This window comes from Actinoplanes sp. TFC3 (genome assembly GCF_001553785.1).
In the GTDB taxonomy this organism is placed as follows: Bacteria; Actinomycetota; Actinomycetes; order Mycobacteriales; family Micromonosporaceae; genus Actinoplanes.
This window is the reverse complement of sequence record NZ_LOJP01000001.1, coordinates 4513000-4570670: the sequence shown is the minus strand read 5'-3', so window position 1 is coordinate 4570670 and position 57671 is coordinate 4513000. Positions and strand designations below refer to the sequence as shown.

Here is a 57671-nt window from a genome sequence, read left to right as displayed (position 1 = left end):
CGTGGCCGTTGCGTACCAACGATCGGGTCATGGTGATGGAGCGTACGAACGTGCGCACCCTGACGCCCGACCTGATCGAGGGGCCGGTGGGGCTGACCGTGGCCGACCTGTCGTTCATCTCCTTGCGGCTGGTGCTGCCCGCGCTGGCCGCGTGCACGGCGCCCGACGGTGACTTGGCGCTGATGGTGAAACCGCAGTTCGAGGTGGGCAAGGAGCGCGTGGGTTCCGGCGGGGTCGTGCGGGACTGGCGGTTGCGGGCCGAAGCCGTGCTCGACGTCGCGGCGGCGGCGGCCGGGCTGGGGCTCGGGGTGGCCTCGGTGGCGGCGAGCCCCTTGCCCGGTCCCAGCGGCAACGTCGAGTTCTTCGTGTGGTTCCGCAGGGATGCACCACCGGCTGACGCGGAACGGGTACGCGCTGTGGTCGCTGCCGGGCCCTCGGGCGAGGTAGATTCCGCCGCACCGGCATTGACGACGGTTTCGCCCCCCTTGGAGGACGTGTGACGCTTACGACGAGTGGAGGAGCCGCGTGAGCCGTTCCGCGTTGCTGGTCACCCACACCGGTCGCCGGCAGAGCACCCAGCACGCCCAGACGGTCGCGCAGGACCTGGTCGACAACGGCTTCGAGGTCCGCGTGGTGGCCGAGGAGGTCGACGACCTGGAGCTGCCGCCCGGGGTGACCCCGGTGGACGATCCGGCGGCGGCCGAGGGCGTGGAGATCGTGTTCGCACTCGGCGGGGACGGCACGTTCCTGCGCGCGGCCGAGCTGGACCGCCCGGTGAAGGCGCCGCTGCTGGGCATCAACCTGGGCAAGGTCGGCTTCCTGGCCGAGGCCGAGCTGCAGAACATCGACCGGACCGTGCGCGACATCGTGGCCGGGGACTACACGGTGGACGAGCGGCTGACCCTGGACGTGCGCGCCGAGTACGACGGCCGGCTGATCGCCGAGTCGTGGGCGCTCAACGAGGTCAGCGTCGAGAAGGGGCAGCGGGCGCAGATGCTCGAGCTGCTCGTCGACGTGGACGGCCGCCCGCTGTCGCGCTATGGCTGCGATGGTGTTGTGTGCGCCACACCGACGGGTTCCACGGCGTACGCGTTCTCGGCGGGCGGGCCGGTGGTGTGGCCCGAGGTTGAGGCGTTGCTGCTGGTGCCGATCAGCGCGCACGCGTTGTTCAGCAAGCCGATCGTGACCGGGCCGACCTCCACGTTCGTGCTGACCGTGGATCCGTACACCTCGTTCGCCACGTTGTGCTGCGACGGGCGCCGGACCTGGGATTTGCCGCCTGGTGCGCAGGTCACGGTGCAGCGGGGAGACCTTCCGGTGCGGCTGGTACGGCTGCAGCCGCGTCCCTTCACCGACACCCTGGTGGCCAAGTTCCACCTGCCGGTGCAGGGCTGGCGCGGTAATCGACGCTGATCACGCACGGCCCGGTGGGCAATTGCCGGCGGGCCCCGATACTGTCTGCCGTGTGCTGGAGGAACTGAGGATCACCGGGCTCGGCGTCATTGACGACACGACGCTGCGGCTGACCACGGGCATGAACGCGATCACCGGCGAGACCGGCGCGGGCAAGACGATGGTGGTGACCGGTCTGGGGCTGCTGTTCGGCGGCCGCGCCGACGCCGGGCGGGTGCGGGCCGACCCGGGCCGCGCGGTGGTCGAGGGCCGGTTGCGCCTGGAGGGCCGGCTGGGTGACTCGGTGCAGACGCGCATCAGCGACGCCGGCGGTGAGGTCGACGACGACGGCTCGGTGCTGCTGAGCCGCACGGTCACCATCGAGGGCCGCTCGCGGGCGCATGTGGGCGGGCGCAGCATGCCGGTGGCCATGCTCAGCGAGGTCGGCGAGCAGGTCGTCGCCGTGCACGGTCAGCAGGATCAGTTGCGGATCCTTCGCCCGGCCGAGCAGCGCGCGTCGCTGGATCGCTATGCCGGCCCGGAGCACGAGAAGCTGCTGGAGACCTACCGCGAGAGCTACACGCAGTGGCGCGCGGTGGTGGACGACCTGGCCGACCGGCGGCGCAACGCCCGCGAGCGCAGCCAGGAAGCCGATCTGCTCACGCTGGGCCTTGACGAGATCACCCGGGTGGATCCGCAGCCGGGTGAGGAGGATGAGCTGCGCGCCGAGGTGCAGCGCCTGGAGCACGCCGAGGGGCTGCGCACGGCGGCGGCTCTGGCGGCGCAGGCGCTCGCCGGTGGCGTGGAGGCCGCCGACGACACCCCGGATGCCGCGCAACTGCTGAGCACGGCCCGGCGCACGCTGGAGGCGCAGGCCCCGACCGACCCGGCGCTGGGGGAGCTGGCCGCGCGGGTCGAGGAGGCGGCCACCCTGGTATCCGACGTGTCCTCGGAGCTGTCGTCGTACCTGAGCCAGCTGGATGCTGACCCGGCGCGGCTGGAGGCCATCTACGAGCGGCGGGCGGCGCTGCGGGCGTTGACCCGTAAGTACGCCGACGACGTCGACGGGGTGATCGCGTGGGCCGAGCACGCGCGCACCCGGCTGGCCGCGCTGGACACCTCCGACGAGCTGCTTGAGGAGCTGGACAAGGAGCGGCTGCGGCTGGCCGCTCAGGTCGCTGAGTTCGCCGGGCGGCTGAGCGCGGCGCGGGCCGAGGCGGCGGGGCGGTTCTCCGAGCAGGTCAGTGTGGAGCTGGCCGGGCTGGCGATGCCGCACGCGCGGGTGGAAATTGTGGTGCTGGCACGCTCGGCCGGACGCGACGAGCCGGTCATCGACGCGCTGGCGGTGGGACCGGATGGCGCGGACGACATCGAGATCCGGCTGATCGCGCATCCGGGGGCGCCGGCGTTGCCGTTGCAGAAGGGCGCATCCGGTGGTGAGCTGTCGCGGGTGATGCTGGCCATCGAGGTGGTGTTCGCCGGTGCCGGCGGGCCGCCGACGCTGGTGTTCGACGAGGTTGACGCGGGGGTGGGGGGCCAGGCTGCGGTGGAGATCGGGCGGCGGCTGGCGCGCCTTGCTCGTACCCATCAAGTTCTGGTGGTGACGCACCTGCCGCAGGTCGCGGCCTTCGCCGATCGGCACCTGGTGGTCGCGAAGGACACCGGCGGGGCGATCACCACCAGCGGGGTGAAGATCGTGGAGGAGACGGATCGGGCGCGGGAGCTGGCACGCATGCTGGCCGGGCTGCCGGATTCGGATCTCGGCATTGCGCACGCCGAGGAGTTACTGGCCGTCGCTGACCGAGAAAAGCGCGGCTGACCACGTACTGTGAGATAGCGGGGGCGTAACTGGCTTTTGCCCCTTTTGGGGGTGACGTTGTGCATGTCGCGTGCGAGGGGCTCGATGCGGCGTGTCAGGATGGCCGGGATGCGACTTCCCACCTTGCGCCGGACCCGGAGTGTCGAAGCCGGGGCCCTGTCCGGCACCGCGAGACTCGACCGCCGGACCAAGCGCCTGGTCGGGCGGTTGCGCCCGGGTGACATCGCGGTCATCGACCATGTGGACATCGACCGGGTAGCCGCCGACTCCCTGGTCGCGGTCGGGGTGTCGGCGGTGCTCAACGTCAAGCCGTCGATCTCCGGGCGCTATCCCAACCTGGGTCCCGAGGTGCTCGTGCAGGCCGGCATCGTGCTGGTGGACAACCTCGGCGACGAGGTGTTCGACGCGCTCAACGAGGGTGACCTGGTCAGCATCGACAATGACACGGTGCTGCTCAACGGCGAATCGGTGGCCAGCGGCATCCGTCAGGACGCCGAGAGCGTCGCGAAGTCCATGGCCGATGCCCGCGAGGGCCTGTCGGTGCAGCTCGAAGCGTTCGCTGCCAACACCATGGACTACCTCAAGCAGGAACGCGACCTGCTGCTCGACGGGGTCGGCGTGCCCGACATCGAGACCCGCATCGCCGGGCGCCACGTGCTGATCGTGGTGCGCGGCTATGACTACAAGGCCGACCTGGACGTGCTGCGGCCCTACATCCGCGAGTTCAAGCCGGTGCTGATCGGCGTGGACGGCGGCGCCGACGCGCTGGTGGAGTCCGGCTACACCCCCGACATGATCATCGGGGACATGGACTCGGTCACCGACGACGTGCTGCGCTGCGGCGCCGAGGTGATCGTGCACGCCTATCAGGACGGGCGGGCACCCGGGCTGAGCCGGGTGCAGAGCCTGGGCGTGGAGGCCACCACCTTCCCGGCCGCTGCCACCAGCGAGGACCTGGCGATGCTGCTGGCCGACGACAAGGGCGCGTCGCTGATCGTGGCGGTGGGCACGCACGCCAACCTGGTTGAGTTCCTCGACAAGGGCCGCGGCGGCATGGCCTCGACCTTCCTGACCCGGTTGAAGGTCGGTGGCAAGCTGGTCGACGCCAAGGGCGTGAGCCGGCTCTACAAGCAGAACATCTCCGGGTCGTCGCTGCTGCTGCTGGTGCTGTCCGCGATCGCCGCGATGGCCTCGGCGGTCGCCGTGTCCACCGTCGGCAAGGCCTATCTCTCCGTGGTATCCGAGTGGTGGGACAATCTGGTCTTCCAGTTAGGACAGCTGTTCTGAACCGCGAATCGGACCAAGAGGCCTCGCTGTGATCAACTTTCGGTACCACGTGGTGTCGCTCACCGCGGTGTTCCTCGCCCTGGCGATCGGGTTGGTGGTCGGCACGACCGCGCTCAACGGCCCGGTGTCGGACGCACTCAAGAGCCGCGTCGACGCGCTGAGCAAGGACAACAGCAGCTACCGCGACCAGGCCAACCAATACCGCGAGGAGCTCAACAGCAGCCAGGACTTCGCCACCGAGCTGGCCCCGGCGCTGCTCACCGGCAAGCTCACCGGGCGGCGCATCCTGGTCGTGGTGCTGCCCAACGCCGAGGACAACGCCGGCGGGGTCACCTCGATGCTGAAGATGGCCGGGGCCACCATCACCGGTCAGGTGTCGGTGCAGGACAAGTTCTTCGACTCGGCCAACAGCCTGGAGCTGCTGGAGCTGGCCGAGCGGGCCTCGCGCCCGACCGCGTCGACCGAAGGACTGCCGCTCAACAGCGACGGCGTGGAGACCTCCAGCGCGCTGCTGGCGGTGGCGCTGCTGCAGAAGTGCGCGGCGGTGGCACCGCAGGACCTGACGGCGGTGCTGACCGCGTACACCCAGCCGGGCTACCTCAAGGTCAGCGACAAGATCGTTTCCGGGGCCGAGGCCACCGTGGTGGTGTCCGGGCTGCCGCCGACCGACTCGGACGCGCCGAAGAAGAACCAGAACGCCGTCATGCTCACCACGCAGTTCAAAACTCACCCGGTCGTGGTGGCCGGCAACGGCATCGGCGACGGCAACCTGGTCTCGGCGGTGCGCGGCGACCCCTCGCTGAGCAAGGAGGTCTCCACCGTGGACAACGCGAGCACCGCGCAGGGCCAGCTCAGCACCGCCCTGACGATGATCGAGCGGCTCGTGCAGAACAAGGTCGGCCAGTACGGCCTGGAAGCCGGTGCCTCCTCCAAGGTGCCGAAAGCCACGAGCTGACCGGGCTCTAGACTCAACGGCCACCGGTCGTTGAGGGGAGACACATGGCCAGCAGGGTGACCTCGTCCGGGCTTGGGGCGCTGACCGCCCGGGCCGCGCTGGCCTGGATCCGCAGTGACCAGCGCGCCGCGCGGCTGGAGCGCACCAACTTCCACGGCCGCACGGTCACGCTCGCGGCCGGTCCGGCCCTGACCGCCGGCGCCACCCTGGGGGCCGCGCTCGGGGCCCCCACCGCGCGGACCGCGGCGGCGGCGCTGATCGCGGGCCCGGCGTCCGGCGCGGTGGGCTTCTACGACGACCTCGTGGGCAACCGGCCGGAGCAGAAGACCGCCAAGGGCTTCCGCGGTCACCTCGCCGCGCTGCTCGAGGGCCGGGTCACCAGCGGCCTGGTCAAGATCGCCGGAGTGGGGGCGGCCGGGCTGGCCGCCGCGGCGCTGCTGAAAAAGGACACCGGCAGGGGCAGCGTGCTGCTCGGCGCCGGGGTCATCGCCGGCACCGCGAACCTGCTGAACCTGCTCGACCTGCGACCCGGCCGGGCGATCAAGGCGGCCACTGTGCTCGGCACGCCGCTGGTCGCCGGGCGCGGCGGCGCGCTGACCGCGGGCACGCTGGGCGCGGGTGCGGCGCTGCTGCCGGCCGACCTGGGCGAGCAGATCATGCTCGGTGACGCCGGGGCCAACGCGCTGGGGGCGCTGCTCGGGGTGGGGTTCGTGGCCCGTACCGGGGTGACCGGACAGGCGATCGCGCTGGGCGTGCTGGGCGCGCTGACCGCGGCCAGCGAGAAGGTCAGCTTCACCAAGGTCATCCAGGACACCCCGTGGCTGCGCAAGGCCGACGAGCTGGGCCGGCGCCCGAATCCGTGACCGCCACCCGCACCCGGGCCGCGGGGCTGGCCGGGGCCGCCGCCGTCATCACCGTCCTGACGATCCTGTCGCGCATCGCCGGGTTCGGCCGTACCTTCGTCTTCCTGCACACCGTCGGTGACGGGGCGCTGGGCAACGTCTACAACGCGGCGAACACCATCCCCAACATCGTGTTCGAGCTGGTCGCCGGGGGTGCGCTGGCCAGCCTGGTGGTGCCGCTCATCGCCGGGCCGCTGGCCAGCGGCGATCGCGTGCGGGTGTCGAAGGTCGCGTCGGCTCTGCTCACCTGGGTGCTGACGCTGATGGTGCCGCTGGCCGTGCTGGTCGCGGTGCTGGCCGGCCCGATCGCGGCGCTGCTCAACGTGCCCGACGGCGGGCAGGAGGTGGCCGCCCGGATGCTGCGGGTCTATGCGCCCCAGCTGCCGCTGTACGGGGTCAGCATCGTGCTCACCGGGGTGCTGCAGGCCCACCACCGGTTCGCGTGGCCGGTGATCGCGCCGCTGTTGTCCAGCGTGACGGTGATGGGGGCGTACCTGAGCTATGCGGTGGTCGACGGCACACGCACGGATCTGGGCGGGCTCAGCCGTACCGGGGAGATGCTGTTGTCGCTCGGCACCACCGCCGGGGTCGCCGTGCTCGCGCTGTGCCTGCTGATCCCGCTGCGGCGGCTGAAACTGCGGTGGCGGCCGAGCCTGCACTTCCCCGGTGACGAGGGCCGGCAGGCGGTGCGGCTGGGCTGGGCCGGGGCGGTCACCGTGGGCTCGCAGCAGGTCATGGTGCTGGTGGTTTTGCTGCTGTCCGCCGACGGGCCGCTGACCGCCTACAACGCCGCGCAGACCATCTTCCTGCTGCCGTGGGCGGTGCTGGCCGTGCCGCTGGCCACCGCCGTCTACCCGCGCCTGGCCACCGCCGCGGCGCGCCACGACGACGAGGGCTACGCCAGCGCGTTGCAGGGCACCGCACGCACTGTGGTGCTGCTGGCCGGGCTGGGGGCGGCGGGCATCGCGGCGCTGGCCTGGCCCGTCGCCTACCTGGTCGGCACCCAGCGGGCGGCGTCCGGCATCGTCGCGTTCGCTCCGGGACTTCTCGGCTACGCCCTGTTCGCGTTGCTGTCGCGGGCGTTGTACGCCCGCGGCGCGACCGTGGCTGCGGCGTCGGCCACGGCGGTGGGCTGGGGCGTCGCCGCGCTCGCAGCGCTGGTGTCGGCGGCGGTGCTGCCGCAGCAGCGCGAGCTGGCCGGGCTGGGCGCGGCCAACGCGATCGGTATGTCGGTGATCGGACTTTTGCTGGTCGCCGCGGTGCGCCGACACGCAGGCCCCGCCGCGCTGGCCGGGCTGGGCAAGTCGTGCCTGGTCGCGGTGGGTGCGGCCGTCGTGGCGGGCTTCGCGGGCTGGTTCGCCGCGGGTCTGATCGGCGGCACCCCGGGGGCCGGGCGGAGCCTGCTGCAGGGCATGCTGGGCGCAGTTGTGGTCGCGCTGGTGTACCTGGCGGTGGTGTACCCGCTGGCCGGGCGCGACCTTTCTCGACTTCTCAGGAGGGGACGCTCGTGAGCGACGGCGCGCAGGCGACGTGGCGAGGTTCGGTGGCGCTGGTGCTCAGTTCGAGCACCGGCGGCGTGGGCCAGCACGTCCTGTCGCTCGTGCGAGGGCTGGTCGCCGCGGGCTGCTCGGTGCTGGTCGTCGGGTCGGCCGCCACCGACCAGCATTTCGGGTTCACCGCCGCGGGCGCGCAGTTCGTGGCGGTGGAGATCCCGGCCAGCCCGGGCCCGCAGGATTCCGGGGCGATCCGGGCCATGCGCCGCGCGCTGAGCAGCCGCGACCTGGACGTTGTGCACGCTCACGGGCTGCGCGCGGCGTTCGTGGCCACGCTGTCGCGTCCGGTCGCGCCGCTGGTGGTGACCTGGCACAACGCGGTGCTGGCCAAGGGTTTGCGGGGCGGCGCGTCGGCGCTGGTCGAGCGGATCGTGGCGCGCACGGCGACGCTCACCCTGGGCGCCTCGCAGGATCTGGTCACGCGAGCCGAGACGCTGGGGGCGCGGCAGGCGCGGCTCTCGCCGGTCGCGGCGCCCGCCCTGAGCACCCCCAAAAGGTCCCGCCCGGCGGTACGAGCAGAGTTCCGTGTTTCCCCCACCACCCCGCTGATCGTGTCCGTCGGCCGTCTGCACCCGCAGAAACGCTACGACGTGCTGGTCGAGGCGGCCGCGCGCTGGCGATCGCTGGATCCCGTCCCGGTCACCGTGGTGGCCGGCTCCGGGCCCAGCTACATGGGCCTCGCCCAGCGGATCTCCGAGACCCGCGCGCCGGTGCACCTGCTGGGTCACCGCACCGACGTGGCCGACCTGCTCGCCGGCGCCGACGTGGCCGTCATCACCAGCGATTGGGAGGCGCGGCAACTGTTCGCCCAGGAGGCCCTGCACGCCGGGGTGCCACTGATTGCCACCGCGGTCGGCGGGCTGCCCGGTCTGGTCGGCGACGCCGCCGTGCTCATCGCGCCCGGCGACGTGGACGCCCTCGACAACGCCGTGCGCGAGCTGCTCGGTGATGCCGGCCGGCGCGCCGAGTACGCCGCTCGCGGCCCCCGGCAGGCCAGCACCTGGCCCAGCGAACAGGACACCATCACCGACGTGCTGGCCGCGTACGCCTCGGTTGCGTCTACCACCCGGGCCGGTCAGGGGTGAGGATGTTCTGGCGGCGTAGCTGGCTGCCGTACCTGGTGATGGCCTTGACCGTGGTGGCCGCGCTCGCGGGCCTGACCGTGCGCCCGGCCAGCGGGGTGAGCGCCAAGACCGCCGACTATGTCATCGTCGCCGGAGCCGCCGGGCTGCGCTGGGACGACCTGGACCCGCAGCGCACCCCGACGCTGTGGCAGGAGGCGACCGCGGGCGCCATCGGCTGGCTGTCCGTGCGGTCCGCGCACGCCACCACCTGCCCCGATGATGGCTGGCTGTCGCTGGGGGCGGGCAACTTCTCGGTGTGGAACACCCGCACGGTCACCGGGGCCTGCCCGGCGCTGGCCCCCGCGGTGGAGCAGCCCGACGGCATCGGCGCCAACCTGCCGCAACTGCCCGGGGTGGTGCGCGCCAACGCCAACCAGCCCTACGGGGCCGTGCCCGGCGCGCTCGCCGAAGCCCAGCGCTGCACCCTGGCGGTGGGCACCGGTGCGGCGGTCGCGGCGGCCCGCCCGTTCGGACGCGTCGACCGCTACCGCGCGGAGCTGCCCGACAAACCGGCCGGGCTGTTCACCGAATGCCAGCTCAACATCGTCGACCTGGGCACGGTCACCGGCTCCGGCACGGCCCGCCAGGCCCAGGTGGCCCAGGCCGACGCGCTGCTGGCCCGGGTGCTCGCAGCGCGCCCGCCCAGCTCGCTGGTGGTGGTCGCCGGGGTCGCGGACACCGACCGCACCTCGCGGCTGCACGTGGCGATCGCCGAGGGACCCGGCTGGGACGGCGGCTGGCTCACCTCGCCGGGCACCGGGCGGGAGGGCTACGTGCAGCTGGTCGACCTGGCCCCCACGATCCTTACCGCGATCGGGCGGCCCGCTCCCGACGGGCTGTTCGGCGGGCGCACGGCCGCGATCACCGAGGGCCGTCCCACCTCCCCGGCCGACTCGGTGCTCGGGCCGCACGACGCCAACCAGCGCGCGGGCGCCCAGCTCGGCATCGCCGGCAAGTTCTTCCTCGGCCTGGCCGCGGTGCAGGTCGCGTTGTTCGTGCTCTGCGTGCCGCTGATGATCCGGGCCCGCCGGCATGCCGGGCCCACCGGTCCGGCGTTGCCCTCGCGGCTGCTGCTGCGCGTCACCGAGGTGCTGCTGATCGCGGCGAGCCTGACCATCCCGGCGGCGCTGCTGGCCGACGCGGTGCCATGGTGGCGGGCCCCGCGCCCGGGCATCCTGTTCACGGCGCTGACCTTTGCGCTGGTCGCGGCGGGCACCGCGGCGATCCGGCTGGTTCCGCGGTATGCGCGCACGCTGTGGCCGCTGGGCACGGTGGCCGCGGCGACCGTGGTGGTGATCGCGGTGGACCTGCTGACCGGCGCGCAGCTGCAGCTCAACGGGGTGGCCGGTTACTCGGCGATCGAGGGTTCGCGCTACGCCGGGCTGGGCAGCGTGGGGCTGGGCGTGTTCGTGGCCGGGGCGCTGGTGCTGGCCGGGTGCCTGGCCCAGTTGGTCAGCCGGCCGTGGCGCCCGGTGATCGTGGTGCTGACCGGCGGCTTCGCGGTGATCATGGTGGGCAGTCCGTACCTGGGGGCCGACCAGATCGGCGCGGTCGCGGTGACCGGCGGGGTGTGCGTGGCCGCCGCGATCAGCACCGGCGGCTGGCTGACGTTCCCCCGCTTCGCCTGGGCCACCGTGGCCGGGCTGGCCGTCACCATCGGCTTCGCCGTGCTCGACCTGCAGCACCCGGAGCAGGAGCAGGGCAGCGTCGGGCGGTTCCTCGCCGAGCTGCTGGACGGCACGGCCGGCCCGGCGATGCAGCGGGCGGCCGCCTCCAGCGGGCACGCGCTGGACAGCCCGCTGACGATCATGGCGGTCGGCGGGGCGCTGATGCTGGCGTTCAGCCAGTTCTCGGCGTGGGGCGGGCTCAACCGGGTGTTCGGGTTGCATCCGGCGCTGCGGGCCGGGCTGGGCGGCATCACGGTGGCCGTGCTGGCCGCCGGGGTGTTGCAGGGCGCCGGGTTCGCGGTGGCCGGGGCGGCGGCCGCGGTGGCGGTGCCGCTGCTCGTGCTGACCACGTTGCGGGTGCTCGAACATGCCGCCGACCGCACCCGGCCCGAGGGGGAAACCGATGGTCCGGGCGGGCCGCTGCTGCGCCGTACGAGCGAATCGGCGGTGTCGTGAGGGGTGAACCGCACGCCACGACCAGCCCGGACGTGCACCGCTCGGCGAGGGTGTTACTGTGAAATCCCGTGGATGGCGTGATCGTTTCTTGATCCGCGCCGGTCTGCAAGACCGAACTTGACCGACCCACGGGAGCAGGCCTTGGCACCAACAGTGCGCGAGACGCGGCACATCTTCGTCACCGGGGGCGTCGCCTCCTCGCTGGGCAAGGGCCTCACCGCCTCCAGCCTCGGCAATTTGCTGACCGCACGCGGACTGCGGGTCGTCATGCAGAAACTGGACCCCTACCTCAACGTCGACCCCGGCACCATGAACCCGTTCCAGCACGGCGAGGTGTTCGTCACCGAGGACGGCGCGGAAACCGACCTCGACGTCGGGCACTACGAGCGCTTCCTGGACCGGGCGCTCTCGGCGAAGGCGAACGTCACGACCGGGCAGATCTACTCGGCCGTCATCGCCAAGGAGCGCCGCGGCGAATACCTCGGCGACACCGTGCAGGTCATCCCGCACGTCACCAATGAGATCAAGGAGCGCATCTTCGCGATGGCCGCTCCCGACGAGAGCGGCCGCGTGCCCGACGTCGTGATCACCGAGGTGGGCGGCACGGTGGGTGACATGGAGTCGCTGCCGTTCCTGGAAGCGATCCGGCAGGTACGCCACGAGATCGGCCGCGACCACGTGTTCTACCTGCACGTGTCGCTGGTGCCCTACCTGGCGCCGTCGGGTGAGCAGAAGACCAAGCCCACCCAGCACTCGGTCGCCACGCTGCGCAACATCGGTATCCAGCCCGACGCGCTGGTCTGTCGCAGCGACCGGGAGATCCCGGACAAGCTCAAGCACAAGCTGTCGCTGTACTGCGACGTCGACCGTGAGGCCGTGGTGGCCTGCCCGGACGCGCCCAGCATCTACGACATTCCCAAGGTGCTGCACCGTGAGGGCCTCGACGCGTACGTGGTGCGCCGGCTCGGCCTGTCGTTCCGCGACGTCGACTGGACCACCTGGGACGACCTGCTCGAGCGGGTGCACCACCCGCGCCGCACGATTACGGTCGCGCTGGTCGGCAAGTACGTCGACCTGCCGGATGCCTACCTGTCGGTCAGCGAGGCCATCCGCGCGGCCGGGTTCGCCAACGTGGCCAAGGTTCAGCTGCGCTGGGTGCCATCCGACGACTGCGACACCATGGCCGGTGCGGCAGCCGCGCTCAAGGGCGTGGACGGCATCGTCATCCCCGGCGGCTTCGGCATCCGCGGCATCGAGGGCAAAATCAACACGTCCCGGTACGCCCGCGAGAACGGCATCCCGATTCTGGGCCTGTGCCTGGGTCTGCAGTGCATGACGATCGACGCGGCGCGCAACCTGGCCGGGCTCGAGAACGCCAACTCGCTGGAATTCGACGAGCAGGCGCCGCACCCGGTGATCTCGACGATGGCTGACCAGGAGGACATCGTCGCCGGTAAGGGCGACCTCGGCGGCACCATGCGGCTGGGGGCCTACCCGGCCGCGCTGACCCCCGGTTCGATCGTGGCCGAGGCGTACGAGAGCACCGAGATCTCCGAGCGGCACCGCCACCGCTACGAGGTCAACAACTCCTACCGCGACAAGCTGGCAAAGGCCGGCCTGCGCTTTTCCGGCACGTCCCCGGACGGTCACCTGGTCGAGTTCATCGAGCTCGACCGCGAGACCCACCCGTTCTTCGTGGCCACCCAGGCCCACCCGGAGCTCAAGAGCCGCCCCACCCGGGCGCACCCGCTGTTCACCGCGTTCGTCAAGGCCGCGGTGACCTACGCGGCCGCCGACGAGCTGCCGGTCGAAGTCGAGCCGTCGGCCGAGCCGGACACCGCCAAGACCCCGGTTGTGGCGTCATGACAGCCTTCCAGCACGAGACCCGATCCCGTACGCAGAAGTACGCCGGCCCGGTCTTCACGGTGTTCACCGACGAAATCACCATGTCGGACGGCTCGATGGCGCACCGCGACGTGGTGGAGAACAAGAACGCGGTCGGCGTGGTGGCCCTCGACGAGGTCGGCCGGGTAGCCCTGATCAAGCAGTACCGGCACCCCGTCGGCAAGACCCTGTGGGAACTCCCGGCTGGCCTGCTGGACGTGGCCGGCGAGGAACCGCTGACCGCGGCATCGCGCGAACTGGGCGAGGAGGCCGACCTGATCGCGGCCCGCTTCGACCTGCTCGTGGACCTGCACACCTCCCCGGGCTTCAGCGCGGAAACCATCCGCATCTTCCTGGCCCGCGACCTGTCGGCGGTGCCGGAAGAGTCGCGCCACAGCCGCCAGGAAGAGGAAGCCGACATCGAGCTGGCCTGGGTCGAGCTCGACGAGGCGGTAGCGATGATCCTGCGCGGCGACATCACCAACGCCGCAGCGGTGGGCGGGCTGTTGGCGGCGGCCCGGGCCCGCGAGGACGGCTGGGCAACCCTGCGCCCGACGAACACCCCGACGCTGTACTGAGTGACGCGAAACGGCGGGAGCGGGGGTGCTCTCGCCGTTTCGCTACGGCAGGAAGATCACCAGCAGGAACGTGTACGCGCCGAAAATCTGCGTCGTCCCGGACGCTTCGGCTGCGCAGCTCGACCTGCCGGTAATCGGAGCGGTGCGCCGAGCAGCCGCCCTCCCGAGCCGGCGCCGGATCGGCCTGTTTCGGCGCTGGTTCGTACCGGCGTCACAGGTTCTGCCAGGGTCCAGCATTGCGCTACCGGCGGGTGGCTCGCCAAGAGTCACACGGTCTCGAGGATTTGCTCGGCCCGTTGCGGGCTGCCTTCGGCCAGGCCGCGGTCGATGGCGCCGCGGGAGGTCAACCAGAGGATCAGGCCGAGCAGGAACACGCTGACCTCGGTGACGGTCAGCGCCCAGATGATGCCGGGCAGGCCGAACCACAGGTTGCCCAGCAGTACGACCGGGATGAACAGGACACCCTGCGCCGTCGACATCACGGTGGCCGGCAGGGAGCGGCCGGTGGCCTGGAACAGCGAGGTGAGCAGGCCGGTGAAGCCGTTGGCGAGCATGGCGGTGAGCTGGGCGGCGAGGATGGTGACGCCGATCGTCAGGATCGAGGGGTCGGTGGAGAACGTGGTCAGCGCCTGCTCGCGGAAGATCAGCAGCGCGGCCGCGAAGGTCAGGCCGACGCTGCCAACGGTGATCGCGGAGACGCGCAGGGCCGAGGTGAGGCGCTGGCGGTCGCCTTTGCCGTACGCGTAAGCCAAGAGCGGTAGAACGCCGAGCGTGACGCCCATGATGAGGAACTCGGGCACCTGGGCGATGCGCACCGCGACCCCCATGGCGGCAAGCGGGCCGTCGCCGTAGTGGGCGGCGAGGTTGTTGAGCACCAGGGCGGTGACGATCAGGAACGCCGCCTGGAACAGCTGGCCGGCGCCGACGCCGAGAACGGGCTTGACGACCGCTGCGCGCAGGGTGAACCAGCGCGGGGCGAGGCTCATGTGCTCGCTGGTGCGGTGCAGCCAGATGGCCCAGTAGCCGATGCTGATGAGGTTGGCCAGTCCGATCGAGGCGGCTGCGCCGGCGACGCCCCAGTGCAGGCCGAGGATGAACAGCACGTCGAAGACCAGGTTGGCGATGGTGGAGATGATCAGGCCGGTCATGGCTTGGCGGGCGGCGCCCTCGGAGCGGATGAGCTGTTCGAGGCAGAACGCGGCGGCCAGCACGGGGACGAAGGCCAGCATGACGGCGGCGTAGGAGCGGGTGGCGCCTGCCGCGGCGGCGTCGGCGCCGAGCAGGGCCACGAGGGGGTGCAGCAGGGCCAGGCCGGTGCCGCCGGCGATGGCGCCGGCGATGACCGAGCCCCAGAGGGCGAACGCCGAGACGTGTTTGATCTCGCGGGCCTGGGCGGGGTCGTGTTCGGCGGCGCCGAGCAGCCGGGAGATCAGGGCTCCGACGCCGACGCCGAACACGCCGCCGAAGGCCATGACCAGGCCGAGCAGGGGAGTGCCGAAGGTGATGGCGGCCAGCAGGGTGGTGTCGTGCAGCGAGCCGATGAAGCCGGCGTTGATGACGTTGTAGATCGCGCTGACCACCATCGCGGCGGCCATCGGCACGCACAGGTGGACGAGGGCGCGGGCGATGGGCGCGGTGGAGAGATACCAGCGGTTGTTCATGTTTAGAAGCCTGAACGTTAGGTCTCTAACTGTCAAGCCTCGAACGAAATATGTGCAGGAGTCGGGGAGGTTCGGTGTGCGTGAGGGCCTGCCGGGCCGGCCGCTGTCACCATGATCGACATGGATCTCATTGTGGGACTGACGACCTTCTTCACGCTGGGCAGCGGCGTGCTGACGTACGTGATCGCCCGGCGTGACGTGCGCCGCCGCGCTGCGGTGGCCGTTGCTGTCACCACCGCGCTGCTGGTGGGTCTGGGGTTCTTGTTCACCGTGTATCTCGCCGTCGTGGCCTACCTCGGCGCCGTGGTGGTCTGGCTGGTTGCCCGCCGTGTCCTGCCGAGCCGCCGGATGGCGCTGCTGGCCGGGGCGGGCGCTCTGGGGGTGGCGCTGACCGGCGCTGTGGTGGTGATGGGCTACGCACTCAGCAACATGAATTGACCTCAGATCCGGCGTCCCGCTGCTGATCGGCGGGGCTATGGAGAACGGGGACAGACGCCGGGTGCGCTCGGCACTGACCCACGCCCGCCTCGCCGGGCTGATCGTGGCGTTCGCGGCGATCGGGTTCGCGGTGAACCTGGTGACGCCGGTGGTGCCGTCGCTGCTGCTGTGGCTCCCCACCGCGGCCAGCGGCGTGGTGCTGACCCTTGCGCTGGTGCACACCGCCCGCTCGGGCGCTCTGGCCAAACCGACCCGGCAGTTCTGGCTGCGCTTGAGTGTCGGCGCGGCGGGTGCAACCTTCGGGCTGATGACGCAGGGATACGACGTCTGGCGCCATCCGGACGTACCGGGAAGCCATGTCACGCCCTTGATGGTGGTCGGCGCCGGTCTCGCTCAGCTCTTCATCGTCTTCGCCATGCTCGGGCTGCCAACCAGCGACGGGCGCCCCGGTGACACGCTGCGGCTGCTGCTGGATGCCGGCACCGTCATGCTCGCGGTCGGGGTGTTCCTGTGGCACTTCCAGACCCGGCACCTCCTCGACGGCGGCGGATCCGGGCTGATCGGCTCGCTGCTGCTGACCGCCACCGGCGTGGTAGCGGTGTTCGCCGTGATGAAAGTGATCGTGGTCGGCGACCGCTACGTCGACCGTAAAGCGTTGCGGCTGCTCGCCTTCGGGGTGCTGGTCGGCACGCTCGCGCCCTCGGTGCAGCCCTACCTGCAGACCGGGCACCCGGGAGTCTTCGCCACGATGGTGGGCAACCCGGCCTGTTTTTTCGTCGCCACGCTCGCCGCCCAGCAGCAGTACCGGGCCGGGCGTAGCGGCCTGCGCGCCGGGGAGCCGCGCCGGCCGTTCAGCGTGCTGCCGTACGCGGCGGTCGTCGCCGTGCAGGGCCTGCTGCTCTGGTCGGCGTTCCACTCCGGGCTCTCCGATGACCTGCTGGTCGTCGTGGTCGCGGTGCTGGTGACCGTGCTGGTCACGGCGCGGCAGGTGACCGCGCTGATCGAGAACGGCCGGCTGGTGCACCGGCTGGACCACAGTGCCTCCCACGACCCGCTGACCGGGCTGGCCAACCGCAGCCTGATGCAGCGCCGGCTGACCGAGCTGCTGCAGGAGCAGTGTGAGCTGCCGGTGGCCATCGCGCTGCTCGACCTCGACGGCTTCAAGCAGGTCAACGACACGCTGGGTCACGGCACCGGCGACCGGCTGCTGGTGGCGGTGGCCCGGCGGCTCGCCGAGTCGGTGCGCGAAGGGGACGTGGTGGCCCGCCTCGGCGGTGACGAGTTCGTGGTGATCATGGCCGACGCGACGGCGGACACGGCCGACGCGGTGGTGCGCCGGATGATCGACGTGCTGACCGAGCCGGTGCAGGTCGGCGAGCACACCCTGCCGCTGGGGGCCAGCATCGGCATCGCCGCGGCCGGTAACGGCATCGACGCCGGTGAGCTGCTGCGCCTCGCCGACATCGCGATGTACGCGGCCAAGGAGCTGCCGGGCAGCGCGCACGTGCACTACCGCGACGACCTGGACTCCTCCCGTACGGTGCCAGTGCCCGCCTGAGCTGCGCTGCTCAGAACGGGGCCCGGATGGAGGCGGCTGCGTCGCCGGGGCGAGGCTTGGCAGGGTGCTGCGGTCCCATTGAAGGTCGCCTGGGCGCCGGGCATCAGGAACAGGGCAGCCGCCAGCACCACCACGAGGGCGCCGGCCAGCGCCAGGCGCGGGCCGGGGACGTGGCGGAACACGCTTTTCCTATTGGCCGGCTCCCACCGGTACCGAAGAACTCCGCGCAGGTGTGACTATGAAAACGTGGTCGTCAACGAGTACGTGCAGAGCAGCCCCGCCGCGCGGCTGCGCCCGTACGTGGCGTTCTACTCCGGCTACCACCAGGCCGGCGTCGCCCCGGCCACGCATCGGGGCTGCCCTCGCCGTACCTCACGCTGATCTTCACCCTCGACCAGCCGCTGACCGTGGCCGGGCACCCCGACCCGCGCCAGCAGCCCGGCAGCTACCCGGCGCTGCTCGGCGGCCTGCACCTGCGCCCCGCGCTGATCACCCACGACGGCCACCAAGCCGGCGTGCAGGTCGCGATCCGCGCGCTCGGCTGCCGCGCCCTGTTCGGTCTGCCCGCCGCCGAACTGCACGCCCTGGACGTACCGGCCGCCGACGTGCTCGGGGAGGCCACGGTCGCCGAGGTCCGCGACCGACTGGCCACGGCGCCGGACTGGCCGCAGCGGTTCGCGATGCTCGACGAGGTGCTGTCCCGGCGCCTGCACGAACCGGCCGGGCCGCAGATCACCCACGCGTGCCGGCGGCTGCTGCGCGGGGATGTGCCGGTGGCGACCGTGGCCGGCGAGATCGGCTGGAGCGGGCGCTACCTGACCGACCGGTTCCGCGCCGAGGTCGGGTTGCGCCCCAAACAGGCTGCCCGGGTGGCCCGCTTCGACCGGGCCCGCCGCGCCCTGAGTTCCCCGTCCCGGCCGGCCGGCATCGCCGCGGATTTCCACTTCGCCGACCAGTCCCACCTGGTCCGCGAATTCCGATCCCTGGCGGGGTGCACGCCGTCGCAGTGGCTCGCCGAGGAGTTCGGTTTTGTCCAATACAGCCCCGCCCTGACGGCGCACGATGAGCGGTATGACTGATCCGAACACCCCGCCACCGCAGGTGTGGCCCACGCTGCGCGCCAATGACGCCCACGCTCTGATCCGCTTCCTGGTCGACGCCTTCGGCTTCACCGAAACCGCCGTGTACGCCACCGGCGACCGAGTCGACCACGCCCAGCTCAACTGGCCCCTGGGCGGCGGCATCATGCTCGGCTCGGCCAGCCGCGGGCCGGACGACGCGTGGGCGCTGCGCCCGGGCTCCTTCGGCTGCTACGTGGTGGCCGACGACATCGCAGCCCTGCACGACCGAGCGGTCAAAGCCGGAGCCGAAATCCTCAAACCACCGCACCACACGGACTACGGCTCCCACGACTTCGCCGCCAAGGACCCCGAAGGAAACCTCTGGTCATTCGGTACGTACAGAGGTGCGCCAACGCCCTGAGCGCCCGGCAGCCCATCAGGGACGATGCGGTCGCTCAGCCGTGGGCACCGGTGCTTCGCCACGGCTGGAAGGCGTTTGTCACCTTGGCCATGGCCGGCCGCAGTTCCGGGTGGTGGCGCAGCAGGACCGACACCATCGTGTTGTCGTCGATCCACTTCAGGCCTTCGCTGGTGTAGATCTCCGGCTGGTAGTAGTCGGTGAAGAAGCGGTCGCTGTTGAGGCGGCGGGAGGCCATCAGGATGAAGATGCGGAACGCGGTGTCGCTGAAAGCAAACCCGGCCGGTAGCCGTTCGGCGAACATGCCCACGGTGACGTCGACCTTCTCGATGTCACCGTCGTAGGCCTGGCGGATCTGCTCGGCCCATTCCTTGTTGTCCGTCAGGTCCTCAAACGTGGCGGCCGGTTCCAGATGAAGCTGCCGGCGGAACTCGTTGTAGCGCGGCACCCCCAGCTCGCGCGAACGCAGCAGGTCGGTGGCGGCCAGGTCTTGCAGGTTGCCGTCGGGGCGTTCGTACTCCTGCAGGAACTTGGGGAAGTTGTGCAAGGTGACCAGGCCGGGCGGGAGCGTACCGAAGCTGTACAGCAGATCCTCGGTCCTGATCTCGCTGAGCAGCTTGGTGCCGGACGGGCCGGCCAGATCGCGGAACGAGGCCTCGCGCAGGCTCTGGTTGTTGGCGGCCGCGCGCAGGTGCCAGTCGTCGCGGATCAGCGGGTGCATGCGGTAGACGGCGACGAACTCCTCGGTGAGCGCGTACGGGACGCCGAAGTGATCGGTTTTGCTGCCGGGAATGCCGCTGACGACCTCGCTGGACGAGACCCGGCCGAACAGTTTGTGCACGCGCTCGCCGGCCAGGCCGAACCAGTTGGCGCGCATGCCGGCGACGGTGGTCGGGTTGCTGATGACCGCCGGGGTCCATTCGACCGTGTGGATTTTGGCGATCAGGGCGGCGGTGATGAGCCGGGCGCGCTGGAACAGTTCCTCGTCGGTCCAGGCGGGGTAGCGGCGGTGCAGCATGTCGCAGATGGCGTTGTGCTCGGCGGCGAACAGCCTTTGCATCAGGGCCAGGCCGAGCCAGAAGCCGGGTGTGGTGTCGGATTCGGGGGGCAGGTCGAGGTTGAGCTTGCCGGCGGTGCCGGTGCGCAGGGCCTGCTGGCCGGCCGGGCTGGTGCCGTAGATCTGCGACGCGTCCCACCAGTGGGAGTTGACGTTGATGGTGGTCGGCGGCAACTCGGTGTCCGGGCCGGGGGCGCGGGTGGGATCTGTGGGCGTACGCATGATGGTCATGGGCTTTTGCGGCCACGGATCGTCCTCGGTCAGCGGGACCACCCACGGGTCTTCGGCCGGGCTGGTGCCATGGCTGAACCAGTCCCGGATCATGAACTGCAGCCACGCGCCGACCAGCGAGTTCACCGAGTTGGCGGGAATGAACTCGGTGCGGGTCAGCAGCGCCCGGCTGATCTCGCGCGGGTTGGGCGTCAGCACGCCGGCCTGCGCCGGACGCACCACGTCGTCGAGCGGCACGTTGCGCCCGAACCGGGAGCCGGCCATGCCCATCCGCGGGTTGGCCAGATCGTTGTAGGTGCCGTCGCTGGAACGGTTGATCCGGTGGTGCTCGGCAGGCGCCTCGACCGGGGGCAGGTTCACCGCGGGCAGGTGCGTGGTGTCGTGCAGATTTCTCTCGCGCAACCGGGTACGCAGGCCGATCAGCTCGGCCAGCCCGAGCACGGTCGGCAGCCGATCCCAGCCGACGCGGCGATCGACGTACTCGGTGACGGCGACGAAGATGTCGGCCAGCAGCCGGGTGGGTTTGCGCGGTTCTACTTCGGACATGTGAGTCACCCCTTGATAGCGCGCAGAGAAAGCAGTATGGGACGCGCGGCGGGGCAGGGTGTGCGAGGTGACGCCTTGGCGACAGCGCGTATCAGCAGCCGACGTGAGAACCGGCAACCCTCACGTCGTCGTGGGTGGGCACGCCACATATTGAGGACCAAGCATGTGGGGGTGCAAAAGGGAAGCCCGTCTTAGTCGACCTTTAATTGTTCTTTAGAGATTGGAAGTCCACGCGGCCGAACCTGCATAGTCGACGCGCGCCGGAAATCGGCGTCCGTCTCCGCTCCGGGGCGGCCACGCGGGCCCCACCGCCCGCTGATCGACAGGACCACCTGTGCCCACGCGTCACCGCAAGCCGAGCTCCAAGCGGAACCGGATCATCATCCTCGCTACCTGCACGCTCGGCGTTCTCGGCGCCGGGGTGGGCGTGGCTTCCGCGCAGACCAACCACTTCCGCCCGCACCGGCCGCAGGCGGTCAAGCACGTCACCCCGTCGCTCGGCCCGGCGACCAGCTTCGCCGACCACCGCGGCCACCGGCCCTGGCCCAAGCCCACCACCGCGAAGCCGACCAAGCCGACCACCGCGCCGACCACGGCCGCCCCCACGACGACGCCGCCGGCCACCACGCCGACCAAGCCGCCGGCCACGCAGCCGACGGCGACCACCCCGCCGGCCACGCGTCCGACCACGGCGCCGCCCCCGCCGGCCACCACGGCTCCGACCACGCCGCCGGTGACCACGCCGCCGTCGGGCAACGCCGTGCTGGACCAGGTGCTCGCGCACATCAACGCCGCGCGGGTCAGCAACGGGCTGCAGCCGTACACGTTGGATGCGAAGCTCTCGAACGCCTCCGCCGCGCACAACGGGCTGATGGTGGCTGGCTGCGGTCTGTCGCACCGCTGCCCCGGCGAGGCTGACCTGGGCGATCGCTTCAGCGCAGCGGGTGTGTCGTGGAGTTCGGCCGGCGAGAACATCGGGCAGGGCAACGCGGCCAACAACGACGCGTCGATCATCTCGAACGCCAACGGGCTGACCGACCTCATGCTGGCCGAGGTCGCGCCGAACGACGGTCACAAGAAGAACCTGCTCAGCAGCGGCTTCAAGCGGATCGGCCTGGCCGTGACCCGCGGCTCCGACGGCCGTATCTGGGTGACCCAGGACTTCGTGAACTGATTCTTGCCGGCGAGAACCCGTTGACCGGTGGCCGCGGTGCCACTGTCAACGGGTTCTCGCTGTTTATCAGGCTGCGCTGCCTCTTTCGTTTCCGAACCACCGCGGCAGAACCGTGAGCAATTCCGCCTGATCCTCACCGGCCCACGCGACATGCCCATCCGGTCGCAGCAGCACCGCGGGCACGTCCAATTCCTCGCTCACCTCCACCACGTGGTCGACGCGGTCCGCCCAACCCGCCACCGACAGCCGCCCGGTCTGATCCAGCAACAGTCCCCGGCCTCCGTGCAGCAATTCATAAAGCCGGCCCCGCTTCAACGGTACGTCCCGAAGCCGGCGACCCACCAAGGCGTGACCCGCGCCGAGGTCGTACCGGATATGAATGGCCATGATCCGCTCGGTCAGATAGCGGCTGACGTTGTCGAACTCCATCAGTTCCGAAATCAGCCGGCGCACCGCCTGCGGTCCCGGTTCGGTCGACATCAACTCCATCTGCGCGCGGGAGAAATCGAGCACCCCGGCGCCCACCGGATGCCGCTCGATCTCGTAGCTGTCCAGCAACTCGCCCGGCGCCCACCCGTTGATCTGCGCGGCCAGCTTCCAGCCCAGGTTGACCGCATCCTGCACACCAAGATTGAGGCCCTGCCCACCAACCGGCGGATGAATGTGCGCAGCGTCCCCGGCCAGGAACACCCGGCCCACCCGATACCGCTCGGCCTGGCGCGTGGCATTGCCGAACCGCGACAACCACCGCGGCGAATGCGCCCCGAAATCGGTGCCCCCGGTGGCTCGCAGCGCCTGCTTGAACTCCTCGAACGTCGGCGCCGCCCGGTCCTCGGCCACCCCTTCCGCCGGTACGACAACCCGGTACACGCCCTCGCCGATAGGCCCGGCGCCGTACCGCTTCTGCGTCTTACGGACCTCCTCAGTCACCGCTGTGACAGTCTCCGGATCAGCGGCCAATTCCATTTCACCAAGTAAGGTGTCCATCGTGGAGGCCTCACCCGGAAACCCAACCCCGAGCAGCTTGCGCACCATGCTGCGCCCGCCATCGCAACCCACCAGGTAGCGGGCCTCCAACGCGGAGCCGTCGGCCAGCTGGACGGTCACCGCGTCACCGTCCTGCTTGAGGGCGGTCAACGCGCTGCCCCGGCGGATCTCAGCGCCCAGCTCGGCGGCGTGCTCGGCCAGCAACCGATCGATAACGGTCTGCGGAATGCCCAGCGCGTACGGGTGCGTGGTGTCGAGCCGCTCCGGCATGGGCTTGGGAATGGCCGCGAAGAATCCACCGAGCGGATGCTTCTGCCCCAGCGCCACAAAGCGATCGAGCAGCCCCCGCTGATCCATAACTTCGATACTGCGCGCGTGCAATCCCATGGCCCGGACGAAGGCCGGCGGCTCAGCATCCTTCTCCAGAACAACAACCCGAACCCCGTGCAGCCGCAATTCCGCGGCCAGCATCATCCCGGTCGGACCCCCGCCGGCAACAATGACATCAATCATGAATCCCCCCGAGACTAAGCGATTGCAGGGGAGAGTTTGTGCCATCACGGGGGGCTTGCGGCAAGTCCCCCCATGCGATATACGTTAGAAGTGGCAGGGAGATGTTTCTCCTCTGCCATTCTTGTTTTCGGGCCCCGACCGGCGGCGGACGAGTCGGCTCAGGGTCGGTCGGCTTTGGTCATCTCTGCTCGGGTCTTCGGGGTTCGGGCAACTGCGCCCAGCCGCTTGCGGAGTCGAGCGATTCGGGCGGCTGCGGCTGCGGGCCCAACGAACGTGACCTCGTTGAGGATGCCGTTCTTTTCCATGCCTCAGGCTGGGCGCTGATCGCGGCAGCAGTCTCCCGCATTTCCGGCCTTGGCTTGCAGGCGTTACGGGACTGAGGCCGGGGAGCATCTGGCAAGTGTTGCCGGTAGGGCCGTGCGAACCAGTCCAGTCATCGCGAATGCGCGGCCGAACTGCGGGAGGCCTCCGGATCGGGGCGGGGTTGGCGGGGACTTAGAGGCTGTGTCGCTGATCGAAAGGCCCGACTTCAAGGCATCGGATGGCAAACTTAGAGTGAGAAAATCGTCACATTGAGTTGGGTATTTTTGTACTGTTTTCCATGATGTCCTATGTGTATATTTTCCTTATTGGTAGGATTTCATGGATTTCCGCAGCCGCCATATTCAGCTTTCTCTCAGATTGATGATCGGCTATACCTTCTCATGCTGAGCGGGGGCTTGCAGGTGCCCTTGCGTGTACGGGGGCGAGGTTCGCCGTGACTGTTGGACCGAATTTGACTCTCTCCAAGACCCATTGGGCACGGCGATTAATTTCTTTGCTGGCCGGTGTGCTGGTGTTTGTGATCGTGATGTCCGGGCTGCAGGCGCCCGCATGGTCTTCCCCGGCGGCGTTAGGCCCGGAAGCCGGGACGCAGCCGTATCTGTCGGTCGATGAGCGGGCCTTGGATGGAGCGACGGTCAACTCGCCGTTCATGGCGACGCTGCAGAAGGCAGACGCGATCACCGGGGCGGTGACGTGGCTGCTGGATGACCACTATGTGGGGAAGAGTGCGGCGGCGCCGTACACGTGGTCGGTGTCCACGACCGATGGTGCGCACAAGCTGAAGGCGCGGTGGACAGACATTGATTGGGTAGTGTCGGATTTCACCGTTGTGCCGCAGGGGTGGACGCCGCCGAAGCAGGTGTATGAGGAGCCCGGCCCGGCGCTCAAAAGCCTGTGGGTGACTGCTGATAACCGCCGGGTGCCGGTGTCCGGCTTGTACGACTGGTCGAAGGCGGGCTTCGGTGGCGGCACGATCCTGCCGACCGATGCCAATGTCCGCTCAGAGGCGGCGTGCCGGATCAGTGCCGATGATCTGCGTACGAAGTTCGGGGTGAAGCCGAACGACGGGGCGGACGACACCAGCGGCTTGCAAGCTGCGGTCGACCAAGTCAAGGCGCAGTGCTCGCCGACGGGCGATTACACCAAAGAAAGCCGGATCCTACTGCCGGCCGGCACGCTGAACGTCAGTCACGAACTCCACCTGGACGCCGATTACCTCATCCTGCGGGGCGTCGGCTCGGACCCGGCAAGCGGTACGCACCTGGTGTACGCGCCGGATGCGAACACCCGCTACGACAAGATCACCAAGGACGGGTCTCGCTGGGACGAAGATGCGATGACCGCCGGCGAGGCGACCGGTGGCTGGCTATGGCCGGGCCAGGGCCTGTTCCGGGTACAAAGCCGTGCGGTGGCGACGAAGTACGCCGAGGCGTATGCCTCGGCACCGGCGAATCGCAAGGACTTGTTCGAGGGCACGGTCAACGACCACTGGACCAACGGACTGACCCTGCGGGGCATGCCGGGCGATGCCAAGTACGCGGCGCACAAGGGTGATAAGACGGTCTACCTGGCTGCGACCTCGTCGTTCGACAACCTCAAGGTCGGCGGCCTGGTCAACGTGATGGCCGCGAACTCGCAAAAGTTCTATGACTCGATGAAGGCGACGCCGACCGACTACGACCTGGAAAACCTGCACATGCGTCAGCAGGTTTTCATGGTCACCTCCGGGGATCCGCTGAACGCGACGATCACGCTGGACAAGCCGCTCGAGTACGACTTGCCGCTGGACTCGACGTCCGACGGCTCTGCACCGATCAACGGGGAAGTGTTCCCCTCGAAGGTGGCCCCGCTGGTTGATGCGGTCGTCGGCGTCGGTATCGAGAACCTGTCATTCACTCAGGCTGAGCCGGACCTGGACAAGAACGAGGCGAAGAACAACTACGGCAACATGGACCCGGCCGGCGCGATGAACGGCATCGTGTTCAAGTGGGCCGCGAACTCGTGGGTCAAGGGTGTGCGCACCGAGATGACCGGCTCGCACCCGATCGTCACCGAGGTCGCCTCGAACCTGTCCATCGTCGACAACAACCTCGACGGGTCATGGAACAAGGGCAAGGGCGGCAACGGCTACTTCCGCGGCTCGCGCGTCTGGGACTCTGTCTACGCCGGCAACACAACCCGCAACTTGCGGCACTTCACGTTCCAGTGGTCCTCCGCCGGCAATGTCGCGATCGGCAACAGCTTCGACTCCGACCTGAACCTGCACGGCGGGTATGAGCGCAACAACCTGTTCGAGCTCAACGAAGTCTCGGTGCCGTACGCGCACCGCTCGGCGAACTGTTCGACCAACTGCGGCGACGAGGGCGGATCGGCACCCGACGATTCCGACTGGTACCCGATCTGGTGGGCGGCCGGGAAGAAGGCCGTCAAGTGGTCCGGCTCATCCGGCCCGAACAACGTCTTCTTCGACAACCATCTGCGCAAGCAGCTGACCAACGACACCACCGCGTACACCGACTACGGTCCGTACGGCACTGAGCGGCACACCATCTTCCGCTTCGGCAGCGACGCCAACGGCGATTTCCACCATCTCGACCAGAACGGCAGCCCCATTGTCGACTGGGCCGGCAATGAAACCGGCGACTTCACCGGCGGACACGGCGTCAATGACGCCGGGAAGAACAGCGGCCGATCGCTGTTCCTGAAGTCGGTAAGTCTGTCCGGCTACGGCGGCCCGCACCCGCAGCCGCTGCGACGTACCTGGGGCTGCTCCTGCTGGGACGGCCGCGGCATGGTCAACACCCGGCTCGCCGCCGACCCGGTCAATACCGCCACCGGCGCGCTGATGGAGCAGTTCACCGACACCTCCATCGCTGGCCCCGGCACTCCGCTCACCTTCGGCCGTACCTATAACAGCCTTGACCCTGCCGTCGGCGCGTTCGGTCCGGGCTGGACGTTCGCGTTCAACGCCTCCATCGCCAAGCAGAGCGACGGCACCGTCCTGGCCCGCGACACCACCGGCGGCATCACCCAGTACCGGCACAACAGCGACGGCAGCTGGACCGCGGCCGACCCGGGCGTCACCGCCCGCTTGAGTGATCGCAGCGGCGGCGGCTGGGCGCTGACCAACCTGGCCGGCGACCGGATGAGCTTCGACAGCGACGGCAAGCTGCTCACCGACGTTGACCAGTTCGGTCACGGCGTCACCGCCACCTACAGCGGCGCGCATCTGACCACACTGACCGACACTCTCGGTCAAACCCTCACGCTGACCTGGTCCGGGGATCGCATCACCAAGGTCGCCGGCTCCGATGGGCGTTCGGTCAGCTACGGCTACACCAGCACCGCAGGGCAGTCCCGACTGACCTCGGTCACCGGCATCGACGCCAAGACCACCACCTACAGCTACGACAACGCGACCGGCATGCTGAACGGGATCACCGACCCGCTCGGCAACACCCTGGCCCGCACCACCTACGACCCCACCAGCAAGCGGGTCGTCAGCCAGACCGACGCCACCGGCGCAGTGTGGAAATTCGCTTGGGACTCGGCGAATGAAAACCGCGACCATCACCGATCCCACCGGCAAGTCGTCACAAGACGTCTATCAGGGCAACGTCCTGGTCTCGCAGATTGATGCGGACGGGCGCTCCAGCGACGTCTACTACGACGCGAACAACCAAGTCATCGCCGCGAACAGCCCCGGGCAGCAGCTCAGCCGCATGGAGTACGACGCCCGCGGCAACCTGACCAAGCAGACCGACCCGGCCGGCATCGACGATGCCAACCCGCCGTCGCAAAGCTGGACCTACGACGGCAACCGGGTCACCAGCCACACCGATCAGCTGGGCAACACCACTCGCTACGCCTACGACGCCAAGGGGCAACTGAGCACCACCACCTACCCCGACGGCAGCACCGAAACCCAGACGTACACCGACCTGGGACAGATCAAGACCAGCACCGATCAGCTCGGGCGCATCACCCGCTACGAATACAACAGTCACGGCGACCTGGTCACGCTGACCAGCCCCGGTGGCTCCGTCACGACCTATACCTACGACGGTGCCCACAACAAGCTCACCGAGACCGACCCGCGTGGCAACGTCGCGGGAGCGGATCAGGCCACCCACGACAAGTACACCAGCGTCTGGACCTACGACGCCTTCGACCGCATCCTGACCGCCACCGACGGGCTCGGGCACACCACCACCAACACCTACGACGCGCTCGGCAACCTGCTGTCATCGACCAACCCGAGCGGCGGCGTCACCACCTACACCTACGACGCGAACGGCAACGTCCTCACCGAGACGGACCCGTACAACCACGTCACCACCCACATCTACGACGCCGCCGGACGCGAAACCACCACCGTCGGCCCGGACGGCGCCAAGACCACGTCCACGTACGACGAACTCGGGCAACTGGTCACCGAGACGGGTCCGGCCGGTAACGTCACCGGCGCGAGTGCCGAGACCGTACGCCGTAACACGGCGCTCTACGACTATGACGCGGCCGGTCGGCAGACCAGTGTCCGCGTTGTCGACCCGCAACATCCTGACCGGTACCTGGCCACGACGACGACCTACGACACCCGCGGCAACGCGGTCGCCGTCACCAACCCGGGTGGTGCCGTCACTCGCTCCACCTACGACGTCGCCGGTCGACCGGTGATCACCACCGACCCCACCGGTGTCGCCTCCACCACCAGCTACGACGCACTGGGCCGGCAGAAAACCACCAACAGCGGTGGCATCACCGCCAGCTACACCTACGACGCGGCCGGGCAGCTCACCAAGACCACCACCGGCGGCGGGGCGACCACGACGTACGGCTACGACGCCGACGGCAACCCCACGAGCATGATCGACCCGAACGGCAACAGCACCGCCACGGCCTACGACCCGGCCGGGAATGTCACCGGCGTGACCGACCAGCTCGGGCGCACCGTCAAGACGTTCTACGACGCCGCGAACCAGGTCACCAAGGTTCAGGACCCGGCCAACCAGGCCACCAGCTACGGACACGACTCGTCCGGGCACGTCAACAAGGTCACCACCGCCACCGGTGCGGTCACCCAATACGCCTACGACAAAGCCGGGCAACTGAAGACCGTCACCACCCCGCTCGGCAACGCCTACAACTACACCTACGACAACGCCGGCCGGGTCAAGAACGCCACCACGCCGGAAGGCCGCGTCACCAGCTACACCTACACACCCGACGGCAAACCCCAGACAGTCACCTTGCCTGCGGGCAGCATCGCCTACAGCTACGACACCCTCGGCCGGACCACCAAGGTCGACTACAGCGACACCACGCCCGACATCACCTACTCCTACACCGCGACCGGGCAACCCGATCGGGTCAGCAACGGCACCACCACCGCCGCCTACACCCACGATCCGGCCGGCCGTGTCACCGGCATCAGCCGCAACAACAAAGCCTTCGCCTACACCTGGGACAACGTAGGACGGCTCGCCAAGACCAGCCTGCCGGACGGCCGCACCCAGAGCTACACGTACGGCGACGACTCACGGCTGACCAAAACGACATCGACCAGTGGCTCCACCAGCCGCGACATCAGCTACAGCTACGACCCCGCAGGGCAGCTGACCAGCACCAGCCGCTCCGGCGGACCCACCACCACCCGCGGCTACGACAAGGCGGGGCAACTCACCACCCTGACCCACACTGCCGCCGCGGGCAGCAAGCTGATGGCCCAGACCATCAGCTACAGCAACACCGGCAACCCCACCACGGTCGCCACCCAGCGGGGCGCCACCACGACCACCGCCACCTACACCTACGACAACGCCGGGCAGATCACCGGCATGTGCCTACCTGCCAACGGCACCACCTGCGGCAACGGCGACGCGCAGACCCTTTACGAGTACGACGCCAACGGCAACCGCAGCAAAACCACCACCGGCACGGCCGTCACCACCTCCACGTACGACAAAGACGACCGCCCCATCGGCGAAACCACCGCTGGCAAAACCACCAGCTACACCTACGACGCCAACGGCGCCCTCGCGAAAGAGACCGGGCCCGAAGGCACCCGCACCTACAAATACGGCCTTGACGCCAACCTTTACAGCGCCACCCTTACCGACGGGCGCACCCTCACCTACACCTACGACGAATCCGGCAACCGCACCGCCCGCGCCGTCAACGGCGCTACCGATGCCGCCTGGACCTGGAACACCCTCGGAAGCCTGCCCTCTCTTACCACAGAGACCAATGGCGCCGGCACCACCACCCACCAGTGGATAAGCGACCCGCTCAGCGACCTCGGCGCACCGGAAGCCGACACCACCGGCACCACACCAACCTGGCTGCTCAGCGACTTCCAGGGCAGCGTCACCGACATCACCGCCGGCAACACGCTGAGCGCAAGCGTCACCTTCGACCCCTTCGGCAAGCCTTTGACCGGCGACACGAAGTATCCGGTTGGTTTCCACGGCCAGTACCAGGACCAGGTTTCCGGCCTTTACGACCTGCGAGCACGCGACTACAACCCGGCCAGCGGCCGCTTCACCACCCCCGACCCCGCCAGCGCTGGACCGGGTACCGCGTTCGCCGACACCTACCACTACGGCTACAACCGGCCCACCGTCCTGAACGACCCCAGCGGCCAATGCGCGATTATCTGCACCGCGCTCATCGGCGCAGCAATTGGCGGTGGCGTCGGGCTCGTCAGCTGCGGGATGGACCATTGGAGAAACTGCGGCAAAAAGATCGCCACCGGCGCCGTAGTCGGCGGCGTCATGGGAGCCACCTTCGGCCTGGCTGGCGAAGCCGCAGCTGCCTACGGTGTTGAGGGCGCGGCCGTTGAATTTTTCGCCGGCGGTGCCGCCGGGGTGGTCGGTGGTTACACCCAAGCCACGCTCAACGGCGACAGCTACGGGTGGGGTGATGCCGCCAACGATTTCGGATGGGGAGTCGTCGGCGCTGGAGCCGGACGGCTTATCAGCCCGGTCATCAAGCGGGCTATAGCTGTCCGAGTCGCAAAGGCCAAAGCATGGGTAGCCAAGAATAGTCCGGGGCCTAAGCCTGCCGATCTAGCCGACGTCGCTTGTGCCCCCCAGGGCGGGAAGCTCACCGTTACCGCGAAGAATCCATCCGCTTCTGAACGTGAGGCTGCGCAATATCTTGCGGATCAGGGAAACCAGGTAACACTCCGACCTCCAGTTGGAACGAAGGCAGATGGCGGGACCAGCGACTTAATCGTAAATGGCGTTCGATGGGACGTATATACGCCGAATTCGCGTAACGTTAAAGCCATTCTAAGCAAAACGGCAAAAAAGTTTACTCAGGTTCACGGCGGAGGCGTCATCGTCGACCTGCGATACACGGGACTTTCGGAAGTCGATTTCGGGCCAGATCCACTTAAACGAATTAATGGGTTGATTAAAAGTTGGGGACATAGCGACTTCATTAGTGAAGTTAAGTTCATTAACGGAGCTTGACTCGTGCGTAGTGTCAAGGCGTTGCGGTCCCAGTGGTGGAAGTGATGCCTTTCTGGCTATATCTGAGTGAGATGTAACAGTCAATTATGAGCGGCGGTTGCCTGCACGGCTGCCGCCGCGCCATTTTCAAACTCAGTCGAGCGGAGGGGTGGAAGCGCGGCTGACAGGAGATTTATCATCGATTGAACTTGCAGGAAGAGGTGGTGTGGATCTGAGCGCAGGTATGATACTCAACTGTTGAATCGTGATCTACGGCGGCTGACCGCCTCGCGAGGGCCAGTCCGGGGCGGTGGGTTGTGCGGAGCGCCGTCGGTTTCAGTCGCTGAACGGTCTACGCGCATTAACGAGTTGGTCGCATTCAAGCATGTCGTCAACCGAATCTCACGTCTGCATCTAGTGCACCTAACTAAAGGTTGGCCTCGGCTTACGTCCGCAAACGTTGTCGACCCAGTTCGTGCTCGAATTAGCTATAGGCAATCGCTCACCGGAACGACAACTCCCGTAATAGGAGATCGGACCGGCAGTTGCTGTGGCGACGCGGCAGCCTCGTGGCCGACAGTCCCGGTGCTGATGGGAATACCAAACGGCAAGACGAGGAATCGCCGTATTCGGCGGATCCGACGGGGTCTTATTCAGGGTGCCGATCGCGCACCTCGCGTGCGGCTGTCACCTGCACCGCCTCTTCCGCCCGTCGGTTCGACCCTTGGGTCTCGGGTGCTCCGCAGCACCTGTTGAGGCGACCACAGAATACTATCATCCTCTGACGTGGCATGCCTTTAGAGCCGCTTCGCTCAATCATCTTAAAGGATACTTTATCCCCGAATGGACGTTCCCCCCTAGTTGTCCGTTCGGCCGCGAATGCGTGCATAAATGGTGCAAGGTCTGGTTGGGCTTGCCGATCAGATTGAGCGCAATCGTATGAGGGCAATTACCCAACCAGACCAGCGCTGCGGGGCGCTGCAGAAATCCTTCATGGTCGCGGACCGGCTTCATGCCGTATAAGCCACGTGGACGCCCGCTCGCTATCCCGCGGCATGAAAATACATGGAATTTAATTCTCTCCGGGGCATGGCAGCACATCGCAGATCTGCTATACCCCGCAGCGGGTTGTGAGGATGCTGTTCGAGATCGCTCCCGGCTACTACGCCATGGCCAGCGAAGGATTCGACAAAGCAACCAGCGAGGACGATCCGGGGGTGGCGACAATCCTGTGGAGCCGATCCCGGGCTGTAGCGCTCACCGGCTACGACAGGAAGGCTTCAATGATCTGATCAGCACCGGCTCGATACACCACTGGCAGCATTTTGCTGATAAGCGCTAAACGATGACGGCCTCGGTGGAAGCCTGATCGGACGGGCTTGCGAGGCTCTGACTTGCGCGGCGGCTGCGCAACATCGCCCATCCCACCAGCACCGCCGCCACCACCGTCAGTACCACCCCCGCCACCGTAATCGCCTGCTCGAACTGCGCCGCCTGCCCCGCACTCCACGAAGGCGCCGCGATCGACCCAGCAACCATTGCCGCCAGAATCGTGCCTGTCACCGCGATCCCTGCCCCCGAGGTCACCTCGCTAGCCGTATCAACCAGCGCCGCCCCGATCGTGGTCCGGTTCTCCGGCAGCCCGCGCAGCACGTTGACCCCGGCCACCACCCCGACGACGCGCAGCCCGGCCGCCACCAGCGCCATGGCGAGCGCCACCCACACGTACCCGAAGCGCCCCAGCAGCCCGTAAACAGCCAGCCCGGCCACTACCGCGGAAGCACTCAGCCATGCGGCCCGCTCCAGGCCGGCCCATTCCATGAACGGGCGGACGAAGACGCCGCCGGCCACCAGCACGATGACCTGGGGGAGCATGCCGAGCGCGGCCTGGCCGGGGGTCCAGCCCCAGTCGAGCTGCAGTTGCAGGGTTACCAGGTAGCCGAGGCCCGCGGTGGCCAGCCCGGCGGCCGACTTGTAGGCCAGGCCCGCGGAAACCAGCGGGCGGGCGACGAGCGCGAGGTCGAGCAGCGGGTGGCGGGCCGCTCGTTCCCGTAGCACGAATGCGACAGCGCTGGCCAGCGCGGCGATGGTGACGGTCCAGGGCGCCCAGGAAGCGGTGCCTTCGTTGACGAACAGGGTCGGGGCAACCAGCGCCAGCACGATCGCGGCGGTCCCGAGCAGGGCGCCGGGGAGGTCGAGAGGGTCGCGGTGCAGGCCGGCCGGGTCGTCGCGGGTTATGCCGGCGCGGATGCCGAGGAAGGCGAGCGCGGCGATCGGGACGTTGACCAGCAGCAGGACCTGCCAGGGGGCGATGGCGAGGACGAAGCCACCGGTGGTGGGGCCGATGGCGAGTCCGAGCAGGCCGACGGTGGAGATCAGGGTGGTGGCGCGTACGCGCAGGGTGTCGTCGTCGAACAGGCGGAAGGCCAGCGCCATGGAGCCGGGGGCGGTCATGGCGGCGGCGATGCCCATGACTGCTCGTACGGCGATGAGTTGCCCGGCGGTCTCGACGAAGGCGGTGGCGAGGCTTGCCAGGCCCAGCAGGACCAGGCCGATGAGCATGATCCGGCGGCGGCCGAAGCGGTCGGCGATGGCGCCGAACGCGAGCATCAGGCCGCCGAAGACGACGGCGTACGCGCCGGTGGCCCACTGCAGCGCGACGGTGGAGGCGTGCAGGTCGCGGCCGATGGAGGGCAGGGCAACGTTGAGGATCGAGTTGTCGAGCATCTCGACGAGGAAGACCGCGGACAGGCCGGTCAGGGCCAGCCAGGCGGCGCGAAGGGAGGTCGGTGCCATGCACACACGGTAACGCTAACGGTTAGGGTTTTGCAACGGGTAGGATGCGGGGGTGAGTGCTGAGCAGGTGGGGCGCCGGGAACGCAAGAAGGCGGCGACGCGGCAGGCCATCGCCAACACGGCGCTGGGCCTCTTTCTGGAGCGTGGCTATGACGCGGTGGGCATCCGTGAGGTGGCGCAGGCCGCCGACGTGGCGGTGACCACGGTGTTCGCGCACTTCGCGTCGAAGGAGGCATTGGTCTTCGACCGGGATCAGGGGTTTCAGGATCGGGTGGTCCGCGCGGTAACCGACCGTGATGCGGGCACGACGGCTCCAGAGGCGCTGCGCGAGGAACTGCACGCGATCGTGCGCGACTTCATCGTTTCCAACGCCACGCCGTTCTGGCGGTTGGTGGCCAGTTCACCCGATCTGCAGGAGTACGAATCCAAGATGTGGCTGCGGCACGCCGACGCCCTGGCCGTAGCCGTCGCGGCCGATCGGGGCCGGCCCGCGGTGAGTCCGGCGGATCAGGCGCTGGCTCGCTTCGTCTTGGGAGTGTTTCCACTGGCCCGCGATTCCGCCGACCCGCAGGCCGCGGTCGACGAGATCATGAACCTGATCGCGGCCGCCTGGGAAGTGGCCGGCTGACTCGCGTGCTCAGAGCCCGATGACGAGACCGGCGGCAGCGGCACCCGCAGGTTGGCCCATAGCGGATCGAAGCGGTGGCGGGGTTACGACCGGGTGGGCTGCGGGAGCGAAGCGGTCATCTTCTGCAGCAGCGCGTGCAAGGTCGCGCGCTCGTCCTCGGTGAGTGGCGTGAGCAGCTTCTCGTCGGTGGCGGCTATGGCGGCCTCGAAACCGGCGATGAGCTCGGCGCCCGCCGGGGTGGCGAAGACGCGTTTGCTGCGCTCGTTGCCCGGCTCGATGCGGCGTTCGACCAGGCCACGGCGGTCGAGGCCCTGAAGCAAGCTGGAGACGCTGGCTGCGCTGGTGCGGGTGACGTCGGCGAGGTCGCGCTGGATGGCACCGGGGTTCTGCACCAGATAACCCAGGGCGAACGCCTGCTCGAAGCTCAGTTCGCGTTCGCGTACCCAATCCTCGCCGGCCTTGCGCTGCGCCCAGCCGACCCAGCGCATCAGGTCCAGCGTGCCGGTCAGCCTCGGTGCGTCCATGGTGAGAACGCTAACCGTCAGGGTCCTGACCGCCAACCGTCAGGTGGTCCTCGGCCCAGCGCGCCAGCTCGGTCAGCGCCGGTCGCAGCGCGGCGCCGTGGTCGGTGAGCTCGTAACGTACCCGTATCGGGCGGCCGTCGAGCACCGTGCGGGTGACCAGCTTGAGGTCGGCCAGTTCGACGAGGCGTTCGTTGAGGATCCGGTCGCTGATGCCGGGGATGGCGCGCTTGAGGTCGCTGAAAAACACCTGGCTCGAAGGCGACCCGAACCCGCCGGCTTAGGCGCGTACGACCAGGGTCTTGGCAGCCATGTCGCCCAGGCGGCGCCGGCGGTCCGAGTTCACCACGATGATCAGCGCCAGCAGGTAGCCGAAAAATCCGTCGATGAGGCGCAGCAGGGTGCGCACCAGGCCGGAGACGAACCCCGGACGGCCGCCGTCCTCGCCGATCACCCGGATGCCGGTCGCCAACTTGCCGGCCGTGCGGCCGAAGAAGCCTTCGAGAACGATGTAGTAGAGCAGCACGATGACGGCGGTCACCAGGCTGCCGTCGAAGGACAGCTCGGTCAAGGCGCTGCCGTCGGTGGGCACGTCGATGTGGAAAATTTTGCCGACCGCACCGAGCAGCAGACTGAGCACGACGCCGTCGATGATCGTGGCGACGACGCGCCGGCCGGTCACGCGGGTGTTCAACGCGGGCTGGTGGTAACTCACCGGCTCATCGTAGGCGCGGTGATCAAGGACCTGTGCCGTCCAAGCAGTGGGACGGTAGTGTGCGGGGCAGCCCCACATCGGGTAGGAGCCATCGACGTCTCTCCCTGGAAAGGACGGTGTCGGCTGTGCAGGTCGGCATTCCGAGCGAAGTCAAGAACAACGAGTTCCGGGTGGCGATCACGCCCGCCGGGGTCTACGAGTTCACCCGCGCCGGTCATGACGTGTACGTGCAAGCCGGCGCCGGTGCCGGGTCCTCGATCAGCGACGAGGATTACGCGGCCGCTGGCGCCACCATCGCGGCCGGCGCCGATGAGGTGTGGGGCGCAGCCGAGCTCGTGCTCAAGGTCAAGGAGCCCGTCGCCGAGGAATACTCCCGGATGCGCGAGGGCCAGGTGCTCTTCACCTATCTGCACCTCGCGGCGTCCAAGGAGTGCACCGACGCGCTGCTGGACCGCAAGGTCACCGGCATCGCCTACGAGACCGTGGAGTTGCCGGACCGCTCGCTGCCGCTGCTGGCGCCGATGTCCGAGGTCGCCGGGCGGCTGGCGCCGCAGGTCGGGGCGTACCACCTGATGCGCTCCGGCGGTGGCCGCGGCGTACTCATGGGCGGCGTCCCCGGGGTCTACCAGGCGAAAGTCGTGGTGATCGGCGCCGGGGTGTCGGGCATGAACGCGGCAGCGATCGCGCTGGGCATGCAGGCCGAGGTGCTGGTGCTGGACAAGAACATCGCCCGGCTGCGCGCCGCCGACGCCGACTACCGGGGGCACCTGCAGACCATCGCGTCCAACGCGTACGAGATCGAGAAGGCCGTGATCGACGCCGACCTGGTGATCGGTGCGGTGCTGGTGCCCGGCGCGAAGGCCCCGAACCTGATCTCCAACGAGCTGGTGTCGCGGATGAAGCCGGGCAGCGTGCTCGTCGACATCGCCATCGACCAGGGGGGCTGTTTCGAGGACTCGCGGCCCACCACGCACGCCGACCCGGTCTACCCGGTGCACCGGTCGATGTTCTACTGCGTGGCCAACATGCCCGGCGCGGTGCCGCACACCAGCACGTACGCGCTGACCAACGTGACCCTGCCGTATGCCCTGGAGCTGGCCAACCTCGGCTGGCGCGAGGCGATCAAGGCCGACCCGGCGCTGGCCCTGGGCTTGAACACCCACGCCGGTCAGGTCACCTACGGGCCGGTCGCCGAGGCGCACGGCATGCGGGCGGTGCCGCTGGCCGAGGTGCTGAACTGAGCACACCGGATCTGCAACGGGCGGTGCAGACCTATCTCGATCACCTCACGGTCGAGCGCGGGCTGTCCAAGAACACGCTGAGTTCGTACCGCCGGGATCTGGATCGGTATGTGCAGTCGCTGACCGCGGCGGGCGTCACCCAGCTTGCCGCGGTCACGGCCGCCGATGTGACCAGGCATCTGCTGCGGCTGCGCGAGGATCTGGCGGCGGCCTCGGCGGCAAGGGCGGTTTCCGCGGTACGAGGATGGCACCGTTTCGCCGCGCGTGAGGGGCTCGCCCCCGACGACGTCAGCCGCGAGGTCAAGCCGCCCGCCCCGCCGAAACGCCTGCCCAAGGCCCTGGACGTGGATCAGGTGTCGCGGCTGCTGGCCACGGTCACCGGCGATGAGCCGCTCGCGCTCAGAGACAGAGCACTGCTGGAGTTCCTGTACGGCACGGGCGCGCGGATCTCCGAGGCGGTAGGGCTGGCCGTCGACGATCTCGAGCCGTCCCTGGTGACCCTGCACGGCAAGGGCGGCCGGACCCGGCTGGTGCCGCTGGGCTCCTACGCGCGGGCGGCGCTGGATGCGTACCTGGTCAGGGCCCGTCCGGTTCTGATCATCAAGGGCAGGGGGACGCCGGCGGTGTTCCTGAACGCGCGCGGGGGAGTGTTGTCGCGGCAGAGCGCCTGGACGATCCTGCACCGCGCGGCGCAGGCGGCGGGCCTGCCGGTGGACGGTCCGCACGCCGTGTCGCCGCACACCCTGCGCCACTCCTACGCCACGCACCTGCTCGACGGCGGCGCCGACGTGCGCGTGGTGCAGGAGCTGCTGGGGCACGCCTCGGTCACGACCACACAGGTCTACACGCTGGTGACTGTGGACCGGCTGCGAGAGGTATACGCCACCGCACACCCGCGCGCTCGTTAACCGGTGGGCACGAGTGCACGACACGCCGAACGGGTGACCCCGGAAGGGCGGTCACGGTGGCGTACAGTCGGGCATCGGCTCCGGCTGCGGGTCGAGAGGGGGCTTCGAGGACATGGCGGGACACGACGAGCGCGCGGAGGCGTGGACCTCGGCCCTGAGGGACCAGCAGACCTCCCTGGATCTGGGTGCTGACCTGGGACCGGCGGACCCGAGCGCGTACACCATGCGCCGGCCCATCCCCGAGCCCATGCCTACCGACCGGCACGGCCCCGCGCGCATCATCGCGCTGGCCAACCAGAAAGGTGGCGTGGGCAAGACCACCACCACCATCAACCTGGGTGCGGCGCTCGCCGAATACGGCCGCAAGGTGCTGCTCGTCGACTTCGACCCGCAGGGCGCCTGTTCGGTGGGCCTGGGCGTCAACCCGCACAACCTCGACCTGAGCGTCTACAACCTGCTCATGCAGGACGACGTCACCGCCGAGGACGTCATCATCAAGACCGACGTGGCCGGGCTGCACCTGCTGCCGGCCAACATCGACCTGTCCGCGGCCGAGATTCAGCTGGTCAACGAGGTCGCCCGGGAGATGGCCCTGGCACGGGTGCTGCGCACGGTGCGCAAGGAATACGACTTCATCCTCATCGACTGCCAGCCGTCGCTGGGCCTGCTCGCCATCAACGCGCTGACCATCGCGCACGGCGTGCTCATCCCGCTGGAATGCGAGTTCTTCAGCCTGCGTGGCGTGGCACTGCTGCTCGACACCATCGACAAGGTCCGCGAGCGGCTCAACTTCGACCTCGAACTCGAAGGCATCCTGGCGACCATGTACGACAGCCGCACCACCCACTGCCGGCAGGTCCTGCAGCGCGTGGTCGAGGCGTTCGGCGACAAGGTCTACCAGACGGTCATCACCAAGACGGTCAAGTTCCCGGAGTCCACGGTGGCCGGCGCGCCGATCACCTCGCTCGACCCGGCGTCCTCCGGTGCCCGCAACTACCGCCAGTTGGCCCGCGAAGTGATCGCTGCCAAGGCTGAACGAGGCTAGGCGTTGCTGTTCGCCCTCGGCGAGCCGGTCGCGTTCGCCGCGCTGGTGGCCGCGTTCCTGCTCGGACTCGTGCTGCGTGCGGTGGCCATCCGGCTCAGTGCCCGTACCCTCGGATTGGTTGATCGAAGGGAATCGGTCAGCCCGCGCCTGCGTGAGGACATCGACCCGTTCGGCGCGGTGGCCGCCGCCATCGGCGGGCAGGGCTGGGGCAAAACCATCTCGGTTGACGAGATCCCCCGCTGGCGCGGCCGCGGCCGGGCCGCCGCGGTGTTCCTGGCTGGGCCGGTCGTGTGCATCCTGACGGGGCAGCTGTTCTTCCTGGCCTACGCGCTGACCACGACCTCGAACATCCTGGCCTACCTGAACCCGTCGGACCTGCTGCACGGCATCAGCCTGCCGTACGGCGATCAGATCCTGCTGTCGCTGGGTGTGGGCCTGCTGACCTTCGGGCTGCTCGCGCTGATCCCCATCCCACCGCTCGACGGCTTCGGGGTGCTGTGGTCGGCGATGCGCAAACCGGGCGCGGGCATGCAGTGGATGCGGCTGTGGTTCGAGGACAAGAACCTCGGCGTGCTGATCCTGCTGATCTGCTGCTTCTTCCCGCTCAGCCGGCCGATCCTGCTGGTGATCCTGGACGTGCTCGGGGTGCTGTTCGTCCGCCTGTGGGGATAAGCCCGCGGCCGATCCGGAACTTGTTCTCCATAGCCGGATTATCGGTGCTTTTTGTCGCACCCGGGGTCTAGGGTCATCGGTGCTTGAAGATCCGGAGTTACGGGAGGCACGGATGACAACGCTCGACGACCGGCCCAACACGGCCTTGCTTGTGATCGATGTGCAGAACGGTGTCGTAGCGCAGGCGCACCAGCGCGACGCTGTGGTGGGCAACATCGCCGCCGCGGTCGCCAAGGCGCGCGACGCCGGGGTGCCGGTCATCTGGGTGCAGCACAGCGATGATGGACTGGTGCACGGCAGTCAGCAGTGGGAGTACGTGCCGGAGCTGGCACGCGCCGACGGTGAGGTGGTCGTGCACAAGCGGTACGGCGACTCGTTCGAGGACACCGACCTGGAGGCCGTGCTGGCCGAGCGGGGTGTCGGCAGCCTGGTCGTGTCGGGGGCGCAGATTGACGCGTGCATCCGGTCCACGCTGCACGGTGCGTTCGCGCGCGGCTACGATGCGACGCTGGTGTCGGATGCGCATACGACCGAGGACTTGAGTTCGTACGGTGCGCCCGCCCCAGATCTGGTCATCGCACACACCAACCTGTACTGGGGTCACCAGAGCGCCCCGGGGCGCACGGCGGGCACCGTCACCACCGCCGATCTCACGTTCGCGTAGGCGAGCGCCGCCATGGGGATGACCTTCATCGGGCGCCGCCTGACCGCCGACGAACAGCAGGACCTGATCGACGACCCGAAAATCGCCGACGACCTGCTCTTCGGTGACCTCGCGGACGACGCCGACCTGGACAACCTGCCCGAACCCGAGCTGGACCTCGACAAGGCCTGGCACGGCATCCACTTCCTGCTGACCGGCAGCGAGTGGGACACCACCTCCGGGGCCGGCGAAGCGGTCCTCGGCGGCCAGCCGATCGGCGCGGACGGCGGCTACGGCCCGGCCCGCCTGGTCGAGCCCGCCACGGTGCGGACGATCGCCGCCGGGCTGGACGCGTGGGACATCGAGGCGCTGCGCAGCCGGTTCGACCCGGCCGCGATGACCGCGGCGGGCGTCTACCCGAACGTGTGGGACGGGGGGATGGAGGAGTTCGACAGCTACCTGTGGCCGCATTTCGAGGCGCTGCGGCGCTTCTACCGCACGGCGGCCGAGCAGGGGCACGGGGTGCTGGTGGTCATCACCTGACGCCGCCGCGAGCATCGATGGGTTTCAGATGCGGGGACAGGGCGCGCAGGAAAGAGGGGGCGTCGAAGGCGGCGCCCGCGGAGGCGACGCCCACCGTCTTGGTGCGCCCGGTCAGGATGCGATCGACGGCCTCCACGGCCAGGGGAGCGCTGACGGCGTAGATGTCCTGACCGGAAACGGCCATGCGGCTCTGCTCACGGCCGACGTGCACGCGGGCGTCGACAACGAAGGTTTGCGCGGATCGGCCGTGCTCGTCGACGGCGGCCGGTGCCGGGGTGTGCGGGGCGGCGAGGCCGGCCGCTGCGGAAACCGTCATATAGGTGCACACCTCCGGGATGGTCAGGTGACTGGGCACGGTGACGACGTCGGCCATGGTGAAACCCGCGAGGACGTCCTGGTCGCCGCTCGGCGGGGGAAAGGGCCACCGTACGGTCGGCAGCGTCTCGTCGTGCATCTGCAGCCGCCCGCCGGTGTAGCGGACCCGGCGGCCCCCGCGCCGCTGCGCCGACACCGCCCCGGCGGCCAGGGTGCCGGGCGTGGGATGCCAGCTGCTCAAGCCGTAGGCGATGTGCGCCGCATCCGCCGCCGTGCTGTCGCCCAGCGCGGCGGTGACCAGCAGGTCGCCGAGGCCGCCGTAGAACGCCATCGCCGGGACCACGAGAGTGCCCGCCGCCAGGGCCGGCTGTGCGAAGGCGGTGAAGGTGTCGTGATTCGCCTCGATCTCGGCCGCCACGTCGACATAGGGCAGCCCGGCGCGCAGAGCCGCCTCGATCAGCGGAGCGGCGGTCGTGGCGAACGGGCCCGCGCAGTTGATCACCGCGGCGGTGTCGCGTAGGACCCGGTCCAGGGCGGCCGGGTCCTCGACCGCCGCGGTCCGTGTCTCCAGGCCGGGGTGGTGATGCGCCAGGCTGAGCAGCTTGTCCCGGTCGCGCCCGGCCAGCAGCGGTGCGTAGCCCCGGGCGAGCAACTCCGCGACCACGAACCTTCCGGTGTGCCCGTAGGCCCCGTACACCGCCACGCTGCTGTCCGGCATCGCCGCCACCTCTCTGCTGTTGGACACGATCAACCCTGGCCGATCCGGTCGGCGGCGGGCCAGTGGCGGAAACGACAAGACCCATACACTTTCCGACATGGGTGCCTCCGTGCGTACCGTGGCCATCGCTGCCACCGACGGGATGCTGGCCTTCGAGCTGGCCCTGGCCTGCGAGGTCTTCGGCAGCGCCCCGGACGCCGTCCAGGTGCCCTGGTACGACATGGCGATCTGCGGCACCCGGGCCGTACAGGTGGGGCGTTTCCGGCTGGACCCCGACCAGGGGCTGGACCGGCTCGCGCACGCCGGCACCGTGATCGTGCCCGCCCTGGCCGACATCGACGACGTCCCCGCCGACCTGGTCGAGGCGGTGCGCGCAGCCCACCATGGCGGGGCGCGGGTCGTGTCGCTGTGCACCGGCGCGTTCGTGCTCGCCGCCGCCGGACTGCTCGACGGGCTGCGCGCCACCACCCACTGGGCCCACACCGGGCAGCTCGCCGCCCGCCACCCGCGCGTGCAGGTCGACCCGGACGTGCTCTACGTCGACAACGCCACGGTGCTCACCTCGGCGGGAAAGGCCGCGGCGCTGGACTTGTGCCTGCATCTGGTGCGCCGCGACCACGGCTCGGCGATCGCCAACCTCGTCGCCCGCCGGCTGGTCGTGCCGCCGCACCGCGCCGGCGGGCAGGCCCAGTACGTCACCACCCCGGTGCCGGCCGACGACGGTCACCGCCTGGGCGAGCTGCTGCCCTGGATCCTGCAACGGCTGGACCAGCCGCTCACCGTGGAGAACCTCGCCCGCCGGGCCAGCCTGAGTTCACGCCACCTGACCCGCCACTTCACCGCGGTCACCGGCACCACCCCGCTGCAGTGGCTGCTCACCCAGCGGATCCGCCGTGCGCAGGAACTGCTGGAAACCACGGGCGACAGCATCGACACCATCGCCGCGGCGTGCGGCATGGGCACGGCCACCACGCTGCGCCGCCATTTTCAGCGCACGGTGGGCGTGCCGCCCGACACCTACCGCCGTACCTTCCGCTCCTGATCCTCACCGGGCGGGGTCAGCCCGACCGAGGCGCGCAGCGAGCCGTCCATCTCGAACGGCACCGACTCGTGCTCGTGGGCCACCAGCCAGCGCCCGTCGATGCGGCGCAACCCCAGCGTCACCCGGCACAGCCGGAAGCCCTCGGCCGCGCCGCGCGGCACCGCGGACAGGCAGTCGAGGCTGGTCGCGAAGGCCACGTCGCCGTCCTGGGTGATCTCCAGCCGGGTGACCTCGCGGCGCGGCGGCGCCTCGAAGGTGGCCATCCACTTCTCCAGCGGAGCCGGGTCGCCGCCGTTGCCGGGCTGGCGCAACGGCGGGGCGAGGGAGTATTCGACGTAGCTGGGCGCGTAGTACGCCATGATCGCGGTGGTGTCACCGGTCTCCAGCAGCGCGGCCTTGCGTTCGACAATATTCCGGATCTCATTCATGACCGGACCTGCCTTTCTCTCACCCAGCATGTCGAAGCCGCCGGGTTGGCTTCGACACAGTGAGCAACAAGCGAAGGAGAAACCATGAAATACCTGATCCTGATCCAGTCGAACCCGCAGTCCCTCGCGGTGTGGGAGACGCTCAGCGAGCAGCAGCGCATCGACTTCGGCCGCGGACATCTGCGGCTGTCCGGCGAGATGAGCCAGGCCGGGGTGCTGGTGGCCAGCGAGGGCCTCGGCGACCCGGCCCTGGCCACCCAGGTCAGCGTCCGCGAGGGCCGCACGATCACCTCCGACGGCCCGTACGCCGAGGTCAAGGAGCACCTGGCCGGCTTCTACCTGATCGACGTGGCCGACCTGAAGGAGGCGGTCGCCTGGGCCGCGAAGGCGCCGGACGCCGCGTACACCCGGGTCGAGGTGCGCCCGGTGCTGGACATGAGCACGTGGGAGGAGTGACCTCGATGCCGGAGCTGCTGCGCGCGTGCGCGCCGCAGGTTCTGGTCGCGGTGGTGCGCCGCTACGGCGACTTCGAGGCCTGCGAGGACGCCGTGCAGGAGGCGCTGCTAGCGGCCGCCGCCCAGTGGCCGCGCACCGGCGTGCCCGAGCACCCGCGCAACTGGCTGATCACCGTCGCGGGACGGCGGCGGGTGGAGGTGCTGCGCAGCGAGACGGCCCGCCGGCGCCGTGAGGAAGCGGTGCAGCATGAGCCCGCGCCGCAGGTCCGCGGCGACGATGAGCTGACGCTGCTGCTGCTCTGCTGCCATCCCGCGCTGAGCGTGCCGGCGCAGGTCACCCTCACCCTGCGGGCGGTCGGCGGGCTCAGCACCGCCGAGATCGCCCGAGCCTTGCTGCTGCCGGAGGCCACCGTGGGCCAGCGGATCAGCCGGGCGAAGCAGCGCATCCGCGCCACCGGCACCCGCTTCGAACTGCCCGCGCCGGACGAGCTCGGCGAACGGCTCACCGCGGCCCGCCACGTGCTCTACCTGATCTTCAACGAGGGGTACACGGCCAGCTCCGGCGACGCGTTGCACCGGGTGGAGCTGACCCGCGAGGCGATCCGGCTGACCCGCCAGCTGCACCGGCTGCTGCCCGGCGACGGTGAGGTGGCCGGGCTGCTCGCGTTGATGCTGCTCACCGACGCGCGCCGCCCCGCGCGTACCACTGCGGACGGCAGCCTAGTCCCGCTGGCCGAGCAGGACCGGCGCCGCTGGGACGCGGACGCGATCGCCGAAGGCGTTGCGCTGATCACCCGCACCCTGCAGCAGGCGCCGATCGGGGCGTTGCAGCTGCAGGCCGCGATCGCGGCGGTGCACGACGAGGCGGCGCGCGCCGAGGACACCGATTGGCCACAGATCTCCACCCTGTACGGCCTGCTGTACGCGTTGGACCCGAGTCCGATGGTCACCCTGAACCGGATCGTGGCGCTGGCCATGGTAGACGGCCCGCACGCCGGGCTCGCCGCCCTTGAGCAGGCCGCACAGGATTCGCTGCTGGCCCGCCATCACCGCACCGCCGCGGTGCGGGCTCACCTGCTGGACCTGGCCGGCGAGCGGGTCGCGGCGCGCGAGCAGTACCGGTTGGCGGCGCGGCTCACGCTCAGCCGGCCCGAGCAGCGCTACCTGCAGTCGCGGGCCGCGCAACTCCCGTCACCGCAGGAGAGCGCCGATGGCGATCATTGACCGGCCGGCATTGTCACCGGGGAGCCTGTGACCGGCCATAGAAGCGCGTGGCGCTGCGGACCAGGTCCGCGACCTATATCGATGTCCGGTGCGGCGGCGGGCTGTTAGCTTCGCAGCCGTGATCTGACGCCGATCGAGGACAGGGCCGTTGTACACCAGCTGAGACAGTAACTGCGCCGGGGAGGCACGCCAGCGGTCGTGAACCGCGGCTGCCGCGTGCCCTCGGGGCAGGTCCCGCTCATCTTGAGCACTGATGTTCCGCACTCCTCAAGCGGGGGCGGCGCGCCGCGGTGACACACGGCGCGCCCCTCGCTTCTTCGGCGTGCGCGGACTTCTCCCGCGGAGCGTGGTCTCCGCACGGACTGTCGCAGCAGATCGGTGTCCACAGTGACCACCCTTGATAATGCCCACTGGCTGGTGTGTTCCACCGGCCTTCCGTTGATCCGCCGCCGGTGCGCAGGTTGCCGCTCGACGCGGTACCGCCCGCACGGCAAGTTCCGGGTCAACGCCAACCACAAACTCCTCGACGTCTGGCTGCTGGCGTTGTGCGCCGGATGCGGGGAGACCACCAAACTGAGCGTCCTGGAACGCGTTCCGGTCCGCAGCATCGCGGTGCCGCTGCTGGAACGCTTCCACGCCAACGATCCCGAGCTGGCGGTGCAGCTGCTGGCTGAACCGGGATTGCAGCGGCGCAACAACGTCACCCTCGACTGGCAGGGGGCGTGGGGCGTTCAAGTGTTGGCTGATGCCGCGGTGGTGACGGTTCGCTTCCGCCAGCGCATCCCATTGCCGGTGACCACCTTGCTGGCGGTGGGGTTGCAGGTGTCGCGTTCGCAGGTGCGCCGGCGCATCGCCGAGGGCAGCCTCACCTCGCCGCGCCGGCTGAGCGGGGTCGTCTCCAACGACTTCACGTTCGCCGTGCGGTAATCTGCGAGAGCACCGCGCCGGGTCCGTCCTCGTGGCGGATCCGGCGCGCCGGGGCGGTGGCGCGCTCGCGACAGGACGGATCGTCGAGGCAGGTTCGCAGCGCCGCGGCCAGGTTCTCGGGGTCAGCTCGGCCATCGGCAGGGCTGGTGGTGCCACCCCGAGGTCGTTCAGGCGTGCGGCCCGGAACGGCTGATCCACCAGCATCGGTACGGCCACCGAACCCGATGAACACCGGGGCGGGCGATCAGGACGCGCATGGTCCGTTCTGCGCGGTGATGCCGGTCAGGATCAGGTCGATGCCGGCCAGGAACTGCTCGCGGTCGTCGTGTTCGCGCAGCTCGCCGGCCACGGTGTGCAGAAACGGGTAGGCGGCCGGGTCGAGTCCGGTCCAGGCGGCGGATTCGGCCTCGAGGATGGCCGGGCGGGTGGTGCCCGGCTCGACGGCGCGGGCGTTCGCGGCGTGTTGCGCGGCGACGCCGAGGACGTAGTTGAGCAGCGCGGACGCGGCGTGGAACAGGGCGCTGGGCGGGACGCCGAGGGCTTGCACCTGCCGGCCGAGGCGTTCGAAGACCTCGCGTACCGCGGACGGGGAGGCCAGACCGGACAGTTGGGCGCCGACCCAGGGGTGCGCGGTGATGGCGTCGAACACGCCCACCGCTGCGGTGCGGATGGCGTGCTGCGGGGTCTGCTCGGTGGCGTCGGCGGCCAGCGCGCCGGCGAGCACGGCGTCGGTGGCGGCGGCGAGCAGTTCGCCCTTGTTGGCCACGTGCCAGTAGAGGGCGCCGGGGCCGGTGGTCAGGCGCGCGGCGAGCGCGCGGAAGGTCAGGCCGGTTTCGCCGGTGTCGTCGAGCATGGCGATGGCGGCGCTGACGATGCGCTCACGTGACAGGGCGTCGGTCCGGGCGGCCATGCCCCATCTTGACATATCTGGAACAGCGTTCCATGCTGGGTACTGGAACAACGTTCCAGAGATATGTCCGGGAAGGGGCAGAACCATGACGACTCCCGTCACGATCATCGGCGCGGGCCTGGGTGGGCTGACGCTGGCGCGCATCCTGTACGTCCACGGCATCGCGGCCACCGTCTACGAAGCCGACGCCTCCGCCGACGCCCGCACCCAGGGCGGTCAGCTCGACATCCACGAGCACAACGGGCAGGCCGCGCTGCGCCAAGCCGGCCTGATCGAGCAGTTCCACACGCTGATCCACGCGGGTGCCGAGGCCACCCGCATCCTCGCCCCCGACGCCACCGTCCTGCTCGACGAACCCGACGACGGCACCGGCGCTCGCCCCGAGGTGCTGCGCGGCGACCTGCGCCGGATGCTGATCGACTCGCTGCCCGCCGGTACGGTCCGCTGGGGCCACAAAGTCACCGCCATCCGCGCGCTCGGCGCCGGCCGGCACGAGCTGGACTTCGCCGACGGCTCCACCGCCCGCGCCGGGCTGCTGGTCGGCGCGGACGGCGCCTGGTCGCGGGTCCGCCCCCTGCTGTCGGCGGCGACACCGCACTACCTCGGCACCTCGTTCGTCGAGACGTACCTGTACGACGCCGACCAGCGCCACCCGGGCGCCGCCGCTGCGGTAGGGGCCGGCGCGCTGATCGCCACCGTGCCCGGCAAGGCCATCCAGGCGCACCGCGAAGCCGGCGGCGTGCTGCACACCTACGTGGCGTTGAGCAAGCCGCAGGACTGGTTCGCCGCCATCGACTTCACCGACGCCGCCATGGCCCGCGCGAGGATCGCCGCGGAGTTCGATGGCTGGGCGCCGCAGCTCACCGCGCTGACCACCGACGGTGAAGCCCCGCCGGTGCTGCGCCCGCTGCACGCCCTGCCCATCGAGCACCGGTGGCCGCGGGTGCCCGGCGTGACGCTGCTCGGCGACGCCGCGCACCTGTCGCCGCCCAACGGTGAGGGCGCCAACCTGGCCATGTTCGACGGCGCCGAGCTGGCCGCCGCCCTGCTCGCGCACCCCGGGGATGTCGAGACGGCGCTCGGCGACTACGAGCAGGCGCTGTTCGCCCGCACCGTGACCGAGGGCATCGACGCCGCGCAGGTCTTTGACATCTGCTTCGGAGAGAAGGCGCCCGGCAGCCTCATCGAGATGCTCACCCAGGCCGGATAATGCTCGCCATGCCCGATCGAGCAACGAGTTTCGGAGCGGTGGCGGCGGACTACGAGCGGTTCCGGCCCGGCTATCCCGCGGCGGTGGCCGACCTGGTGGCGGCCTACGCGGGCCGGCCGATCGCGACGGCGCTGGAGATCGGGGCCGGCACCGGCAAGGCGACCCGCTTGTTCGCCGCGCGCGGCATCACGGTCACCGCCACCGATCCCGGTGACCGTGGCCGACCCGGCCGTGGACACTTTCCTCCGCGCGGTCCGGGCACCCTTTCTGGCATCCGATGACATTCCGTCGCCGGACGGGACGCCGCCGGGCCCGCATCTGCAATGGCCGGGCACCGAGTTGCAGCGATCGGCGCTGTTCACCGACATCCGCCAAGGCATCATTGAGCGGCGGCTGAGCCTGAGCAGCCGGGACTACATCGGACATCTGTCGACCGTGTCGGCGTATCGGCAACTCGAGGACGTACCGCGATCGCGGCTTTTCGCGGAATTGCTGCGGGTCCTGCCCGCCGAGATCGCCATCGACGCCACCATCATCGCCCATCTGGCCCGCCGCGTCTGAAACAGAAACGGCACGTGCGGCAGCGGGCCACCAAAACGTGAGCGGGCCGAGCGAATCCCGGCTGCAGGGCGCCTACCACGCGGACGGGCTGTATGCCGAGCTTCCGTCACCGGAAACCGGGGCGCCCGGGCTCCCACCGTTGCTGAGCCGCAACCTCGAGGAATGGGTCTGCGCGCCCTCGACCGCCGACGAGGACATCGCCGCGTTCGTGGGGCTGGCCGGTCGGCAGGGTCCGCGAACACCGTTAGGTCCTCCTCCCTGGGGAGGAGACCGGCCTCCCACCTGCGGCCGCAACTACGGCTGCCAGGCGGGAGAACCGGCCCGTCCGCCGCGGAAACATCAGCGCCATGACCACAACCGTCACCGCGCCACCGGTTGCCACGCCGCCGCGCAGCACCACCTGGAACCGTCCGCTGCTGGGCTTCACCGCCGCCATGGCCCTGCTCACCGTCGTCACCCTGGCCGGTCTGGTCCTCGACGACCGCATCGTCACCGGCGCGCCGGTGTGGCTCAAGCCGTTCAAGTTCTCCACCTCGTTCGTGCTCTACGCCGCGACGCTGGCCTGGATGCTGAGCCTGCTGCCCCAGCGCAGCCGCCTCGCCGAGCGGGCCACCCTGGTCATCGTGGCAACCAGCGTCATCGAAATGCTGATCATCGTGCTGCAGGCCGCCCGCGGGCAGACCAGCCACTTCAACACCACCAGCGCGTTCAACTCGGCGCTGTGGTCAGCGATGGGCGCGTCGGTCATGGTGCTGTTCGCGGCCCAGGTGGTGGTCGCTGTGGTGGTGCTGCGGGCGCGCCTCGCCGATCGGGTCGCTGCGGTGGGCGTACGGCTGGGGCTGGGTCTGTCACTGCTGGGTATGGCGGCAGCGGTACCGATGACCCTGCCCACGGCGGCGCCCGGCGTCGACGGCGTGGCGGGAGCACACAGCGTCGGCGTGCGCGACGGCGGCCCCGGCCTGCCGGTGCTGGGGTGGAGCACCGTCGGCGGTGACCTGCGCGTCGGGCACTTCATCGGGCTGCACGCGTTGCAGGCGTTGCCGCTGCTGGCGTTGCTGCTGCTGCGCTTTGCCGCACGGCTGGGCGAGCGGACCCAGGTGCGGCTGCTGCTGGTGGCCGGCGCCGCGTACGCCGCGGTCACCGTGCTGCTCACCTGGCAGGCCCTGCGCGGGCAATCCGTGGTGGCCCCGGACGCGCTGACACTGACCGCCTTTGCCGCGGTACTGACCGCCACCGCCGGCGCCGGCGCCGCGGTGCTTGCCTCCGGCCGCCGCGACCGGAAGGCTCAGCTCGCATGACCGGGGTGCTGTTCAGCTTGGTGTTTGCGGTGGCCGCGCCGTTCTGGGCGCTGATGATCGTGCTGCCGCACTGGTCCTGGACCCGCCGCATCATCGCCGCACCGTGGATCGCGGTGCCACCCGTGCTGATCTACCTGATCGTGGTGGCCGGGTCGCTGACCGACGTGCTGCCCGCGGTCACCTCACCCACCCTGGGCGGGGTCCGCGACCTGCTCGGCTCGGCCGACGGCGCCACGGCCGGGTGGGCACACATGATCGCGTTCGACCTGTTCGTGGGACGGTGGGCATATCTGGACAGCCGCCGGCGGGGGATCCCGGCGCTGGTCATGGCCCCGGTGCTGCTGCTGACCATTCTCCTGGGACCGCTGGGCTACCTCGCCTATCTGCTGGTGTCTTCTCGTCTGGTGTCTTCTCGTACGGAAGAGAAGGGCGCGGCATAAGGTGACGGGCGTGGACTGGCTGGGGCGGTTGTTCGAGAAGCGGGGTGCGCTCGCGCGGACCTTGCTGCTCAACCTCAGCGGCATCGGCTACCTGGTGTTCTCCTCGCACGACCACCGCGCCGTCAGCGGCGCGCAATGGGCGCTCGCGGTGGTCGCCTTCATCGCCGCGCTGCTGCTGCACAAACGGCCCCTGCTCAACCTCGGCGTGCAGGCCGGGCTGCTGATCGCCGCGCTCGTGCTGCTCGACGACCCGACCATCAACCAGGTCGGCGCCGCGTGGGCACTGCTCGAAATCACCATCTGGGGTCCGCCCACCCTGCGCTGGTGGGGAGCCGGCCTGCTCAGCGCCATCTACCTCAGCCGCACCGTGGGTGAACCGATCACCACCCTCCCGGCCCGGCTGTACGGGCTGGTGCTCGCGGTTGGCGTACCCCTTCTGCTCGGCACGGTCATTCGCTTCAACACCCAGCTCAGCCAGCAGGCCGAGCTGCGCGCCACCGAAGCCGCGAACCGGCGCGAGATGGAAGCCCGGGCCGCCCGCGCCACCGAACGCGGTGCCATCGCCCGCGAACTGCACGACGTGGTCGCCCACCACGTGGCCTCGATGGTGCTGCGCGTCGGCGTGGCCCGCCACGTTCTACCCGATGTGGACCCGCGGGTCCGTGAGGTGTTCGACGACGTGCACGCCACCGGCACCACCGCCCTGGAGGAACTGCGCAACGTGGTCGCGGTGCTGCGCGACCCCGCCGCCGACCAGGGTGACGCCTCGCTCACCGCGATCGAACCGTCCGCGCTGCCCGCCGCCCTCGACGGTGCGGTGGAACGGGCCCGCGGCGCCGGGCTGATCGTGGACGCCGACATCGACGAATCGGTGGGCAGCCTGGATGCGGTACGCGGACTGGCGGTGCTGCGCCTGACCCACGAGGCGTTGACGAACGTGGCCAAACACGCGGGCGCGGCGACCCGGGTACGGCTGACCGTGGCCGTCACCGACGGCGATGTCACCTGGGAAGTGGTGGACGACGGGCGCGGATCGGCGCCGTCGGTGCCTCCGGGCGGCGGGCACGGGCTGACCGGCATGCGCGAACGGGTGTCACTGCTGGGTGGTCACCTTGAAGCCGGGCCCGACGGCGGCGGCTGGCGGGTTCGCACCCTGCTCCCGCGGGTGACCGCATGATCCAGTCTGTCCCGGCGCCGGCGCCGGCGTCTCGCGGGTGCGGAATGCGGGTGGTCGCGTGATCCGGGTGTTGCTGGTGGATGATCAGCCGTTGATCCGGGCCGGGCTGAAGATGTTGTGCGACGCCCAGAGCGACATGGAAGTCGTCGGCGAAGCCGGCAACGGCCGCGACGCCGTGACCCTGGCCGAACGCCTCACTCCCGACCTCATCGTCATGGACCTGCGCATGCCCGGCCTCGACGGCATCACCGCCACCGGCCGCATCCTCGCCGCCCGCCCCGCCGCCCGCGTCCTGGTCCTCACCACCTTCGGCGACGACGAACACCTGTACCCGGCGCTAACTGCGGGGGCCTGCGGCTTCCTGCTCAAGGACGCCTCACCCGAGGACCTGCTCGACGGTATCCGGCGCGCGGCGGCAGGGGACAGCCCGTTCAGCCAGGCCGTGCTGAGCCGGCTGGTCAACCGGGCCGTCCACGCCCGCGCGGGAGCGCCGCGGGTGGTGACCGGGCTGACCGCCCGCGAACGCGATGTGCTGCAGCTCGTGGGGGAGGGCCTGAGCAACACCGAGATCGCCGACCGCCTGCACATCGGCGTGACCACGGTGAAGTCGCACGTGACCAGCCTGATGGCCAAGACCGGCAGCCCCAACCGGGTACGGCTGGCGCTGTTCGCGCACGGCGCCTGAACGCCGGGTCGCGCGCCTACAGCTCCTTGGCCATGGTGCGGCCGGTCTCGGCGAACCCGAGTTGTTCGTAGAGGGCGCGGGCACCGGTGTTGTGGGCGAAGACGTGCAGGCCGATCCGGGTCAGCGCGGTGTCGTGGCACCAGCGTTCGGCGGCCAGCATGATGGCGCGCCCGTAGCCCCGGCGGCGGACGTCGGGTTCGACGGCGATGTCGTACACGAACGCGGTGCCGCGGGTCACGGTGATCCAGAGAAAGCCGACCCGCCGGTCACCGTCGTAGGCGTACCAGAAATGGTTGCCGGCGGTGGCGAACTCGTCGGGCAGCAGCCGGGTGAAGGTGTCGGCGGCGCTGCGGGCCGCCTCCTGCGCCGACTGGCCCGAGGCGGCGACACTCTGCGCGTAGTGCGCCTCGGCGTCGGCGCGCCACGGCTGGTACTCACCCTCGGTCATCGGCTCCAGCCGCACGTCGGTCATGTCCACAACCTACCGGGGCGATCGTTTTGCAGTTTCCCGGGCGATTGGTGCAACCGCGGCGGCGTCCATGACGTCTCAAGGAAGGCAGACCCGGACGCCGCCACGTCCGGGCCTGCTCATCTGTCTGACACCGGTCGCGCGGCTGAAGCGGCTGAGGTTGACACGGGTGCGGGTGCGCCAAAATCATGGACGCTCATCGCCCCCGGATCCGGAAAGGCAGGCCACCGACTGTGACCGCTCAGCCGACGCTGACCAGCGACGCGACCGGGGAACAGGTGGACGCCGCCGGCACCGCGCCGGAGACGAAGCCGCGGCGCTGGCCCTGGCACGTCGCGGTCGCGCTGGTCTTCATCGGGCTGGGTCTGCTGGTCATGGCGAACTGGCTGGGGCACCCCAACGAGCGGGTCTCCGGGCACCTCGCCAACGACAACACCTGGTTCCAGTGGCTGCTCAATCACGGTGCGTACTCGATCCGGCACTGGGAGAACCCGCTGTTCTCGACGCGGCAGAACTATCCGGCCGGGGTGAACATGATGGCCAACACCTCGGTGCTCGGGGTGACGCTGCCGCTGGCGCCGGTGACCATGCTGGTCGGCGCGCGGGTGACGTACCTGGTGTGGATGGTTCTCGCGTTGGCCGGTACGGCGTTCTCGGCGTACTGGGTGCTGCGGAAATGGGTGGTCCGTTCGCGGGGTGCGGCGTTTCTGGGCGGGGCGTTCGCCGGGTTCGCGCCGGGAGTGGTGCACCACGCGAACGGCCAGCCCAACTTCGCCAGTAACTTCGCGTTGCCGTTTCTTGTGGTTCTGGTGTTCCGGCTCGGGGTCACCGGGAAATGGCTGCGCGACGGCATCATTCTGGGATTGCTGATCACCTATCAGGTGTTCGTCAACGAGGAAATGCTGGTGGTCACCGCGGGCGCCTGCGTGATCGGGGTGCTCGCTTATGCGGCGTTGAGCCCGCGAGCTGCTCTGCACCGGGTGAAGCCGTTCGTGCTGGCCTCGGCGGTGAGCGTGGTGGTGGCTGGGGCGCTGGTGGCGTACCCGGTGTGGTTTCAGTTCAAGGGTCCGCAGACGTTCGAGGCTCTGCCGCTCTATCACTCGTGGGGCGAGGACCTGGGCACCTATTTCTACTTCGCACGCGACACCGTTTTCGGTGACCCGGGCGTGGAGAAAACGATGGGTCACCCGGAGCAGAACAGCTGGTTCGGGTGGCCGTTGACCACGGTGGTGGTGCTCGGGTTCCTGACGTTGATGTGGCGCTCTGTGGTCGTACGCGTCGCGTTGGTTGTCGGTGTGGTCTTTGCTGTCATGGCGATGGGGCCCAAGGTGCGCTGGATGGGGGAGTACACCGCGATTCCCGGGCCGTGGCATTGGATTCCCGATGATCTGCCGGTGCTCGGGCTGCTCACGCCGAGCCGGCTGACGTTTGCCGTGGCCGGGGTGTTCGCGCTGATGGTGGCGCTGATCTTCGACGCCGCTGCGGCCGTACCGGATAGAAGAAATCTGCTGGTAAAAGCCGCGTCCGTGACCGCGGGCCTGCTGGTGATCGCGGCTCTCGTGCCGTTGATTCCGAAACCGTTGCCGGCGGTTGAGGATCCGCGGCCGCCGTTGTTCATCACGTCCGGGGCGTGGCGGCCGTATGTCGGCGACGGGCAATCGCTGATGCCGTTGCCGGTGCCGAACCGGTGGAGCGGACGCGAAACGCTGGGCTGGGCGGCGTGGACACAGGACTTTGCGATTCCGGAGGGCTATTTCCTCGGCCCCGGCAAGGACGGCCACGGACTGTCCGGTGCGGAATGGAGCACCCTGACCAAACTGGTCGACAAGACCATCAAGGACAACAAGGTGCCCACCGTCAGCGACAAACAGAAGACCGACGTCCGCGGTGACATCACCCGGTATCGCGCCGGAGTGCTGGTGTTACGGGACGAACCGGGTAATGCGAACGTCCGCACCTTGCTGCAGGAACTGCTCGGGCCGGGGCAGAAGAACCTCGACGTGTGGATCTGGCCGCAATCGTGAGCCACGGCATGCAACCTTCCCGCGATCGCATTCGTCGGGGGGAGGTGAGACGAGACGAAGGCTCGGGCCGATCCGAGCGAGATGAGCAGTTCCATCAGTTCGTGCTCGCCCGTCGTGCCGAGTTGGTGCGCACCGCGACGCTGCTGACAGCGGGCGACGCGCACCTTGCGGAAGACCTGGTGCAGTCGACCCTGACCAAGCTGTACGTGTCCTGGTCGTCGGTGAGAAGAGCCGACAATCCGGACGCGTACGTGCGGCGCACCCTGGTCAACGCCCTGATCGACGAACGCCGCCGGTTGTGGTGGCGCCGCGAGCGGCCGGTAGCCGAACTACCCGACCGCACCGCCGCGGACCCCGGCAGCGAACACCTCGGAGACGACCTGCGGGCCGCGCTGCAGAAGCTCGGCCCGCGTATGCGCGCCGCCGTGGTGTTCCGCTACCTGTACGACCTGGACATCGCCGAGACCGCGGACGCGCTCGGCTGCTCGCAGGGCACCGTCAAGAGCCAGACCGCCCGCGCTCTCGACCGGCTGCGCACCGTCCTCGAGCCGAAGCCCTTTCTTGCCCAAGGAGTAACCCCATGAACGACCTGCGCCGCCACCTCGAGGAGATTGCCGGACCCGCCATGGCTCCCACCGCCGACCAGATCTCCGACGACCTCAGCCGCGGCCGCAAGGCCCTGCGCCGCCGCCGCACCCTGCAGGCCGCCGGCGGAGGTGTGCTCACCGCCGTTGCCGTGGCCGCCGGCTTCGTCTTCACCGCCGGTGGTTCCCCGGCTACGCATGGCCGCAGCACCGAGGTTGCCGCCGCCGCTCCTGCCTCCGCCGTCGCGCCGTCTCTCGCCCCGGAGACCCACCTGGTGCCGTACTCCGGCAAGCCGGGTAAGGGTTTCTCGATCGACAAGATCCCGACCGGCTGGTTCGTGCAGACCAACGACGACAGCCTGCTGCTGCTCGCGCCGCGCCACCCGCTGCCCGGCTCCACGCGCCTCGACTCCAGCGCCGGCCCCAGCACCGATCCCAGCTCCCGGCCCCGCCCCGCGTCGTCGGCCGAGGCCAACTCCATGGGCGACCCGTACAGCTTCGTCGGCAAGATCGGGGTGGCGCTGAACTCCAAGGACGCCACCGAAGCGCCGCAAGGCACGAAGATCAAGGTCGGTGACCACGACGGCGTGCTGTCGCTGAGCAAGGACACCGGTGATGTCGCCAGCACGATCTCGGTCGAGCAGCCCGACGGCCGCTACCTGCAGGTCCAGTTCTGGAACGGTATCGGCCTCACCCAGGAGCAGATGATCGAATTCACCGCCGCCGCGCACGTGCTCAAGGACGCCACGCAGTCCGCCGGCTGACGCTTCATCGCGTGCCAGGGCCGGGCCTTCGGGGGTCCGGCCCTTATTTTCCGTACGGCCACAGTTACCGGTTGTCACATTCGCCCGTTGACCTTGATGATCAGCATCTTCAGCGGACGGGGACGAGTTGATGAGCCAGGAACAACTTGTCGAACCCGTGGTCTACGGTCAGCACGTGCCTTCTGCTGACACCCCACCCGCTGTCACCCCGGACGTACCCGTGGATGAGGTCGACGACGGCAAGTTCAAGGTGCGCCTGTCAAACTTCGAAGGCCCCTTCGACCTGCTGCTGCAGCTGATCGGCAAACACAAACTCGACGTCACCGAGGTGGCGCTGCACCAGGTCACCGACGACTTCATCGCCTACATCCGCGCCATGGGCGACGACTGGGACCTGGGCGAGGCCAGCGAGTTTCTGCTGGTCGCGGCCACCCTGCTCGACCTCAAGGCCGACCGGCTGCTGCCCGCTGCCGAGGTCGAGGACGAAGAGGACCTGGCCCTGCTCGAAGCCCGCGACCTGCTGTTCGCCCGGCTTCTGCAGTACAAGGCCTACAAGGAAGCGGCCTCGCACATCGCCGACCTTGAAGGCCTCGGCGCCCGCCGCTGGCCCCGCCTGGTCACCCTGGAAGCCCGCTACGCCGAAGCCCTGCCCGAACTCGTCCTGGGCATCGGCCCCGAGCGCCTGCTCAAACTGGCGATCAAACAATTCACCCCCAAACCAGGCCCGCCCCAGGTCTCAATCGCACATATCCACCAGGTACGCGTCAGCGTCCGCGAACACGCCACGCTGATCCGCGACCGCCTCCGCCGAGCCGGGACGGCCACGTTCAGCCTGCTGGTCGCCGACTGCGAGAACACCCTCGAGGTGGTGGCGCGGTTCCTGGCCCTGCTGGAGCTGTACCGCGAAGGCCTGGTCGACTTCGACCAGCCGGTGGCCCTGGACGAACTGACCATCCGCTGGATCGGCGGCGAAAAGGTCGGCGGCGAGCTGGACATCGACGACTACGAAGGAACGCCGCCCGAACCGGACACCGCCGCCAGCGACCTCCCCGGCGACCCGGGCTCCGCTTCCCTTGAGCCTTTCTCCGACCCGGACGCCGCTGCTTTCCTCGGGCCGGACGTGGGTATCGAGACGCTGGAAGAGATCGACGAGCACGACGACGAAGAGGACGAGCGATGAGCGACGAGCGCCCCGAATCCCTGGCCGCCCAGGCAGCCTCGTGGGTCCCGCCGTGGGAACGCACCGCCCGCAGACCAGACCCGGAGTACGCGGCCGCTCACCGCGCCAGCGAAGTAGACGACCTGGACGACCCCGGCGAACCGGAGTTGCCGGACTCCTCGGCGCCGGTCGATGCCACCAGCCAGGCAGCCTCCGAGCCGGTGGCCCGGGGTGACGGCGATCAGGTGTCGGAATCCGGTCTGTCCGAGGATGACGACGACTTCGACCCGGCCTTCGAAGGCGCGAACCCGGCCGAAGGCGGCACCAGCGCACCGCCGGGACTCCCGCCCCTGCCCGGCGAGAGCGAAGGCCCCGCCACCGTCGACGCGCCGCAAGAAATCCCCGGCGAAGAAACCCCCGACCCCACCGACATCGGCAGCGGCCCCGAACTCCCGCTCCCCGGCGCCATCGAAGAAGCAGCCGGCAACGAAATCGGCAACGCACCCCTGGTGGACGCCCCCTTCCCTGCC

Annotated in this window: 53 protein-coding genes and 1 pseudogene (1 of these 54 running past the window's edge); 43 read left to right on the top strand and 11 right to left on the bottom strand. The window is 69.5% G+C overall.

Annotated features, from left to right (window positions below; genetic code table 11):
* The 11 genes from TFC3_RS20535 to TFC3_RS20485 all read left to right on the top strand — a co-directional run.
* Positions 1–500, top strand: the 3' portion of a protein-coding gene (locus TFC3_RS20535; protein ID WP_067502365.1) for a TlyA family RNA methyltransferase. The gene continues 361 nt to the left of window position 1, outside the view; 500 of the gene's 861 nt are visible here — the last part of the coding sequence; its start codon lies beyond the left edge, outside the window; its stop codon occupies positions 498–500.
* Between the two features lie 25 nt (positions 501–525).
* Positions 526–1413, top strand: coding sequence for an NAD kinase (locus TFC3_RS20530; RefSeq protein ID WP_067502362.1), 888 nt, complete (start codon positions 526–528; stop codon positions 1411–1413).
* Positions 1414–1465: 52 nt separating this feature from the next.
* A complete protein-coding gene (recN, locus tag TFC3_RS20525) occupies positions 1466–3211 on the top strand; it encodes a DNA repair protein RecN (RefSeq protein ID WP_067502359.1) in 1746 nt (581 codons plus the stop codon).
* 108 nt (positions 3212–3319) lie between these two features.
* A complete protein-coding gene (gene steA / locus TFC3_RS20520) occupies positions 3320–4498 on the top strand; it encodes a putative cytokinetic ring protein SteA (protein ID WP_067502356.1) in 1179 nt (392 codons plus the stop codon).
* Between the two features lie 28 nt (positions 4499–4526).
* Positions 4527–5453 (top strand): copper transporter, encoded by a 927-nt coding sequence (locus tag TFC3_RS20515; protein ID WP_067502353.1) that lies wholly within the window; start codon positions 4527–4529, stop codon positions 5451–5453.
* Between the two features lie 44 nt (positions 5454–5497).
* Positions 5498–6316 (top strand): hypothetical protein, encoded by an 819-nt coding sequence (locus TFC3_RS20510; protein WP_067502350.1) that lies wholly within the window; start codon positions 5498–5500, stop codon positions 6314–6316.
* Complete coding sequence (gene murJ / locus TFC3_RS20505; RefSeq protein ID WP_067502347.1) at positions 6313–7866, top strand: murein biosynthesis integral membrane protein MurJ; 1554 nt, start codon at positions 6313–6315, stop codon at positions 7864–7866. The genes TFC3_RS20510 and murJ overlap by 4 nt, the downstream gene beginning before the upstream one ends.
* Positions 7863–8993, top strand: coding sequence for a glycosyltransferase family 4 protein (locus TFC3_RS20500; RefSeq protein WP_067502344.1), 1131 nt, complete (start codon positions 7863–7865; stop codon positions 8991–8993). Before murJ ends, TFC3_RS20500 begins: the two co-directional genes overlap by 4 nt.
* Before the next feature lie 2 nt (positions 8994–8995).
* Entirely contained in the window at positions 8996–11155 is a 2160-nt protein-coding gene (locus TFC3_RS20495) for a hypothetical protein (RefSeq protein WP_067502341.1), read from the top strand.
* Between the two features lie 141 nt (positions 11156–11296).
* Positions 11297–13021: a CTP synthase gene (locus tag TFC3_RS20490; RefSeq protein ID WP_067507150.1), complete on the top strand. Its 1725-nt coding sequence runs from the start codon at positions 11297–11299 to the stop codon at positions 13019–13021.
* Positions 13018–13617, top strand: coding sequence for an NUDIX hydrolase (locus tag TFC3_RS20485; RefSeq protein ID WP_067502339.1), 600 nt, complete (start codon positions 13018–13020; stop codon positions 13615–13617). Before TFC3_RS20490 ends, TFC3_RS20485 begins: the two co-directional genes overlap by 4 nt.
* Positions 13618–13883: 266 nt before the next feature.
* Here TFC3_RS20485 and TFC3_RS20480 read toward each other — a convergent pair whose 3' ends face one another.
* Positions 13884–15278: an MATE family efflux transporter gene (locus TFC3_RS20480; protein WP_082772195.1), complete on the bottom strand. Its 1395-nt coding sequence runs from the start codon at positions 15276–15278 to the stop codon at positions 13884–13886.
* A 120-nt stretch (positions 15279–15398) separates the two neighbouring features.
* Between TFC3_RS20480 and TFC3_RS36065 the strand changes: the two genes are divergently transcribed.
* The 5 genes from TFC3_RS36065 (at position 15399) to TFC3_RS20465 (ending at position 18756) form a co-directional block, all read left to right on the top strand.
* On the top strand, positions 15399–15716 hold the full coding sequence (locus TFC3_RS36065) for a hypothetical protein (RefSeq protein ID WP_153040317.1): 318 nt from the start codon (positions 15399–15401) through the stop codon (positions 15714–15716).
* A gap of 61 nt (positions 15717–15777) precedes the next feature.
* The gene (locus tag TFC3_RS20475) at positions 15778–17274 is read left to right on the top strand and encodes a GGDEF domain-containing protein (protein ID WP_236718232.1); all 1497 of its coding nucleotides are present in this window, start codon (positions 15778–15780) and stop codon (positions 17272–17274) included.
* A gap of 246 nt (positions 17275–17520) precedes the next feature.
* The gene (locus tag TFC3_RS40045) at positions 17521–17655 is read left to right on the top strand and encodes a hypothetical protein (protein WP_255363782.1); all 135 of its coding nucleotides are present in this window, start codon (positions 17521–17523) and stop codon (positions 17653–17655) included.
* 26 nt (positions 17656–17681) lie between these two features.
* Positions 17682–18353, top strand: coding sequence for an AraC family transcriptional regulator (locus tag TFC3_RS20470; RefSeq protein WP_236718231.1), 672 nt, complete (start codon positions 17682–17684; stop codon positions 18351–18353).
* Positions 18346–18756, top strand: coding sequence for a VOC family protein (locus TFC3_RS20465; protein WP_067502336.1), 411 nt, complete (start codon positions 18346–18348; stop codon positions 18754–18756). Before TFC3_RS20470 ends, TFC3_RS20465 begins: the two co-directional genes overlap by 8 nt.
* A gap of 34 nt (positions 18757–18790) precedes the next feature.
* Here the strand turns inward: TFC3_RS20465 and TFC3_RS20460 are convergent, their stop codons facing one another.
* Positions 18791–20587 carry a peroxidase family protein gene (locus TFC3_RS20460; RefSeq protein WP_067502334.1) on the bottom strand — a complete coding sequence of 599 codons (1797 nt, stop codon included), beginning with the start codon at positions 20585–20587 and terminating at the stop codon, positions 18791–18793.
* A gap of 334 nt (positions 20588–20921) precedes the next feature.
* Here TFC3_RS20460 and TFC3_RS20455 point away from each other — a divergent pair, with 334 nt between their 5' ends.
* Positions 20922–21761 carry a CAP domain-containing protein gene (locus tag TFC3_RS20455; protein WP_067502332.1) on the top strand — a complete coding sequence of 280 codons (840 nt, stop codon included), beginning with the start codon at positions 20922–20924 and terminating at the stop codon, positions 21759–21761.
* A 66-nt stretch (positions 21762–21827) separates the two neighbouring features.
* Here the strand turns inward: TFC3_RS20455 and rox are convergent, their stop codons facing one another.
* Entirely contained in the window at positions 21828–23261 is a 1434-nt protein-coding gene (rox, locus tag TFC3_RS20450) for a rifampin monooxygenase (RefSeq protein ID WP_067502330.1), read from the bottom strand.
* A 757-nt stretch (positions 23262–24018) separates the two neighbouring features.
* Here rox and TFC3_RS38790 point away from each other — a divergent pair.
* The 3 genes from TFC3_RS38790 to TFC3_RS38160 all read left to right on the top strand — a co-directional run bounded on the left by TFC3_RS38790 (position 24019) and on the right by TFC3_RS38160 (position 32331).
* Positions 24019–27222, top strand: coding sequence for a DUF6531 domain-containing protein (locus TFC3_RS38790; protein ID WP_201787193.1), 3204 nt, complete (start codon positions 24019–24021; stop codon positions 27220–27222).
* Positions 27140–31060, top strand: coding sequence for an RHS repeat-associated core domain-containing protein (locus tag TFC3_RS20440; protein ID WP_067502317.1), 3921 nt, complete (start codon positions 27140–27142; stop codon positions 31058–31060). Before TFC3_RS38790 ends, TFC3_RS20440 begins: the two co-directional genes overlap by 83 nt.
* A 1115-nt stretch (positions 31061–32175) precedes the next feature.
* Positions 32176–32331, top strand: a complete 156-nt coding sequence (locus TFC3_RS38160) for a hypothetical protein (protein WP_161952646.1) — start codon at positions 32176–32178, stop codon at positions 32329–32331.
* A 46-nt stretch (positions 32332–32377) separates the two neighbouring features.
* On the opposite strand, the gene TFC3_RS20435 is transcribed toward TFC3_RS38160, so the two are convergent.
* Positions 32378–33835 (bottom strand): MFS transporter, encoded by a 1458-nt coding sequence (locus TFC3_RS20435; protein ID WP_067502314.1) that lies wholly within the window; start codon positions 33833–33835, stop codon positions 32378–32380.
* A gap of 52 nt (positions 33836–33887) precedes the next feature.
* On the opposite strand from TFC3_RS20435, the gene TFC3_RS20430 reads away from it, so the two are divergent.
* Complete coding sequence (locus TFC3_RS20430) at positions 33888–34463, top strand: TetR/AcrR family transcriptional regulator (protein WP_067502312.1); 576 nt, start codon at positions 33888–33890, stop codon at positions 34461–34463.
* Positions 34464–34546: 83 nt separating this feature from the next.
* Here TFC3_RS20430 and TFC3_RS20425 read toward each other — a convergent pair whose 3' ends face one another.
* From TFC3_RS20425 to TFC3_RS20415, 3 genes are read right to left on the bottom strand one after another with little or no spacing between them, the layout of a single operon-like run.
* A complete protein-coding gene (locus TFC3_RS20425) occupies positions 34547–34987 on the bottom strand; it encodes a MarR family winged helix-turn-helix transcriptional regulator (RefSeq protein ID WP_067502309.1) in 441 nt (146 codons plus the stop codon).
* A gap of 10 nt (positions 34988–34997) precedes the next feature.
* Complete coding sequence (locus tag TFC3_RS20420) at positions 34998–35234, bottom strand: helix-turn-helix domain-containing protein (protein ID WP_067502306.1); 237 nt, start codon at positions 35232–35234, stop codon at positions 34998–35000.
* Positions 35235–35264: 30 nt separating this feature from the next.
* Complete coding sequence (locus tag TFC3_RS20415; protein WP_067502303.1) at positions 35265–35699, bottom strand: RDD family protein; 435 nt, start codon at positions 35697–35699, stop codon at positions 35265–35267.
* Between the two features lie 125 nt (positions 35700–35824).
* On the opposite strand from TFC3_RS20415, the gene ald reads away from it, so the two are divergent.
* The 6 genes from ald to TFC3_RS20385 all read left to right on the top strand — a co-directional run bounded on the left by ald (position 35825) and on the right by TFC3_RS20385 (position 40751).
* Positions 35825–36940 carry an alanine dehydrogenase gene (gene ald / locus TFC3_RS20410; protein ID WP_067507144.1) on the top strand — a complete coding sequence of 372 codons (1116 nt, stop codon included), beginning with the start codon at positions 35825–35827 and terminating at the stop codon, positions 36938–36940.
* Between the two features lie 23 nt (positions 36941–36963).
* The gene (locus tag TFC3_RS20405; RefSeq protein WP_173745338.1) at positions 36964–37848 is read left to right on the top strand and encodes a site-specific tyrosine recombinase XerD; all 885 of its coding nucleotides are present in this window, start codon (positions 36964–36966) and stop codon (positions 37846–37848) included.
* Between the two features lie 112 nt (positions 37849–37960).
* The gene (locus tag TFC3_RS20400; protein WP_067502300.1) at positions 37961–38893 is read left to right on the top strand and encodes a ParA family protein; all 933 of its coding nucleotides are present in this window, start codon (positions 37961–37963) and stop codon (positions 38891–38893) included.
* Between the two features lie 3 nt (positions 38894–38896).
* Positions 38897–39565, top strand: a complete 669-nt coding sequence (locus TFC3_RS20395; protein WP_067502296.1) for a hypothetical protein — start codon at positions 38897–38899, stop codon at positions 39563–39565.
* A gap of 112 nt (positions 39566–39677) precedes the next feature.
* Positions 39678–40229, top strand: a complete 552-nt coding sequence (locus tag TFC3_RS20390) for an isochorismatase family protein (protein WP_067502293.1) — start codon at positions 39678–39680, stop codon at positions 40227–40229.
* Positions 40230–40241: 12 nt separating this feature from the next.
* Positions 40242–40751, top strand: a complete 510-nt coding sequence (locus tag TFC3_RS20385) for a YfbM family protein (RefSeq protein ID WP_067502290.1) — start codon at positions 40242–40244, stop codon at positions 40749–40751.
* Here TFC3_RS20385 and TFC3_RS20380 read toward each other — a convergent pair.
* A complete protein-coding gene (locus TFC3_RS20380) occupies positions 40744–41811 on the bottom strand; it encodes a trans-acting enoyl reductase family protein (RefSeq protein WP_369819633.1) in 1068 nt (355 codons plus the stop codon). The genes TFC3_RS20385 and TFC3_RS20380 overlap by 8 nt on opposite strands.
* Before the next feature lie 70 nt (positions 41812–41881).
* Here TFC3_RS20380 and TFC3_RS20375 point away from each other — a divergent pair, with 70 nt between their 5' ends.
* Positions 41882–42826: a helix-turn-helix domain-containing protein gene (locus tag TFC3_RS20375; protein ID WP_067502287.1), complete on the top strand. Its 945-nt coding sequence runs from the start codon at positions 41882–41884 to the stop codon at positions 42824–42826.
* Here TFC3_RS20375 and TFC3_RS20370 read toward each other — a convergent pair.
* On the bottom strand, positions 42802–43254 hold the full coding sequence (locus TFC3_RS20370) for a nuclear transport factor 2 family protein (RefSeq protein WP_067502285.1): 453 nt from the start codon (positions 43252–43254) through the stop codon (positions 42802–42804). The genes TFC3_RS20375 and TFC3_RS20370 overlap by 25 nt on opposite strands.
* 84 nt (positions 43255–43338) lie before the next feature.
* Between TFC3_RS20370 and TFC3_RS20365 the strand changes: the two genes are divergently transcribed.
* The 3 genes from TFC3_RS20365 (at position 43339) to TFC3_RS20355 (ending at position 45860) form a co-directional block, all read left to right on the top strand.
* Complete coding sequence (locus tag TFC3_RS20365; RefSeq protein ID WP_067502282.1) at positions 43339–43710, top strand: YciI family protein; 372 nt, start codon at positions 43339–43341, stop codon at positions 43708–43710.
* Between the two features lie 5 nt (positions 43711–43715).
* The gene (locus TFC3_RS20360; protein WP_067507140.1) at positions 43716–44933 is read left to right on the top strand and encodes an RNA polymerase sigma factor; all 1218 of its coding nucleotides are present in this window, start codon (positions 43716–43718) and stop codon (positions 44931–44933) included.
* A gap of 387 nt (positions 44934–45320) precedes the next feature.
* On the top strand, positions 45321–45860 hold the full coding sequence (locus TFC3_RS20355; protein ID WP_067502280.1) for a DUF1062 domain-containing protein: 540 nt from the start codon (positions 45321–45323) through the stop codon (positions 45858–45860).
* 244 nt (positions 45861–46104) lie between these two features.
* Here TFC3_RS20355 and TFC3_RS20350 read toward each other — a convergent pair whose 3' ends face one another.
* Complete coding sequence (locus TFC3_RS20350; RefSeq protein WP_067502278.1) at positions 46105–46770, bottom strand: TetR/AcrR family transcriptional regulator C-terminal domain-containing protein; 666 nt, start codon at positions 46768–46770, stop codon at positions 46105–46107.
* 85 nt (positions 46771–46855) lie between these two features.
* On the opposite strand from TFC3_RS20350, the gene TFC3_RS20345 reads away from it, so the two are divergent.
* The 7 genes from TFC3_RS20345 (at position 46856) to TFC3_RS20320 (ending at position 52141) form a co-directional block, all read left to right on the top strand.
* A complete protein-coding gene (locus TFC3_RS20345; RefSeq protein WP_067502275.1) occupies positions 46856–47980 on the top strand; it encodes an NAD(P)/FAD-dependent oxidoreductase in 1125 nt (374 codons plus the stop codon).
* Positions 47981–47988: 8 nt separating this feature from the next.
* On the top strand, positions 47989–48261 hold the full coding sequence (locus TFC3_RS39500; RefSeq protein ID WP_236718230.1) for a class I SAM-dependent methyltransferase: 273 nt from the start codon (positions 47989–47991) through the stop codon (positions 48259–48261).
* The gene (locus TFC3_RS39495; protein WP_236718229.1) at positions 48197–48541 is read left to right on the top strand and encodes a hypothetical protein; all 345 of its coding nucleotides are present in this window, start codon (positions 48197–48199) and stop codon (positions 48539–48541) included. Before TFC3_RS39500 ends, TFC3_RS39495 begins: the two co-directional genes overlap by 65 nt.
* Before the next feature lie 347 nt (positions 48542–48888).
* Positions 48889–49839 (top strand): hypothetical protein, encoded by a 951-nt coding sequence (locus tag TFC3_RS20335; protein WP_067502272.1) that lies wholly within the window; start codon positions 48889–48891, stop codon positions 49837–49839.
* Positions 49836–50279: an ABA4-like family protein gene (locus tag TFC3_RS20330; RefSeq protein WP_067502270.1), complete on the top strand. Its 444-nt coding sequence runs from the start codon at positions 49836–49838 to the stop codon at positions 50277–50279. The genes TFC3_RS20335 and TFC3_RS20330 overlap by 4 nt, the downstream gene beginning before the upstream one ends.
* Positions 50280–50289: 10 nt before the next feature.
* Positions 50290–51456, top strand: a complete 1167-nt coding sequence (locus tag TFC3_RS20325; RefSeq protein WP_067507139.1) for a sensor histidine kinase — start codon at positions 50290–50292, stop codon at positions 51454–51456.
* Between the two features lie 58 nt (positions 51457–51514).
* Complete coding sequence (locus TFC3_RS20320; protein WP_067502268.1) at positions 51515–52141, top strand: response regulator transcription factor; 627 nt, start codon at positions 51515–51517, stop codon at positions 52139–52141.
* A 16-nt stretch (positions 52142–52157) separates the two neighbouring features.
* Here TFC3_RS20320 and TFC3_RS20315 read toward each other — a convergent pair whose 3' ends face one another.
* Entirely contained in the window at positions 52158–52613 is a 456-nt protein-coding gene (locus TFC3_RS20315; protein ID WP_067507138.1) for an N-acetyltransferase, read from the bottom strand.
* A 230-nt stretch (positions 52614–52843) separates the two neighbouring features.
* On the opposite strand from TFC3_RS20315, the gene TFC3_RS20310 reads away from it, so the two are divergent.
* The 5 genes and pseudogenes from TFC3_RS20310 to TFC3_RS39490 form a co-directional block, all read left to right on the top strand.
* A complete protein-coding gene (locus TFC3_RS20310; protein WP_082772190.1) occupies positions 52844–54634 on the top strand; it encodes a hypothetical protein in 1791 nt (596 codons plus the stop codon).
* 8 nt (positions 54635–54642) lie between these two features.
* The gene (locus TFC3_RS20305) at positions 54643–55218 is read left to right on the top strand and encodes a SigE family RNA polymerase sigma factor (RefSeq protein ID WP_082772501.1); all 576 of its coding nucleotides are present in this window, start codon (positions 54643–54645) and stop codon (positions 55216–55218) included.
* Positions 55215–55982, top strand: a complete 768-nt coding sequence (locus TFC3_RS20300) for a hypothetical protein (RefSeq protein ID WP_067502266.1) — start codon at positions 55215–55217, stop codon at positions 55980–55982. Before TFC3_RS20305 ends, TFC3_RS20300 begins: the two co-directional genes overlap by 4 nt.
* 130 nt (positions 55983–56112) lie before the next feature.
* A complete protein-coding gene (locus TFC3_RS20295; protein ID WP_067502264.1) occupies positions 56113–57162 on the top strand; it encodes a ScpA family protein in 1050 nt (349 codons plus the stop codon).
* Positions 57159–57671 (top strand): annotated as a pseudogene (locus tag TFC3_RS39490) (hypothetical protein); the annotation flags it as partial. The gene TFC3_RS20295 and the pseudogene TFC3_RS39490, both read left to right, overlap by 4 nt.

What these genes read in the sequence shown, in the direction of transcription:
- TFC3_RS20335 (WP_067502272.1), top strand. Translation starts at nt 48,889, where the DNA reads ATGACCACAACCGTCACCGCGCCACCGGTTGCCACGCCGCCGCGCAGC.
- TFC3_RS38160 (WP_161952646.1), top strand. Translation starts at nt 32,176, where the DNA reads ATGCTGTTCGAGATCGCTCCCGGCTACTACGCCATGGCCAGCGAAGGA.
- TFC3_RS20375 (WP_067502287.1), top strand. Translation starts at nt 41,882, where the DNA reads ATGGGTGCCTCCGTGCGTACCGTGGCCATCGCTGCCACCGACGGGATG.
- TFC3_RS20400 (WP_067502300.1), top strand. Translation starts at nt 37,961, where the DNA reads ATGGCGGGACACGACGAGCGCGCGGAGGCGTGGACCTCGGCCCTGAGG.
- TFC3_RS20385 (WP_067502290.1), top strand. Translation starts at nt 40,242, where the DNA reads ATGGGGATGACCTTCATCGGGCGCCGCCTGACCGCCGACGAACAGCAG.
- TFC3_RS20365 (WP_067502282.1), top strand. Translation starts at nt 43,339, where the DNA reads ATGAAATACCTGATCCTGATCCAGTCGAACCCGCAGTCCCTCGCGGTG.
- rox (WP_067502330.1), bottom strand. Translation starts at nt 23,261, where the DNA reads ATGATTGATGTCATTGTTGCCGGCGGGGGTCCGACCGGGATGATGCTG.
- TFC3_RS20370 (WP_067502285.1), bottom strand. Translation starts at nt 43,254, where the DNA reads ATGAATGAGATCCGGAATATTGTCGAACGCAAGGCCGCGCTGCTGGAG.
- TFC3_RS20295 (WP_067502264.1), top strand. Translation starts at nt 56,113, where the DNA reads ATGAGCCAGGAACAACTTGTCGAACCCGTGGTCTACGGTCAGCACGTG.
- TFC3_RS20350 (WP_067502278.1), bottom strand. Translation starts at nt 46,770, where the DNA reads ATGGCCGCCCGGACCGACGCCCTGTCACGTGAGCGCATCGTCAGCGCC.
- TFC3_RS20305 (WP_082772501.1), top strand. Translation starts at nt 54,643, where the DNA reads ATGCAACCTTCCCGCGATCGCATTCGTCGGGGGGAGGTGAGACGAGAC.
- steA (WP_067502356.1), top strand. Translation starts at nt 3,320, where the DNA reads ATGCGACTTCCCACCTTGCGCCGGACCCGGAGTGTCGAAGCCGGGGCC.
- TFC3_RS20345 (WP_067502275.1), top strand. Translation starts at nt 46,856, where the DNA reads ATGACGACTCCCGTCACGATCATCGGCGCGGGCCTGGGTGGGCTGACG.
- TFC3_RS20390 (WP_067502293.1), top strand. Translation starts at nt 39,678, where the DNA reads ATGACAACGCTCGACGACCGGCCCAACACGGCCTTGCTTGTGATCGAT.
- TFC3_RS20495 (WP_067502341.1), top strand. Translation starts at nt 8,996, where the DNA reads ATGTTCTGGCGGCGTAGCTGGCTGCCGTACCTGGTGATGGCCTTGACC.
- TFC3_RS36065 (WP_153040317.1), top strand. Translation starts at nt 15,399, where the DNA reads ATGGATCTCATTGTGGGACTGACGACCTTCTTCACGCTGGGCAGCGGC.
- TFC3_RS20465 (WP_067502336.1), top strand. Translation starts at nt 18,346, where the DNA reads ATGACTGATCCGAACACCCCGCCACCGCAGGTGTGGCCCACGCTGCGC.
- TFC3_RS20425 (WP_067502309.1), bottom strand. Translation starts at nt 34,987, where the DNA reads ATGGACGCACCGAGGCTGACCGGCACGCTGGACCTGATGCGCTGGGTC.
- TFC3_RS20330 (WP_067502270.1), top strand. Translation starts at nt 49,836, where the DNA reads ATGACCGGGGTGCTGTTCAGCTTGGTGTTTGCGGTGGCCGCGCCGTTC.
- TFC3_RS20480 (WP_082772195.1), bottom strand. Translation starts at nt 15,278, where the DNA reads ATGAACAACCGCTGGTATCTCTCCACCGCGCCCATCGCCCGCGCCCTC.
- TFC3_RS20460 (WP_067502334.1), bottom strand. Translation starts at nt 20,587, where the DNA reads ATGTCCGAAGTAGAACCGCGCAAACCCACCCGGCTGCTGGCCGACATC.
- TFC3_RS20435 (WP_067502314.1), bottom strand. Translation starts at nt 33,835, where the DNA reads ATGGCACCGACCTCCCTTCGCGCCGCCTGGCTGGCCCTGACCGGCCTG.
- TFC3_RS20485 (WP_067502339.1), top strand. Translation starts at nt 13,018, where the DNA reads ATGACAGCCTTCCAGCACGAGACCCGATCCCGTACGCAGAAGTACGCC.
- TFC3_RS20440 (WP_067502317.1), top strand. Translation starts at nt 27,140, where the DNA reads ATGAAAACCGCGACCATCACCGATCCCACCGGCAAGTCGTCACAAGAC.
- TFC3_RS20315 (WP_067507138.1), bottom strand. Translation starts at nt 52,613, where the DNA reads ATGACCGACGTGCGGCTGGAGCCGATGACCGAGGGTGAGTACCAGCCG.
- TFC3_RS39500 (WP_236718230.1), top strand. Translation starts at nt 47,989, where the DNA reads ATGCCCGATCGAGCAACGAGTTTCGGAGCGGTGGCGGCGGACTACGAG.
- TFC3_RS20300 (WP_067502266.1), top strand. Translation starts at nt 55,215, where the DNA reads ATGAACGACCTGCGCCGCCACCTCGAGGAGATTGCCGGACCCGCCATG.
- TFC3_RS20510 (WP_067502350.1), top strand. Translation starts at nt 5,498, where the DNA reads ATGGCCAGCAGGGTGACCTCGTCCGGGCTTGGGGCGCTGACCGCCCGG.
- TFC3_RS20360 (WP_067507140.1), top strand. Translation starts at nt 43,716, where the DNA reads ATGCCGGAGCTGCTGCGCGCGTGCGCGCCGCAGGTTCTGGTCGCGGTG.